This window comes from Photorhabdus luminescens subsp. luminescens (genome assembly GCF_001083805.1).
Taxonomy (GTDB): Bacteria; Pseudomonadota; Gammaproteobacteria; order Enterobacterales; family Enterobacteriaceae; genus Photorhabdus; species Photorhabdus luminescens.
Window position 1 is genome coordinate 288,358 of record NZ_JXSK01000008.1, and the last position, 57,671, is coordinate 346,028.

9 protein-coding genes and 1 pseudogene (2 of these 10 only partly in view) are annotated in these 57,671 nt (G+C 51.1%); 5 read left to right on the forward strand and 5 right to left on the reverse strand.

The genetic code is table 11. From position 1 onward, the window contains the following. Together TI10_RS23245 and TI10_RS18225 are read right to left on the reverse strand one after the other, a co-directional pair. Positions 1-28,034 carry the 5' portion of a non-ribosomal peptide synthase/polyketide synthase gene (locus tag TI10_RS23245; RefSeq protein WP_053093480.1) on the reverse strand. The gene continues 8,383 nt to the left of window position 1, outside the view, so only the first 28,034 of its 36,417 coding nucleotides appear in the window; the start codon lies at positions 28,032-28,034; its stop codon lies beyond the left edge, outside the window. A 1,069-nt stretch (positions 28,035-29,103) separates the two neighbouring features. Next, positions 29,104-45,474, reverse strand: coding sequence for a non-ribosomal peptide synthetase (locus TI10_RS18225; RefSeq protein ID WP_049584792.1), 16,371 nt, complete (start codon positions 45,472-45,474; stop codon positions 29,104-29,106). Between the two features lie 1,956 nt (positions 45,475-47,430). On the opposite strand from TI10_RS18225, the gene TI10_RS18235 reads away from it, so the two are divergent. The 4 genes from TI10_RS18235 (at position 47,431) to TI10_RS18250 (ending at position 55,742) form a co-directional block, all read left to right on the forward strand. Continuing rightward, on the forward strand, positions 47,431-49,545 hold the full coding sequence (locus TI10_RS18235) for a type I secretion system permease/ATPase (RefSeq protein WP_049584794.1): 2,115 nt from the start codon (positions 47,431-47,433) through the stop codon (positions 49,543-49,545). Then, positions 49,545-50,933, forward strand: a complete 1,389-nt coding sequence (locus TI10_RS18240; protein ID WP_049584795.1) for an HlyD family type I secretion periplasmic adaptor subunit — start codon at positions 49,545-49,547, stop codon at positions 50,931-50,933. The genes TI10_RS18235 and TI10_RS18240 overlap by 1 nt, the downstream gene beginning before the upstream one ends. Next, positions 50,933-53,089, forward strand: a complete 2,157-nt coding sequence (locus TI10_RS18245) for a type I secretion system permease/ATPase (protein WP_049584796.1) — start codon at positions 50,933-50,935, stop codon at positions 53,087-53,089. The genes TI10_RS18240 and TI10_RS18245 overlap by 1 nt, the downstream gene beginning before the upstream one ends. 88 nt (positions 53,090-53,177) lie before the next feature. Continuing rightward, on the forward strand, positions 53,178-55,742 hold the full coding sequence (locus tag TI10_RS18250) for a T3SS effector HopA1 family protein (protein ID WP_162202302.1): 2,565 nt from the start codon (positions 53,178-53,180) through the stop codon (positions 55,740-55,742). A gap of 208 nt (positions 55,743-55,950) precedes the next feature. On the opposite strand, the gene TI10_RS18255 is transcribed toward TI10_RS18250, so the two are convergent. From TI10_RS18255 to TI10_RS18260, 3 genes and pseudogenes are all read right to left on the reverse strand, one after another. Next, entirely contained in the window at positions 55,951-56,409 is a 459-nt protein-coding gene (locus TI10_RS18255) for a hypothetical protein (protein ID WP_049584797.1), read from the reverse strand. A gap of 31 nt (positions 56,410-56,440) precedes the next feature. After that, positions 56,441-56,908: pseudogene (locus TI10_RS26720) on the reverse strand (DUF3916 domain-containing protein). 182 nt (positions 56,909-57,090) lie between these two features. After that, complete coding sequence (locus tag TI10_RS18260) at positions 57,091-57,312, reverse strand: hypothetical protein (RefSeq protein ID WP_049584798.1); 222 nt, start codon at positions 57,310-57,312, stop codon at positions 57,091-57,093. Positions 57,313-57,493: 181 nt separating this feature from the next. Between TI10_RS18260 and TI10_RS18265 the strand changes: the two genes are divergently transcribed. Beyond that, positions 57,494-57,671: the start of an ASCH domain-containing protein gene (locus TI10_RS18265; RefSeq protein ID WP_049584799.1), read on the forward strand. Its footprint extends 191 nt past the window's final position; only the first 178 of its 369 coding nucleotides appear in the window; it begins with the start codon at positions 57,494-57,496; its stop codon lies beyond the right edge, outside the window.

Here is a 57,671-nt window from a genome sequence, read left to right on the forward strand (position 1 = left end):
AAAATGGACAGGTCGAAATTCATCGATGTCGAGAAAAGCACCTCGCGGATCTCTTCCATCTCAAAGGCCTGCTGAGCCCAATGCAGGAAGTTAACCGTATTGCGGTGCTCAATCATCACCCCTTTGGGTACTCCCGTGGAACCGGAAGTGTAAATTACATAGGCCAAATGCTGGGAAGTCAGCCCAGATACCTGTGGATTACTATCCGGCTGATCAGGCAAGGCATTCGGGTCCAGTACCGTCAGTCCAGCAAGTACTTCCTCGCCCAGTACAGCCCAGCCAGCCTTATCCGCCAGCACTATAATTGGGTCAGCATCATGCAGAATATGTGTCAGACGCTCGCTAGGATAAGCTGGGTCTAGCGGTACATAAGCCCCGCCCGCTTTCAGCACCGCTAACAACGCCGCCGCCATTGCCGGTGAACGTGACACACAAATCGCCACCCGTTGGTCGGGTACAACGCCCAAGGCAATAAGCTGATGGGCCAGGCGGTTGGCGCGGGTATTTAATTCGGCATAACTGAGCGTTATCCCTTGGTACACTAACGCTGTCGCGTCCGGGGTTTGCGCCACCTGTTGTTCAAACAATTGATGAACACATAACGCCTCAGGATAGGCGGTTGCCGTGGCATTCCAAGTTTCCAGTAACAGTGTGCGTTCAACTTCCGGCAAGATTTCCAATGCCCGAACAGGCATATCCGGCTCTTGCTCAAGGGCATCCACCAGACTTTCCAGTGCTCGTTGCATATAACCGCATAGACTTTCCGGATCAAACGGCTGTACTACCTGAGCCGTCAGCCCTAGGGATTCGCCAAAATCCTCCACTGATAGCATTAACGGGTAGTTGGTCCGTTCCTGTCCACCAATAAATTCAATACCGCTGATGACGTCATCCGGCGTTGCCAGCAAGGTATTATGCCGATAGTTCAGCAAGCTATTAAAGAGAGGGATCTCACCCTGCACACCGCTGCAACGCTGTGCCAGCGCCAGCGACGCGTGCTCATGTTCTAATAGTCCGGCGAGTCGGGTATGGGCAGCCTGCACGCTGCTCCGTACTGGGGTTTCATCAATATCCAGCCGCAACGGCAAGGTATTAATAAACAGCCCCATACTATTATCTGCCCCTTCTCCTGCCTGCATACGTCCAAATAGCACCGTACCAAACACGATATTCTTCTGACCGCTGGTACGCGCCAACACCTGTGCCCAAGCCAGATGACACAAGGCCGCCAGACTGACGCCCAGATGTCTCGCCTGATGACGCAAACGGTCATTTAACCCGGACGGCAACATCCGGTGAGATTCCGTCACTTGCGAACCATCACGATGCACTTCCGTCAAACCAAACGGCAGGGTCGGTTCATCTACCTCCGCCAGCATGTCAGTAAAGAAACGGGTATGTTCTTCCTGACTCACCCCCAACCGGACCTGAGCCACCAAATTGCGGAAAGGTGTCGGCGCAAGCAGACTCTCCTCCTGACCTGTCAGATACGCCTGGACTTCGCGGTGCATCACCTCCATCGTTTCATGGTCGCCGATCAAGTGATGGTGCAATTCCAGTAACAACCAATGACCATCGGTTTCCTGAGCGATGATAAAACGCAATAACGGGGCTTCGCTCAGGTCAAGACGATGATGACGCGGATCAAAGCGCCGGGTTAACTGGTCACTGACTGGACCATCAGCCGGACTCAGTGTCAATTCCGTCACCGACAATGGGGCCTGACGCCAGACCACCTGCGCCGGGACTGACAATCCCTGCCAAAGAAAAGCGGTACGCAGAATATCGTGTCGATCAATTATCTGTTGAACCGCTGCCAGATAACGATCCAACAACGCTCGGTCAGCAAAAGCCATCTGCCCCGTCAACAGATAGGGATCGCCTTCATTTGCCAACAGATGGTGGAACAAAATACCATCCTGCAACGGTGACAGCGCATAGATATCCTGAATATTGGCGATTCCCCCCGGCACTTGCCCAACAATGCGGTCAATATCAGCTTGGGTCAAATCAATCAGCGGCAACATCGCCGGCGTCAGCACCGTAGTATCCGGTGTAATACGATTGTCAGGCACTTGAATTTCATTATGCTGAACCAGAGACTGTGCCAAAATACAGAGTGTTGGATGCTGGAATAACGTTTTTACCGATACACTCAGACCAATACGCCGCAATCGTTCAATCATACGCACAGCAAGCAGCGAATGACCACCAAGCGCAAAAAAGCTGTCATGCCGACTAATCTGCTCAACACCCAGCAACTCACGCCAAACAGCCGCCAACATCGTTTCTATCTTCCCTTGCGGAGCTTCATAGATCTGACGGACAAACGCCTCTTTTCCTGGTGCTGGCAACGCCCGACGATCCAACTTGCCATTCGGCGTCTGCGGTAAGGTATCCAACCGCACAAAAGCTGCCGGTACCATATAGTCAGGTAAAACCGCACTCAAGTATTCACGCAAACGGGCGGCCAACCCTTCATTCGCTTCTGCCGCCACATAGGCGACCAGCCGTTTGCCCTGCTCATCCTCCCACACCAGCACTGCCGCCTCTTGCACCGACGGGTGTTTCTCCAGCCGGGTCTCAATTTCCCCTAGCTCAACCCGGAAACCGCGAATTTTCACCTGATGATCGTTACGCCCCAAGAATTCCAAGCTGCCATCCGGCAAATAACGGGCCAAATCCCCAGTAACATACATCCGTGCGCCGGGTACCGGACTAAAAGGATCGGGTATAAAACGTTCCGCGCTCAATTCCGGCTGGTTAAGATAACCCCGTGCCACACCCACGCCGCCAATATACATTTCACCAACGCCGCCCAACGGGACTAACTGACCGTATTTGTCCAATAGGTAGACACAGGTATTTTTAAGCGGTCGGCCAATAGAACAATCATCGACTGGGGATAAAACCTCCTTACAAGTCGCTGTGACGGTATTTTCCGTCGGGCCATAAGCGTTCAATAGTCGGGGGCGGTGGACCTCCCGCACAAACCAATCTTGAATGGCGCTCTTTTTGACCGCCTCACCGCCAATGATAATGAGTCGGAGACAATCCGGTAGCGGTAATGCATTGTTGTCTCTGACAATCAGTTCAGACCAAAATAACGCTGGCAAAGACATCACTGTGATGCGGTTCTGCCAGGCTAAGGCAATAAACTCCGACATTGACGCCAACCAGCGATCATCACGCATGACCAACGTAGCCCCATTGCATAATGTCGAGAAACATTCCTCCACTGAAACGTCAAACGCAAAAGAAGCAAATTGCAACATCCGATCTTGCGCCGTAACCGCATAGGTCTCATTAAAGCCCAAATGACGCTGATACACCGCCTGATGTTCCACCATCACCCCTTTCGGCTGCCCAGTTGAGCCGGAAGTATAGATGATGTAAATCAGATGCTGTGGCATCAACGCAGCTACTTGCGGGTTGCGATCCAATTGCTCCGGCAAGGTATTCGGGTCAAGTACCGTCAGACCGCTCAACGCCTCATCACCCAGAGCTGTCCGCCCAGTCGCATCAGCCAATACCACTGACGGAGTAGTATCATTCAGGATATACGCCAAACGCTCTAACGGATAGGTTGGGTCCAGCGGCACATAGGCTCCACCGGCTTTCAACACCGCCAACAGCGCTACCACCATTACCGGTGAACGTGACACACAAATTGCCACAGGCTGGTCAGGTACGACACCTAATGCGATAAGCTGATGGGCCAACCGGTTAGCACGAGCATTTAATTCGGCATAACTTAGGGTTTGCTCCTGATACACCAGCGCCGTGGCCTCCGGCGTTTTCTCCACCTGTTGTTCAAACAATTGATGAACACATAACGCCTCAGGATAGGCGGTTTCCGCCGCATTCCAGGTTTCCAGCAATAGCTTGCGCTCCGCCGGGGCCAAGATATCAATTTCCCCGATCTGCTGTTGGGGGTTAACCACCATCGCTTGCAGTACCGCATGCAGATATCCCACCTGCCGTTCCATTGTCGATGGATCAAACAGGGCGGCGGCATAACTCAACGCCCCAATAATCCTGCCCTCCACCTCGAACAAACCCAGTTCAAGATCAAACTTGACAATATCAAAGGCTTGATCGACCGGTGAAACTGCCAGCCCCGGTAATTCCCATTCCGAGTTCTCATTGCTCTGCCAGGCAAACATCACCTGGAACAGCGGAGTATGCGCCAGTCGGCGCGGCGGTTGCACAATTTCCACCACCTGTTCAAACGGTAAATCCTGATGCTCCTGAGCCGTCAATGCCGTTTGCCGGACTCGCGCCAGTAATTCCGTCACGGTCAGCTCACCCGATAAACCAATGCGCAACGCCAGCGTATTAACAAAGAAGCCAATTAACGACTCCACTTCCTGACGACCGCGGCCTGCGCTCGGCGTGCCAATCACCACATCATCCTGACCTGACAAACGTGACAAAACCACCGCCCAAGCTGACAACAGCGTCATGAATAAAGTGACGCCGTGCTGCTCACTCAGGCGCTTAAGGTCTGCCGTTAATTCAACATCTAAGTTAATCGGCACGGCTTGCCCGGCAAACGACTGCTCCGGCGGACGAGGCCGATCAGTGGGCAAATCCAACAGAACCGGTGCGTCAGCCAATATTGCACGCCAATAGTCGGATTGAACTTGAACACGTTCAGCCGATAACCACTGACGCTGCCAGGCGGCGTAATCCGGGTATTGAATCGCCAATGGTAGCAACGGAGCCGGTTGACCGGCCATAAACGCCGCATAGAGCGCGTTCAATTCCTGCATCAGTATATTGGCAGACCAGCCATCGGAAATAATGTGATGTTGGGTCAGCAAAAATTGATATTCGTCATCGTTGAGCCGGATGAGAGCAACACGGATAAGCGGGCCACTTTCAAGATCAAATGATGCATGAGCCTCCTCAGCGCTCAAGCGCTCAATAACCTCATCAGCATCTGGAACTCCGCGCAGGTCATATTGAGATAACAGTAAGCCGCTATCCGGTTCCAATAGCCGCACTTGCGGCTGACCATCAATAGAGACAAAGACAGAACGTAACGCTTCATGACGGGCAAACAAAGTATCCAACGCCTTTTGCCACGCCATAATATCCAACTGTCCACACAAACGCAGGGCCATCGGGATATGATACGTTTCACTGACGCCCTCAAGTTGTGCCAGAAACCACAAGCGCTGTTGAGCAAATGACAACGGTAATTCCCCTTCACGGGATATCGGCAGAATGGATGGCAGGATAGTGTCCGGTTGCCCTATTCGGGCCTGCATGACCTCAGCAAACGCCTTTAACGAAGGAGATTTAAACAGGGTGGTCAGCGACAATTCTCCGCCTAAAGCGGCTACCCTGTTCATCACTCGCATCGCCAGTAACGAGTGACCGCCCAAGGCAAAGAAATTGTCATACCGGCTGATCTGTTCAATCCCCAGGACTTCTCGCCAAATCGCTGCCAAGGCTATTTCCGTTTCCCCTTGCGGCGCTTCGTAAACTTGACGAGCAACGGAGCTACTGTCCGGTGCCGGTAACCCTCGACGATCCAGCTTACCATTCGGCAGTAACGGGAATGCATCCAGCCGCACAAAAGCCGTTGGCACCATATAATCAGGCAAAACAGCACTCAGGCGAGCACGCAAGCTGTTCACCAGCTCATCATCCTCTTCCGCCACCACATAGGCCACCAGCCGTCTCTCCTGCCCGTCACCCTGCGTCAATACCACAGATCCACTCACTGCCGGGTGTTCCGTCAACCGGGCCTCAATTTCCCCCGGCTCAATACGGAAGCCGCGGATCTTAACTTGCTGATCGTTACGGCCCAAGAATTCCAGATTGCCGTCCGGCAGATAGCGGGCCAAATCCCCGGTGCGGTACATGCGGGCATCCGGGGTATCACTGAATGGATCAATAAGGAAACGTTCGACGGTCAATTCAGGACGGTTTAGATAGCCACGCGCAACACCAGCGCCACCAATATATATTTCGCCAATACTGCCTAATGGAACAGGCCGGCCGTATCTGTCCAACAAGTAAATGCCGGTATGACTAACCGGCCGACCTATAGAACACGCATCTTCCGGGGATAAGATCGCCTGACAGGTCGCAATTACGGTATTTTCCGTCGGGCCATAAGTGTTTAACAATCTCGGACAAGGCATTGCCTGCGCAAACCACGCCTGAATGGCGCTCTTCTTCACCATCTCGCCGCCGATAATGATTAACCTGAGGCAACTTGGTAGCAATAACGCCCGGTCTCTGGCCGCCAGCTCAGACCAAAATTGGGTTGGCAGAGACATCACCGTAATTTGATTCTGTCGGGCTAAGGTAATAAATGCCGACACAGAAGCCAGCCAACTATCATCACGAATCACCAACGTAGCGCCATTGCATAATGACGAAAACAGCTCTTCGACGGATGCATCGAAAGCAAAAGAGGAAAATTGCAGCATTCGGTCTTGTTCAGTGACGGCATAGGTCTGATTAAAACCGAAATAACGTTGATAAATCGCCTGATGCTCCACCATTACACCTTTCGGCGTGCCAGTAGAGCCAGAAGTATAGATAACATACGCCAAATGTTGTGGCGTCAGTGCAATCCCCTGCGGATTGCTGTCTGGCTGGTCAGGCTGAATATTCGGATCTAATACCGTTAACCCGACCAATACCTCTTCGCCCAGAGCTGCCTGCCCAATCTTATCCGCCAACACCACTGACGAGGCAACATCATTCAGGATATGCGCCAAACGCTCCCCAGGATAAGTTGGGTCCAACGGCACATAGGCCCCACCGGCTTTCAGCACCGCTAACAACCCGACTATCATTGCTGGTGAACGTGTTACACAAATCGCTACCCGCTGGTCCGGTATAACTCCCAGTGTAATCAGTTTGTGGGCAAGACGGTTAGCTCTGCTATTGAGTTCAGCATAGCTAAAGATTTGCTCTTGATACTCTAACGCCGTGGCCTCCGGGGTTTTCTCCACCTGTTGTTCAAACAACTGATGAATACATAATGTCTCAGGATATATGGTTTCAGTGGTATTCCACATTTCCAGCAACAGCTTTCGCTCTACTTCAGGCAAAATATTCAATGCCCGCACCGGGGTCTCTGGCGCCTGTTCCAATGCTTCCAACAGGCTTTCCAGCGCTTGCTGCATATAACCGCATATGCGATCTGGGTCAAATGGCTGGACAATTTGAGCAGTCAGCCCCAGAGCATCGCCAAAATCCTCCACTGACAGGGTAAACGGATAGTTAGTCCGCTCCTGTCCACCTAAGAATTCAATGCCCTTCATTACTTCATCCGGCGCCACCAGAGATAGGTTATGCCGGTAGTTTAATAATGCGTTGAAGAGTGGCGTACCACTAGTAACACTACTGCAACGCTGCGCCAGCGCCAGTGACGCATGTTCATGGGCCAATAATCCGGCCAATCGGGTATGGGCGGCCTGAACACTGTCTCGTACCGAGGTCCCATCAATATCCAACCGCAACGGCAAGGTATTAATGAACAGCCCCATGCCGCTGTCGGCTCCATCTCCTGCCGCCATGCGCCCAAACAGCACCGTGCCGAACACCACTTGCTCCTGCCCGCTGGTACACGACAGCACCTGCGCCCAAGCCAGATGACACAACGCCGCCAGACTGACGCCCAAATGTCTCGCCTGATAACGTAAACGGTTATTTAGCTCGGTTGACAACATCCGGTGCGATTCTGTCACCTGCGAACCATCACGATGTACTTCCGTCAAACCAAACGGCAAGGTCGGCTCATCTACCTCGACTAACATGTCAGTAAAGAAACGGGTGTGTTCTTCCTGACTGACACCTAACCGGGCCTGTGCCACCAGATTACGGAAAGGTGTCGGCGCTGGCAGGCTCTCCTCCTGTCCATCCAGATAAGCTTGTACTTCACGGTTCATTACGTCCAGTGTGGTATGGTCGCCAATCAAATGATGCAACAATTGCTGTACAATCCAGCGACCATCAGCCTCTTGCGCCACCACAAACCGCAACAACGGCGCTTCACCCAGGTCAAGACGGTGATGACGGGGGTCAAAACGTTGCGTTAACTGATCACAAACCCGTCCATCAGCCGGATTCAAGGTCAGCTCTATCACTGACAAAGTAGCTTGACGCCAAACCACCTGAACCGGTACAGACAACTCTCGCCAGATAAAGGCAGTACGCAGGATATCATGACGATCAACCACCTGTTGTACCGCTACCAAATAACGGTCTAGCAAAGAGCGATCAGTAAAGGCCACCTGACTGACCACCAAATAGGGATCGCCTTCGTTTGCCAATAAGTGATGGAACAAAATACCATCCTGCAACGGTGATAGGGCATAGATATCCTGAATATTGTCCATCCCGCCCGGCACTTGCTTGACGATACAGTCAATGTCAGCCTGGGTAAGATCTACCAACGGCAACATCCCCGGAGTGAGCGCCGCCGTCGCTGGCGTAATGACATTCGGAGGAATCACCACAGCCCGATATTGCCCTAACGTTTGGGCCAAGTCAGACAACACCGGCGACTGGAACAGATCACGCACTGCCAGTGTCAGCCCCAAGTGACGCAGACGTTCAATCATCCGCACCGCAAGCAGGGAATGACCACCTAATGCAAAGAAGCTATCGTATCGGCTAATCTGTTCTATGTTCAGCAACTCGCACCAGATAGCCGCCAAGGCGATTTCCGTTTCCCCTTGTGGCGCTGCATAAACCTGACGGGCAACGGCGCCACTATCTGGTGCCGGTAGTGCCCGACGATCCAGCTTACCATTCGGCGTTAACGGGAAAGCATCCAGCCGCACAAAGGCTGACGGCACCATGTAGTCAGGCAACATTTTACTCAGGTGAGTACGCAAACTATTCACCAACCCGTCATCCACTGGCGCTACAACATAGGCAACCAGCCGTTTGTCCTGACCATCCCCCAGCGCCAACACAGTCGCCTCACGCACCGCCGGGTGCTCTATCAGACGTGTCTCAATTTCCCCCAGTTCAATACGGAAACCACGGATTTTAACCTGCTGGTCGTTGCGGCCCAGGAATTCCAGATTGCCATCCGGCAGGTAGCGAGCTAAATCCCCGGTACGGTACATACGAGCGCCCGGTTGATCACTAAACGGATCAATTAGGAAACGTTCTGCCGTCAGCTCTGGGCGATTCAGATAACCCCGTGCTACTCCAGCCCCCCCAACATACAATTCACCTGTTACCCCCAACGGCACCAGCTGACCGTATTTATCCAACAGATAAAGGGTTAAATCTGGAATACGCGTACCAATAGGGCTGGTCGTCTGTTCCACATCATGAAGGTTGAGTTCCCGATAAGTCACATGAACCGTCGTCTCCGTGATACCGTACATATTCACTAACTGCGGTGACGTCTCTCCACGCAGGCGATACCACGGTCGTAACATCCCCGGTTCAAGAGCTTCTCCGCCAAAGATGATATAACGTAAGCAGTCCGGTAATGGATTGGCGACATAACTGGCAATAAAGGCTTTGAACGCGCTCGGCGTCTGATTCAATACGGTGATACCGTGCTGACATACGAATTGATGCAGCTCTTGAGGGGATCGAGCGATCGCGTGCGGCACCAGCACCAGTTTAGCGCCATAGCGTAACGCCCCCCATAATTCCCATACCGAGAAGTCAAACGCGATGGAATGGAACAGGCACCAAACATCTTGTCGGTTAAAGCGATACCAGGATTCAGTCGCCTCAAACAAACGCTGGATATTACGATGCTCGACCATTACCCCCTTCGGCGTCCCTGTCGAACCCGAGGTGTAAATGATATAGGCCAGATGCTGTGCGGTTAATGTCGGTACCTGTGGGTTACCCTCCGGCTGATCAGGCAAAATATTAGGGTCGAGTACAGTCAGGGTAGCCAGCATTTTCTCGCCCAACGTACTACGTCCGGTATCATCCGCCAGCAAAATAACCGGAGCGGCATCAGTCAGAATATGTGCCAGACGCTCACCGGTATAGACCGGGTCCAGCGGCACATAGGCGCCACCGGCTTTCAGTATTGCCAATACCCCCACTATCATTGCCGGTGAACGTGACACGCAAATCGCCACTCGCTGATCGGGCACGACGCCCAGTGCGATAAGCTGATGGGCCAACCGGTTAGCGCGGGTATTTAATTCGGCATAACTGAGAGCTTGATCTTCATGCACTAATGCTATCGCATCAGGAGTTTGCTCTACCTGTTGTTCAAACAACTGATGAATACACAATGCCTCAGGATACGCGGTTTCCGTGGCGTTCCAGGTTTTTAACAGCAACGTACGCTCCGTTTCCGGCAGAATTTTCAATTGACGTACCGGAGTTTTCGAGGCCTGTTCCAATGCTTCTACCAGACTCTCCAGTGCTTGCTGCATATAGCCACATATCCGTTCTGGCTCCAACGGCTGGACAACCTGAGCAGTCAATCCCAGTGATTCACCAAAATCCTCCACCGACAGCACTAACGGGTAGTTAGTTCTCTCCTGTCCACCAAGAAACTCAACACCGTCTATCTGTCCATCTGACGTTGCCGATAAGGCATTATGTCGATAGTTCAGCAAGCTGCTAAAGAGCGGGATCTCGCCCTGTACACCACTGCAACGCTGGGACAGCGCCAGTGAAGCATGTTCATGTTCTAATAATCCGGCTAGTCGGGTATGGGCAGCCTGCACACTGTCCCGTACCGACGTATCATCGATGTCCAGCCGTAACGGCAAGGTATTGATAAATAACCCCATGCCATTGTCGGTACCTTCTCCTGCCGCCATACGCCCAAACAGCACCGTGCCGAACACCACTTGCTCCTGATCGCTGGTATGCGACAACACCTGTGCCCAGGCCAAATGACACAACGCCGCCAGACTGACGCCCAAACGACGAGCCTGACCGCGCAAACGGTCATTCAGTTCAGGCGCCAGCATCCGGTGGAATTCCACTACTTGCGAACCATCACGATGCACTTCCGCCAAACCAAACGGCAACGTTGGTTCATCTACCTCCGCCAACATTTCGCTAAAGAAGCGGATATGTTCCGTCTGACTGACACCCAACCGAGCCTGTGCGACCAAATTGCGGAAAGGTGTCGGCACAGGCAGGTTATCCTCCTGTCCGTCCAGATAAACCTGAACTTCACGGTTCATCACGTCCAATGTGGTATGGTCGCCAATCAGATGATGCAGCAATTGCAGTACCATCCAACGACCATCATCCTCTTCCTGCGCCGCCACAAACCGCAACAACGGCGCTTGATTCAGATCAAGACGATAATGACGCGGATTAAAACGTTGAGTCAGTTGTTCACAAATTGGCCCATCCGCCGGGTCCAGCGTCAATTCAGTAACCGATAAAGGCGCCTGACGCCAGACCACCTGAACCGGCACAGATAATCCTTGCCAGATAAAGGCGGTACGCAGGATATCGTGGCGTTCAACCACCTGTTGCACTGCCGCTAAATAACGATCTAGCAAAGCACGATCAGCAAAAGCCATCTGACCGACCACCAAATAGGGATCACCTTCGTTTGCCAACAAGTGATGGAACAAAATACCGTCCTGCAACGGTGACAAGGCATAAATATCCTGAATATTAGTCATCCCGCCCGGCACTTGCCCGATGATACAGTCAATGTCAGCCTGGACCAGATCTACCAGCGGCAACATTCCCGGAGTGAGTGTCGTCGTCGCTGGCGTAATGACATTCGGCGGCACCACCACAGCCCGGTGCTGTCCCAACGTTTGCGCCAGTTCAGACAACACCGGAGACTGGAACAGATCACGTACCGCCAGTGTCAGCCCCAGATGACGCAAACGTTCAATCATCCGTACCGCTAGCAGAGAATGACCACCCAGTGCGAAGAAGCTATCGTGACGACTGACCTGTTCAATATCTAACAACTCACACCAAATGGCCGCTAATGCAATTTCCGTTTCCCCTTGCGGCGCTGCATAAACCTGACGGGCAAAAGCTTCACCGTCCGGTGTCGGCAAGGCTCGACGATCCAATTTACCGTTCGGCGTTAGCGGAAACGCATCCAGACGCACAAAGGCCGTTGGCACCATATAATCCGGTAAAATAGAGCTTAGGTAAGTACGCAGGCTATTCGCCAGACCTTCATCCTCTGGCGCTACGACATAGGCAACCAGCCGTTTTCCCTGCCCTTCGCCCAACGCCAACACCACCGATTCACTCACCGCCGGGTGTTCTACCAATCGGGCCTCAATTTCCCCCGGCTCAATGCGGAAACCACGGATTTTAACCTGCTGGTCGTTACGGCCCAGGAATTCCATGCAGCCATCCGGCAGGTAGCGAGCTAAATCCCCGGTACGGTACATACGAGCGCCCGGTTGATCACTAAACGGATCAATCAAGAAACGTTCCGCCGTCAGTTCAGGGCGATTCAGATAACCCCGCGCTACTCCGGCTCCTCCAACATACAATTCACCTGTCACCCCTAACGGCACTGGCTGACCGTATTTATCCAACAGATAAAGGGTTAAATCTGGAATACGCGTACCAATAGGACTGGTTATCTGTTCCACGTCATGCGGATTCAGCTCCCGATAAGTCACATGAACCGTCGTCTCCGTGATACCGTACATATTCACCAACCTTGGTGATGTCTCTTCACGCAGGCGATACCACGGTCGTAACATCCCCGGATCGAGGGCTTCTCCCCCAAAGATGATATAACGCAACTGGTCCGGCAATGGGTTATCAACATAGCTGGCAATAAAGGCTTTGAACGCGCTCGGCGTCTGATTCAATACGGTGATACCGTGCCGGCACACGAATTGATGCAGCTCTTGAGAGGAGCGAGCGATCGCGTGCGGCACCAGCACCAATTTAGCGCCATAGCGTAACGCTCCCCATAATTCCCATACCGAGAAATCAAACGCGATGGAATGGAACAGGCACCAAACATCTTGTCGGTTAAAGCGATACCAGGATTCAGTCGCCTCAAATAAACGCTGGATATTACGATGCTCGACCATTACCCCCTTCGGCGTCCCTGTCGAACCCGAGGTGTAAATGATATAGGCCAGATGCTGTGCGGTTAATGTCGGTACCTGTGGGTTACCCTCCGGCTGATCAGGCAAAATATTAGGGTCGAGTACAGTCAGGGTAGCCAGTATTTTTTCATCCAGCGCACTACGTCCGGTATCATCCGCCAGCAAAATAACCAGAGCGGCATCAGTCAAAATATGTGCCAGACGCTCACCGGTATAGACCGGGTCCAGCGGCACATAGGCGCCACCGGCTTTCAGTATTGCCAATACCCCCACTACCATTGCCAGCGAACGTGACACGCAAATCGCCACTGGCTGATCGGGTACGACGCCCAGTGCGATAAGCTGATGGGCCAACCGGTTAGCGCGAATATTTAATTCGGCATAACTGAGAGTTTGATCTTCATATACTAATGCTATCGCGTCAGGGGTTTGTTCTACCTGTTGTTCAAACAATTGATGAATACATAATTGATCAGGATAGGCGGTTTCCGTCGCGTTCCAAGTTTCCAGTAACAGTTTACGCTCCGCCGGAGACAAGATATCAATTTCTCCGATTAGCTGTTGAGGGTTAGTCACCATCGCGTACAGCACCGCGTGCAGATATTCCACCTGCCGCGCCATCGTCGATGGATCAAACAGGGCGGTGGCATAATTCAACGCCCCAACAATCCTGCCCTCCTCTTCTGACAAGCCCAGTTCAAGATCAAACTTGACAATATCAACGGCTTGATCGACCGATGAAACTGCCAGCTTCGGCAGTTTCCAGTCCGTGCTCTCATTGTTCTGCCAGGCAAATATCACCTGGAACAATGGGGTATGCGCCAATCTGCGCGGCGGTTGCACGATTTCCACCACCTGTTCAAATGGTAAATCTTGATGCTCCTGTGCCGCCAATGCGGTTTGCCGGACTTTCGTCAGCAACTCAGTCACGGTCAGCTCACCCGATAAATCTATCCTCAATGCCAGCGTATTGACAAAGAAGCCAATCAACGGCTCTACTTCCTGACGACTGCGGCCTGCGCTCGGGGTGCCAATCACCACCTCTTCCTGACCTGACAAACGTGACAGAACCACCGACCAGGCTGACAACAGCGTCATAAATAAGGTGACGCCCTGCTGTTCACTCAGACGTTTCAGGGCTGCCGTTAATTCCACATCCAAATCAATCAGCACGGTTTGCCCGGCAAACGACTGTTCCGGCGGACGGGGCCGGTCAGTAGGCAAATCCAGCAAAACTGGCGCGTCAATCAACATCCCGCGCCAATAGTCAGACTGAACCTGAATACGCTCAGCCGACAGCCACTGACGCTGCCAGGCGGCGTAATCCGGGTATTGAATCGCCAACGGCGGCAACGGATCTGATCGCCCTTCCATAAATGCCGTATAGAGCGTGTTCAGTTCCTGTATCAGCACATTGGCAGACCAACCATCAGAAATAATGTGATGCAAAGTCAGCAAAAACTGATATTCGTCATCAGTGAGCCGGATGAGAGCAGCCCGGATAAGTGGGCCACTTTCAAGGTCAAATGACGCGTGGGCTTCCTCCACGCTCAGACACTCAAGAACAACATCAGCATCTGGTATCCCGCGCAGGTCATATTGAGACAACAGTAAGCCGCTATTTGGCGCCAACAACCGCACTTGCGGTTGACCATCAACAGAAACAAAGATAGAGCGTAACGCTTCATGACGGGCAAATAAGGTATCCAGCGCCTTCTGCCAGGCCATGATATCCAATTGACCACACAAGCGCAGGGCCATTGGGATATGATAAGTCTCACTGACGCCCTCAAGCTGCGCCAGGAACCACAAGCGCTGTTGAGCAAATGATAACGGTAATTCTCCTTCACGGGATATCGGTACGATGGCTGGCAGGATAGTATCCGGTTGCTCCTGCCGGGCCTGCATGACCTCAGCAAATGCTTTTAACGAAGGAGATTTAAACAGGGTGGTTAATGGCAGTTCAATACCCAAAGCGGCTACCCGGTTCATCACCCGCACCGCCAGCAACGAATGGCCCCCCAGAGCAAAGAAATTGTCATACCGGCTGATCTGCTCAATCCCCAGGACTTCACGCCAAATCGCCGCCAGCGCCATTTCCGTTTCTCCCTGAGGCGCTTCGTAAATCTGACGAGCAACGGCGTCATTGTCCGGCGCTGGTAACGCTTGCCGATCCAGCTTACCGTTCGGCGTCAATGGCAATACATCCAGACGCACAAAGACCGCCGGTACCATGTAATCAGGCAATTGAATGCTCAGATGTTCGCGTAGACTGTTAATCAACCCTTCGTGAGCTTCTGCCGCCACATAAGCCACCAGCCGTTTCTCCTGCCCGTCACCTTGCGCCAATACCACCGATTCACTCACCGCCGGGTGTTCCACCAATCGGGTCTCAATTTCCCCCGGTTCAATGCGGAAACCGCGAATTTTAACCTGCTGATCGTTACGGCCCAAGAATTCCAGATTGCCGTCCGGCAAATAACGGGCTAAATCTCCGGTGCGATACATCCGGGCATCCGGCACACCACTAAACGGATCAATCAGGAACCGTTCCGCCGTCAAGTCTGGGCGATTGAAGTAGCCACGCGCCACTCCCGCGCCGCCGATATAAATCTCCCCCACCACGCCCAATGGCACCGGTTGACCACACTCGTCCAGCAAGTAAAGACTGGTGTTGGCTATCGGACGGCCGATACTTTCAATAATCCGTTCACCCCGCTGTATCGGCAACCAAGCAGAATAGGTTGTTGTTTCAGAAGGTCCATAAAGATTACATAACTGCTGTATTTGCGTTTTTTCGAAAATCTGTTCAATTAAGGCGCCTTTAAGCGGTTCCCCTGCCAGATTGACAGTATGAACCGACGCCATCAGCGCCTGAGCCTGCAATAACGGTTTCATTGCCGACGGGACTGAGTTGATTAAGGTCACCGGCAGGGCATGCTGCATTAATGACAGAGCATCATCCACCAGATAAATCGCCGCCCCACGAGACAACGGCATAAAACATTCAAAAATGGACAGGTCAAAATTCATTGACGTTGAGAAAAGTACTTTACGAATCTCTTCCGTCTCAAAAGCCTGCTGAGTCCAATGCAAGAAGTTAACCGTATTCCGGTGCTCAATCATCACCCCTTTAGGCGTTCCCGTAGAACCGGAGGTGTAAATCACATAGGCCAGATGACGAGAAGTCAGCCCAGGTATCTGTGGATTACTATCCGGTTGATCAGGCAAGTCATTCGGGTCCAGTACCGTTAATCCAGCCAGCGCTTCCTCGCTTAGTGCAACCCTGCCAGCCTTATCCGCCAGCACAACCGCCGGAGCAGCATCGGTCAGAATATGTGTCAAACGCCCACCAGGATAAGTCGGGTCTAGCGGCACATAAGCCCCGCCCGCTTTCATCACCGCCAGCAATCCCACTACCATTGCCGGTGAACGTGACACACAAATCGCCACCCGTTGATCCGGTTTTATCCCTAATGTAATAAGCTGATGGGCCAACCGGTTAGCATGAGCATTTAATTCAGCATAACTGAGAGTCTGCCCTTCACACACTAAGGCCTCCGCCTCTGGAGTTTTCGCTGCCTGTTGTTCAAACAATTGATGAACACATAACGCCTCAGGATAGGCGGTTACCGTGGCATTCCAGGTTTCTAGTAACAACCTACGCTCTGCCGGAGACAAAATATCAATTTCTCCGACCGGCTGTTGCGGGTTAGCCGCCATCGCTTGCAACACCGTATGCAGATATCCCACCTGCCGTTCCATTGTCGATGGCTCGAACAGAGCCGTGGCATAACTCAACGCACCAACAATCCCGCCTTCCTCTTCTAACAGGTTAAGCTCAAGATCAAACTTGACAACATCAACGGCTTGATCGACCGGTGACACCGCCAGCCCTGGTAATCCCCATTCCGTACTTTCATTGTTCTGCCAGGCAAACATCACCTGGAATAACGGGGTATGCGCCAGTCGGCGCGGTGGTTGCACGATTTCCACCACTTGTTCAAACGGTAAATCTTGATGCTCTTGGGCCGCCAATGCAGTTTGCCGAACTCGCGCCAGTAATTCCGTCACGGTCAGTTCACCCGATAAATCTATGCGCAACGCCAGCGTATTGACAAAGAAGCCAATCAACGACTCAACTTCCCGACGACTACGACCTGCACTTGGGGTGCCAATCACCACATCGTCCTGACCTGACAGGCGCGACAGGACTATCGCCCAAGCTGACAACAGCGTCATAAATAAGGTGACGCCCTGCTGTTCACTCAGGCGTTTAAGGGCGGTCGTTAACGCCACATCCAGGTTAACTGGCACGGCCTGTCCGGCAAACAACTGTTCCGGCGGACGAGGCCTATCAGTGGGCAAATCCAACAGAACCGGTGCATCAGTCAACATTGAACGCCAATAGTCAGATTGAGCCTGAATACGTTCAGCCGACAGCCACTGACGCTGCCAAGCAGCGTAATCCGGGTATTGAATCGCCAACGGCGGCAACGGATCAGATTGCCCGTCCATAAACGCCGTATAGAGCGTGTTCAGTTCCTGTACCAGCACATTGGCAGACCAACCATCGGAAATAATGTGATGTTGGGTCAGCAAAAATTGATATTCGTCATCGGTAATCCGGATAAGACAGGCGCGGATAAGCGGACCACTGTCAAGATCAAATGACGCATGGGCTTCCTCCACGCTCAAGCATTCAAGCACCCCATCCGCATCGGGAACCCCACGCAGATCATATTGAGATAACAGTAAGCCGCTATCTGGCGCCAACAGCCGCACTTGTGGCTGACCCTCTACAGAGACAAAGACAGAACGTAACGCTTCATGACGAGCAAATAAGGTATCCAGCGCCTTTTGCCAGGCCATGATATCCAACTCGCCACACAAGCGCAGGGCCATCGGAATATGATAAGTTTCACTGACTCCCTCAAGCTGCGCCAGGAACCACAAGCGTTGTTGAGCAAATGACAACGGTAATTCCCCTTCACGGGATATCGGCACAATGGCTGGCAGGATAGTATCCGGTTGCCCCTGCCGGGCCTGCATGGCCTCAGCAAACGCCCTTAACGAAGGAGATTTAAACTGGGCGGTTAGCGGCAATTCAATACCCAAAGCAGCTACCCGGTTCATCACCCGCACCGCCAGCAACGAATGGCCCCCCAGAGCAAAGAAATTGTCATACCGGCTGATCTGTTCAACGCCCAGAACTTCACGCCAAATCGCCGCCAGAGCTATTTCCATTTCTCCCTGAGGCGCTTCATAAACCTGACGGGTAATCGCTTCATTGTCCGGCGCCGGTAGCGCTTGACGATTCAATTTACCGTTCGGCGTTAACGGAAACGCATCCAGACGCACAAAAGCTGACGGCACCATATAATCCGGCAACATGGCGCTCAGGTAGGTATGCAGACTATTTACCAGCCCCTCATGGGCTTCCGCCGCCACATAGGCCACCAGCCGTTTTTCCTGCCCTTCCCCCTGTGCCAATACCACAGACTCACTCACTGCCGGGTGTTCCGACAACCGGGATTCAATTTCACCCGGTTCAATGCGGAAGCCACGGATTTTAATCTGTTGGTCGTTACGGCCCAAGAATTCCAGATTGCCGTCCGGCAAATAACGGGCTAAATCCCCGGTGCGGTACATGCGGGCATCAGGCTTATCACTAAACGGATCAATCAGGAATCGTTCCGCCGTTAAGTCAGAGCGATTAAAGTAGCCACGCGCCACTCCCGCGCCGCCGATATAAATTTCCCCTACGACACCCAACGGTGCTGGTTGACCATATTCATTCAGTAAGTAAAGGCGGGTGTTAGCTATCGGACGACCGATACTTTCAATGATCCTGTCACCTCGCTGTATCGGCAACCAGGCAGAATAGGTTGTCGTTTCAGAAGGTCCATAGAGATTACACAACCGCTGTATTTGCGTGTCTGCGAAAATCTGTTCAATTAAGGCGCCTTTAAGCGGTTCTCCCGCCAGATTGACCGTATGAACCGACGCCATCAGCGCCCGAGCCTGCAATAACGGTTTCATCGCAGATGGAACTGAGTTGATCAAAGTCACCGGCAGGGCGTGCTGCATCAATGACAGGGCATCTTCAACCAGATAAATCGCCGCCCCACGAGACAACGGCATAAAACATTCAAAAACAGACAGATCGAAATTCATCGATGTTGAGAAAAGCACCTCGCGGATCTCTTCCGTCTCAAAGGCCTGCTGAGCCCAATGCAGGAAGTTAACCGTATTCCGGTGCTCAATCATTACCCCTTTGGGTACTCCCGTGGAGCCGGAAGTGTAAATCACATACGCCAAATGCAGAGAAGTCAGCTCAGGTACCTGCGGATTACTATCCGGCTGATCAGGCAAAATATTCGGGTCCAGTACCGTGAGTCCAGCCAGCGCTTCCTCACCCAGTGCAGACCAACCGGCCTTATCCGCCAGCACCACGGCCGGAGCCGCATCAGTCAGAATATGCGCCAAACGCGCGCCAGGATAAGCTGGGTCTAACGGCACATAAGCCCCACCCGCTTTCATCACTGACAGCAATCCCACCACCATTGCCGGTGAACGTGTCACACAAATCGCCACCCGTTGGTCAGGTACGACGCCCAGTGCGATAAGTTGATGGGCCAGACGGTTGGCACGGGCATTTAATTCGGCATAACTGAGGGTTTGCTCTTGATACACTAACGCTGTCGCGTCCGGGGTTTGCTCCACCTGTTGTTCAAATAACTGATGAATGCACAACTGGTCAGGATAGGCAACTTCCGTGGCGTTCCAAGTTGTTAACAACAAGGTACGCTCCGCTTCCGGTAGAATTTCCAACTGTCGTACCGGCATTTCTGGGGCCTGTTCCAGCGCTGTCACCAAGCTCTCCAGCGCCTGCTGCATATAACCGCATAGGTTTTCCGGATCAAACGGCTGCACTACCTGAACCGTCAGCCCCAGAGCATCACCAAAATCCTCCACCGATAACATTAATGGATAGTTAGTCCGCTCCTGCGCGCCAAGAAACTCAATACCGTTTATCAAATCATCTGACATTACCGGCAAGGTATTGTGCCGATAGTTCAATAAGCTATTAAACAGGGGGATCTCACCCTGCACACTGCTGCAACGCTGGGCCAGCGCCAGTGACGCGTGTTCATGCGCTAATAATCCGGCCAATCGGGTATGGGCGGTCTGTACACTCTCCCGTACCGGGGTACCATCCATATCCAACCGCAACGGCAAGGTATTGATAAACAGTCCCATACCATTGTCAGCCCCGTCTCCCGCCGCCATACGCCCAAACAGCACCGTACCGAACACCACTTGATCTTGTCCGCTGGTACGTGCCAACACCTGTGCCCAGGCCAAATGACACAAAGCCGCCAGACTCACACTCAAACGTCGGGCCTGACTGCGCAAACGGTTATTTAGCTCAGACGCCAACATCCGGTGAGATTCAGCCACCTGCGTGCCATCACGATGCACTTCTGTTAACCCAAACGGTAACGTGGGTTCATCTACCCCCGCTAACATGTCAGTAAAGAAGCGAGTATGTTCTTCCTGACTCATCCCCAGCCGAGCTTGCGCCACCAGATTACGGAAAGGCGCCGGCGCAGGCAGGTTCTCCTCCTGACCTGTCAGATACGCCTGCACTTCACGGTGCATCACTTCCATCGTTTCATGGTCGCCAATCAGGTGATGCAGCAGTTGCAGCAGGACCCAACGACCATCAGTTTCTTGTGCTACCACAAAACGTAATAACGGGGCTTCCTTCAAGTCAAGGCGATGCCGACGCGGATCAAAACGCTGGGTTAACTGGTCGCGGATCAGACCATCAGCCGAGTTTAGTGTTAGTTCCGTCACCGACAAGGTAGCCTGACGCCAGACTACCTGTGCCGGAATTGACAATCCTTGCCAGATAAAAGCGGTACGCAGAATATCGTGGCGATCAACCACCCACTGAACCGCTGCCAGATAACGATCCAACAGCGCCCGGTCAGCAAAGGCCATCTGACTGATTAATAGATAGGGATCACCTTCATTCTCCAACAAATGGTGGAACAAAATGCCATCCTGCAACGGCGACAGGGCATAGATATCCTGAATATTGGTTACCCCTCCCGGCACCTGCCCGACGATGCAATCAATATCAGCTTGAGTCAAATCAATCAGCGGCAACATTGCCGGCGTCAACTCTGTGGTTGCTGGCGTAATGACGTTAGGCGGCACTATCACTGCCTGATGCTGTCCTAACGTTTGCGCCAGGTCTGACAGCACCGGCGACTGGAACAGATCACGCGCCGTCAGTGTCAATCCCAGGTGACGCAAACGCCCAATCATACGTACAGCAAGCAGCGAATGACCACCCAAGGCAAAAAAGCTGTCATACCGACTTATCTGCTCAACCTCCAGTAATTCACGCCAAATCGCCGCCAGCGCTATTTCTGTTTCCCCCTGAGGCTCGGCATAAACCTGACGGGCAACAATTTCATTGTCCGGCGCCGGTAATGCCCGATGATCCAACTTACCGTTCGGGGTCAACGGAAAAGCATCCAGCCGCACAAAGGCCGTTGGTACCATATAGTCAGGTAAAATAGCGCTCAAGTGAGTATGCAGACTGTCCACCAGACCGTCATCCGCTGATTCCACCACATAGGCCACCAGCCGTTTATTCTGCCCTTCTCCCTGCACCAACACCGCAACTTCACGCACCGTTGGGTGCTCGGCTAACCGGGCCTCAATTTCTTTTGGTTCAATGCGGAAACCACGGATTTTAACCTGTTGATCATTGCGGCCCAGGAATTCCAGATTGCCGTCCGGCAGATAGCGCGCCAAATCCCCGGTGCGGTACATACGGGCGCCCGGGTTATCACTGAACGGATCGACAAGGAAACATTCAGCGGTCAATTCAGGCCGATTAAGATAACCATAAGCCACCCCATCTCCACCCACATAAATCTCGCCGACCACCCCCAACGGCGCCGGCTGACCATAGATATCCAACAAATAAACCCGCGTGTTGGCTATCGGTCGGCCAATTGGGATGTTAGTCGCTCCCGGTGCTATTGCATTGATACGGTATGTGGTCGTAAAGGTGGTGCCTTCACTCGGCCCATAACCATTTAATAGCTGTTGTGGCGGACTGGTGTTCAGTACCTGACCGATGACATGCGGATCAAGGGCATCTCCGCCAACAATCAGGAGCCTGATTTGCGGCAAAACCGGAGACAATTCTGCTGCTAGCTGGTTAAACAATCCGACACTCAACCACAGAACAGTAATTCGCTGAACCTGTAAAACTTGTACAAACTCTAGCGGCGTCAGCAAAGTGGCATGATCAACAACCACTAACGCGCCGCCATTAAGCAACGGCGCCCAAACTTCAAACGTGCTGGCATCGAAAGCCGGGTTAGCGGCAAAAGCCACCCGATCATCTGGTTCGATTTCAGCATAGCCGTTGTTAATAACCAGCCGGACCACTGCACGATGCGGTACCAAGACGCCTTTAGGTATCCCGGTAGAACCGGAAGTGTACATGATATACGCTAACTCAGTGCTGGAACGCGGTAAGTCAAGGTTAAGCCGATCTTCTTCTCGGCCCATATCTGCTTCATCCGAGAGACGAAACAGCGGCACAGCCAGATCCGCCGGAATATCTCCCTGTGTATCAATGAGCAACAATCTGGCGGAGCAATCACCTATTAGCCAGTTTTTCCGCTCATCCGGCACACTAGGATCTATTGGCACGTAAACAGCACCGGCTTTGAGAATCGCCAATTGGGCTATCACCAGTTCCATCGAGCGCCCCAGCAAGAGCGCGACATGATCGCCGGGACATACCCCTTGTTCGATGAGCTGACGAGCTAACCGGTTAGCGCGGGCATTTAATTCAGCATAGCTGAACGTCTGCCCTTCATACACTAATGCTATCGCGTCAGGGGTTTTCTCCGCCTGCTGTTCAAATAACTGATGGATACATAACTGATCAGGATAGACGGTTTCCGTGGCGTTCCAAGTTGTTAGCAACAAGGTACGCTCCGCTTCCGGTAGAATTTCCAATGCCCGAACAGGCATATCCGGGGCTTGCTCAAGGGCCTCCGCCAGACTCTCCAGCGTCTGTTGCATATAGCCGCATACCCGTTCCGACTCAAACGGTTGCACTACCTGAGCTGTCAGTCCCAGTGCATTGCCAAAATCCTCCACCGACAGCACTAACGGGTAGTTGGTTCGCTCTTGTACGCCAAGAAATTCAATACCGGCTATCAACTCATCTGACGTTGCCGATAAGGCATTATGCCGATAATTCAGCAAAGCACTAAAGAGTGGCGTACCGCTGGCAACCCCACTGCAACGCTGAGCCAGCGCCAGTGACGCATGCTCATGCGCTAATAATCCGGCGAGTTGGGTATGAGCAGTCTGTACACTCTCCCGTACCGGGGTTTCATTGATACCCAACCGCAACGGCAAGGTATTAATAAACAGCCCCATACCATTGTCGGCGCCATCCGCTGCCTGCATACGCCCAAACAGCACGGTGCCAAACACCACTTGTTCCTGACCACTGGTACGCGACAACACCTGTGCCCAGGCCAAATGACACAACGCCGCCAGACTGACACCTAAACGCCGAGCCTGACTGCGCAGACGCGCATTCAACTCAGGCGCCAACATCCGGTGGGATTCCGTCACCTGTAAGCCGTCGCGGTGCACCTCTGTCAGGCCGAATGGCAGCGTCGGTTCATCCACCTCTGCCAGCATTTCGCTAAAGAAGCGGGTATGTTCCTCCTGACTCACCCCCAACTGAGCTTGCGCCACCAAATTGCGGAAAGGTACCGGGTCAGGCAAGCTCTCTTCCTGACCCGTTAGGTATGTCTGTACTTCGCGGTGCATCACCTCCATTGTTTCATGATCGCCAATCAGGTGATGCAGCAATTGCAGCAAGATCCAACGGCCATCGGTTTCCTGCGCCACGACAAAACGCAATAACGGCGCTTCGCTCAGGTCGAGACGATGCTGACGTGGATCAAAGTGCCGGATTAGCTGGTCACTGACTGGGCCATCAACCGGATTTAATGTCAATTCAGTCACCGACAAGGTGGCCTGACGCCAGACCACCTGCGCCGGGACTGACAATCCTTGCCAAATAAAAGCGGTACGCAGAATATCGTGTCGATCAACCACCCGTTGAACCGCCGCCAGATAACGATCCAACAGAACCCGATCAGCAAAAGCCATCTGCCCCGTCAACAGATACGGGTCACCTTCGTTTGCCAGTAAATGGTGGAACAAAATACCATCCTGCAACGGTGACAGGGCATAAATATCCTGAATATTAGCGATCCCACCCGGCACCTGCCCGACGATGCGGTCAATGTCAGCCTGAGTTAAATCAATCAGCGGCAACATCGCCGACGTCAGAGCCGTAGTTGTCGGCGTAATGACGTTAGGCGGGACTATCACAGCCTGATGCTGTCCCAATGTTTGGGCCAAGTCTGACAACACCGGCGATTGGAACATATCACGCGCCGTCAATGTCAATCCCAGGTGACGCAGGCGTTCAACCACCCGTATCGCGAGTAGCGAATGACCACCCAGAGCAAAAAAGCTGTCATACCGGCTGATCTGCTCAACCCCCAGTAATTCACGCCAAATCGCCGCCAGCGCTATTTCTGTTTCTCCCTGAGGCGCGGCGTAAACTTGACGGGCAAAGGCTTCACCATCCGGTGCCGGTAGCGCACGACGATCCAATTTACCATTCGGCGTCAATGGAAAAGCATCCAGCCGCACAAAGGCTGACGGTACCATGTAGTCAGGCAAAATAGCTTGCAGATGATCACGCAGGCTGTTCACCAGCCCGTCACAAGCTTCCGCCGCCACATAGGCCGCCAGCCGTTTCTCCTGACCATCTCCCCATGCTAACACCGCCGCTTCACGCACCGTTGGATGCTCTGCCAATCGGGCCTCAATTTCTCCTAACTCAACGCGGAAGCCGCGGATTTTAACCTGCTGATCGTTTCGGCCCAGGAATTCCAGATTACCGTCCGGCAAATAACGCGCCAAATCCCCGGTGCGGTATAGACGAGCATCCGGGTTATCACTGAACGGATCAACAAGGAAACGTTCGGCGGTCAATTCAGGCCGATTAAGGTAACCACAGGCCACCCCATCTCCACCCACATAAATCTCTCCGACTCCCCCTAACGGTACCGGCTGACCATAGGCATCCAACAGATAAACCCGTGTGTTGGCTACCGGTCGGCCAATCGGGATGTTGGTCGCTCCCGGCGCTACCGCATTGATTCGGTATGTTGCCGTAAAGGTGGTGCCTTCACTTGGCCCATAACCATTTAATAGCTGTTGTGGCGGACTGGTGTTCAGTACCTGGTCGATAACATGGGGATCAAGAGCATCTCCGCCGACAATCAGCAACTTTATCTGCGGCAAAACCGGAGACAATTCTGCTGCCAGCCGGTTAAACAATCCGACACTCAACCACAGAACGGTTATTTGCTGAACCTGTAAAGTCTGTACAAACGCCTGCGGCGTCAGCAAAGTAGCGTGATCAATAACCACTAACGCGCCGCCATTAAGCAACGGCGCCCAAACTTCAAACGTGCTGGCATCAAAAGCCGGATTAGCGGCAAAAGCCACCCGATCATCCGGCCCGATTTCAGCATAGCCATTATTGATAACCAACCGGACCACCGCACGATGCGGCACCAATACCCCTTTGGGTGTCCCGGTAGAACCGGAGGTGTACATAATATACGCTAATTCGGTGCTAGAACGCGGTAAGTCAAGGTTAAGGCGCTCTTCCTCGCGACCTATGTCTGTCTCATCCGAGAGACGAAGCAGCGGCACAGCCAGGTTAGCCGGAATATCCGCCTGTGTATCGGTAAGCAACAATCTGGCGGAACAATCACTTATTAGCCAGTTTTTCCGCTCATCCGGCACACTGGGATCAATCGGCACGTAAACGGCACCGGCTTTGAGAATCGCCAATTGGGCGACAACCAGTTCCATCGAGCGCACTAGCAGAAACGCAACATGATCACCGGGACACACCCCTTGTTCGATGAGCTGACGAGCTAACCGATTGGCGCGGGTATTCAGTTCCATATAACTGAAGATTTTATCTCCCGCTATCAGTGCCGTTGCCTCTGGTTTTTTCTCTACTTGCTGTTCAAACAACTGATGGATACATAACGCCTCAGGATAGACGGTTTCCGTGGCGTTCCAAGTTTCCAATAACAACTTGCGTTCAGACTCAGGTAACAAATTAAGCTGTCCAATGGGGATTTCATCACTCATCCTTTTTGATGATGCCAGCACCTGCAAATGCTCACTCATCCGCAGAATAACTTCCGGACTCAAGCGATTTTCATCATAGATCCAGCGAAAACCGCCCTGCGCGTTCATTTGGAACGTCAGCAATTCGCCAGAGGCCGTCTGATCACACGATTTGTCATCCTGTATCACAGAAACGGCGATCTGCCACGGCTGGCTTGTTCTTAATTCCGGGATAGCCCGCAGTGAAGGAGAGCGGGAGAGAAGATCTCGACTAAATGTGCGGTGCCGTGCCAATCGAGCAAGTTCATCATCAATCCAATCAGCTACTACAAACCACGGCTTATCAAACGCCACCTCAATAACCATCGGCACCACCGATGACAACCCAGTCAATATATCTGGTTTATCGTTTGCTTCATCCACACACCAACCGATTTGCAGTTCAGTCTGCTGAGTCAAACGTGCAAGATAGATAACGAATACCTGCAACAACGCCTGTAATGGATCTTCTCCAGCGTTTTTTAGCAATGGAGGCTGCCAGGGACTCATTCCCCATCGGGGTTCTGCCTGTTTCCCAATCATTTCAAAAGGCAACTGGAGGGGTTGTAACGAGGCAAGACGCTTATACCAAAATGGTTCACTGGACGCGAGTGTTTGCAGGGTATCTTTTACATTCTGCGCTTGTTGTGAGGAGAGTAAAGGAAGCTGTTTGCCCGGCCTAAGTTCCGATATATCGGCAAGCTCTTTGGCAGACAGCAAATCACCTTCAAGGGTGGCGAATCCCCCGATCCGCACATCCTCACTGCCGGTCGTCACCTGCCAGGCATCCTCTTCCACACTAATCAACGTACCGGGTATCCCCGCAGAGCATGTGTTCAACCGCTGAAGCCAGGAAATTTGTACCGGGCCCTGCCTCAGTAACAGTTTCGGGCAACCCAATGGATTTAAATAATTTTCCCCAAAATCTAATGCCCGCACTAAAGCTGACAGGACCTCTCCCGACTGCTCCCAACACAAATATCCTCCCCAATCGGGGCGGCGTGACTGAGCATAAAAACTCCGTTGCGAGAGATCTTGAGGATAAGTCACCAAGGCGTCGCGCCCCAGATTTTTCAGTAGTTCAACAAATCCTTTCTGAGCCGCTTGGTAACATTTCAGATTCAACGAGAAAGCGTTATCTTGTTCTTCAATCAATACCGGCCATTGCACAGCAATATCGCCGGCATCTACATCGCCTTCAATGCAGTGCCAAGAAATAGCGTAATGAGTTTCTCGGGCTAGCAACGCCCAAGAAGTCGCATGACTGCCCGCATAACGTGGTAGTGGGCTATCGTGATAATTAAAAGCCCCGCCACGAATTTGTTTAATGAGCGCCCCTGGCAGGATGATTGGGTTGACGATTGAAAAAAGCCAATCGACAGGCTGTGACGTGATTTGTTCTTGTAATGCCTCAACCGAGTTCACACAAACAATCCCTTGCTGGGCAGCCCACGTTTGTAGAACATTATCAGTAGGTAGCACTGCTTGTATGGTATGCCCAGCCGCCAGAATTTGCTCGGCGCAAAACACCGCAAGGGTTGTTCCCCCTACCACAACACATTCTCGTGGTGGAATCGATGTATCATACGTATTATGAGTTATATTTTCACATGACATCTGAGAGAGAGCTTCGTCTTTAAGAACATTTCCCGCTGTAGCAATGTTACCTTTCATTTATTACCTCAACGAATCTGTTAGAAATTTGAAAACTGTCATACCAGACAGCCATCACCAATATTTCTTTCTTACTTCTTGCCCCCAAGAAATAAAAACGGACATATCCGAAATCAATTCAAAATATTAATACACCTTGCCATCGCTCGATTAATAACGGCCAATTAGTCATTTTTTATGCTAATTACAAAAATAACCGAACAAATAGAAACCCTATTCTTAATCCTACAATGACATTATTATATTCAATACCATAAAGAAACATTACAAATTACAACTAATATCACCAAATATTATTTCACAATAATAAAGTAATGTGACATGTATAATAGTTAACGCAATAAAATATTGATTGTAACGAGATGTATTCCAATTAGAGCGTTTTGTGATGTTATTTTTCTGACGTCCCGCGATATTTACCAACACATGGTGCAAATTAGGATAAAGCTTAATATTATTCAATTACATACTCCTCCCAACATATACATTTACTGCCTATCCAAGAGGTCTATTTTTTTGCTATTCTTTGCCATAAACGAAGCGAATCACCCTTCACATACTGCGTGTATACGCCGGATTTTCCGCACTGTCCTTATTTACTGTTCATTTACAATAACAGTCAGCAACAATTACCCCTAATAGGTAGAATTTTAATTATCACGAGCATTTAAAATAAACCGAATATATTCTAAAGCAAGATCATGAAATTAAGGAAAATTAAACCAACCTATATCACCATCAAAAAACACATTACCATGTTCACACCTTCAATTATCTTCTCATAATTATCTATTGCAATAAATATCCCCAACAATAACGCCATAATTAAAGATATAATTTTGATACCAAGGCAATCAACAAAACAAAATAAAATCAACAATAAAATCCGTTTGAGATCACACAATATAAAATAGCAACAATAATAACTAAAGAAACCTAAAAAATAACTTATATGGGAATGATAACTTCCCTTATTCTATTTTAATGCATAAAAAATCCGGTATAATAAATACATACCGGATTACCAAACCAGAACTAAATAATTGAGTACTTCCTTAATATATCAGTATTATGAAGTCTCCTCGTCATAGTTGATTGCCAGCTTCCTATTCAAAATCTGAGCTAAAGCGGTTTTATTTTCATCATCCTCCAATAAACTAAAATGGTTACCCGGTATCGCAATCAGCTTAAGCGAAGTGTCAGTTATTATCTGCGCCCAGCCTAACGATGGGTCTATATTTAAGGCATCCGGCGTTTCATCCTCCACAAAAGAAATAGCAGGAGAAGGTTCTACCGCATAGAACTGATGCAGCGTTATTGCTAATGCTGACGGCTCATAATCCGCAACGATTTGTGAGTAACGCGCGATCTGTTCCCAACGCTTTGCAATCACATCAGCATGCAAACTTGCCGGATATAACGCCAATTTCTGTGCCGCTTCAATAAACTGAACCAAATTCAACTCATCAATTCTCCGGTACAACGCCGCAACCTCTTCTAGACACTCTTCTCCTGACTGACGAGCCAGCTCAGTAAAGAAATGATGTTTAGGTTGCATAGCGTCTTTGCCAAAATAATGAGGCGCAGACGTATCAATCAATCCCAAGAAATTAACCGATTCTCCAGTACTCAAAAGTCGTTGAGCAATGGCATAAGCCAATATCCCACCAGAAGAATAGCCGTTTATCCGGTACGGGCCTGATGGTTGTACCGCTTTCATCAGGGTGATCATTCTGGCCGCCTGCTCCTCCATCGTTGACATCGGTTTTTCACTGATGGATGGCCAAGGCAGCGCATAAATCGGATAACCTGACTGCATATGATTAGCCAGCCCGAAGACATAAGAATAATCACCCATGCCACTGGGAACAAAGAACAATGGCAGCCCAGTTCCGTCAGGTCGCACCGATATAGCGCTATTTTGCGGCTGAGACAATAAATCTGAGGTGATTTTCGATGCCAATTCGGACAACACCGGGAATTGGAACACAGCATTCAATGTAAAAATCAAACCCCGACCAGCGGCAAGATTCATCATTCGCATAGCAAGCAACGAGTGACCGCCCAACGCGAAGAAATTGTCATACCGGCTAACCTGCTCAATCCCTAGCAATTCACCCCAAATCGCCGCTAATACGGTTTCCGTTTCTCCTTGCGGCGCTTCGTAAGCCTGACGAACAAACGCTTCACTGTCCGGCTCCGGTAACGCATGACGATCCAACTTACCGTTTGGCGTCAATGGAAAGGCGTCCAGACGTACAAAGGCTGACGGCACCATATAGTCAGGTAAAATGGCGCTCAAATGAGTACGCAAGTTATTCGCTAACTTCTCATCCGCTTGCGCCACCACATAAGCCACCAAGCGTTTGTCCTGCCCTTCACCCAATGCCAGCACCACAGATTTACTGACCGCAGGATGCTCTACCAATCGAGCCTCAATTTCACCCGGTTCAACACGGAAGCCCCGAACTTTCACCTGATGATCATTACGTCCCAGGAATTCCAGATTGCCATCCGGCAAGTAGCGAACCAAATCCCCAGTTCGATACATCCGTGCATTTGGATTATCGCTAAACGGATCAGTCAGGAAGTATTCAGCGGTCAGTTCAGCACGATTGAGATAACCCCGCGCTACACCAACTCCCCCAATATACAATTCCCCCACCGCGCCTAACGGTACTGGCTGCCCCTGGATATCAAGCAGGTAAACACGTGTATTCGGCAGCGGACGACCAATAATATTAGCCTGACCTATCCCCTCGTTTAGGCAGGATGTCGTCGTGGTAATCGTGGCTTCTGTAGGACCGTAGCAATTAGCGAGAACTGGGTATTCACCGTGAGCCGATAACCAACGTTGTAACTCATGATCAGGTATCGCTTCCCCACCAATGCAAATAATTCTTAAGCCCTGATAGATATCGCCTTTATTAATATTCGATATTATCCGCCAGAATTGGGCAGGTATTGCAATGTAAGTAATTTGATAAGACTCACACAGACGCCAGAACTCCTGCGCACTCAGGAGCCACTGATTTGTTCTCAGAACTAATTGCGCCCCCAGTGTTATTGCGCAAAATATTTCTGATGCGCAAACGTCAAAAGAAGGGTTGCAAAATTGTAATATACGGTCAGAGGCGCTAAGCGACCACTTCATGTTCAGCGAAGTAATTTGACTGACCAGTTGCCTATGTTCAACCATTACGCCCTTTGGCGTGCCGGTCGAACCGGAGGTGTAAATCACATACGCCAGATGTCGTGAAGTCAATTCAGGTATCTGTGGATTGCTGTCTGGCTGATCAGGCAAGGTATTCGGATCAAGCACTGCCAGCCCGGTAAACACATTCTCGCCCAACGCGGTGCGCCCAACAGTATCAGCAAGTAAAATAACCGGTGAAACATCGGCCAAAATATGCGTCAGTCGTTCGCCCGGATAATCCGGGTCCAACGGCACATAAGCCGCGCCCGCCTTCAGCACCGCCAATAATCCCACTATCATCGCCGGAGAGCGCGCCACGCAAATCGCCACCCGTTGCTCAGGCAAGGCACCCAACGCAATCAACTGATGGGCCAACCGGTTGGCACGGGCATTTAATTCGGCATAACTGAGAATTTGCTCCTCATACACTAACGCTATCGCGTCCGGGGTTTGCTCTACCTGTTGTTCAAACAATTGATGAATACATAACGGGTTCAGATACGAGGTTTCCGTTGCATTCCAAGTGTTTAACAGCAACGTACACTCCGTTTCAGGCAGAATGTTCAATGTCCGTACCGGCGTTTCCGGGGTCTGTTCCAGTGCCTCTACCAAGCTTTCCAGTGCTTGTTGCATATAGCCACATACCCGTTCAGACTCAAACGGCTGGATCACTTGAGCAGTCAGCCCCAGCGCGCTGCCAAAATCTTCCACCGACAAGGCAAACGGATAGTTGGTAAACTCCTGCGCACCAAGGAATTCAATACCGTCCATCGTTTCATCCAAAGGATCTGGCTGATCATTATGTCGGTAGTTCAACAGGGCGCTAAACAGTGGAATACCATCCTGCACCCCGCTACAACGTTGGGCCAACGCCAGTGAGGCATGTTCATGTTCCAACAATCCCGCTAATCGGCTATGTACTGCCCGTACACTATCACGCACCGGCGTATCATCCATATCCAGCCGCAACGGCAAGGTATTGATAAACAGCCCCATGCCGCTGTCAACCCCTTTCCCCACTGCCATACGCCCAAATATTACGGTACCGAACACCACCTGTTCCTGTCCGCTGGTACGGGACAACACCTGCGCCCAAGCCAGATGACATAAAGCAGCCAAACTCACCCCCAAACGCCGTGCTTGACCACGCAGACGGTTATTCAGCTCAGGCGCCAACATCCGCTGCGATTCCGTCACCTGCGAACCATCACGATGCACTTCCGTCAATCCGAATGGCAGCGTGGGTTCATCTACTCCGGCCAACATGTCGGTAAAGAAACGGATATGCGCTTCCTGACTCACCCCTAGCCGGGCCTGCGCCACCAAATTGCGGAAAGGTGTCGGCGCTGGCAGGTTCTCCTCCTGTCCATCCAGATAAGCTTGTACTTCACGGTTCATCACGTCGAGCGTGGTATGGTCGCCAATCAAATGATGCAGTAATTGCAATACCATCCAACGGCCATCCGTTTCCTGTGCCGCCACAAAGCGCAATAACGGGGCTTCGCTCAGGTCTAAACGATGGAGGCGGGGATCAAAACGTTCAGTCAATTGCCCGCTAACCGGTCCATCGGCTGGGTTTAGCGTCAGCTCAGTCACCGACAAGGATGCCTGACGCCAAACCACTTGGGCAGGCACTGACAATCCTTGCCAGATAAAAGCGGTACGCAGGATATCGTGTCTATTAATCACCTGTTGCACCGCCGCCAGATAACGGTCTAGCAGAGTCCGCTCAGTAAAGACCATCTGGCCGGTTAATAAATAGGGGTCCCCTTTGTTTGCCAGTAGGTGGTGGAACAAAATACCGTCCTGCAACGGCGACAAGGCATAGATATCCTGAATATTGACAACCCCGCCCGGTACTTGCCCGACAATGCGGTCAATGTCAGTCTGAGTCAAATCAATCAGCGGCAACATTTCTGTCGTCAGCGCCGTGGTTTTCGGGGTGATGACATTAGCTGGCACAATGACGGCTTGATGCTGTCCCAACGTTTGGGCCAGATCTGACAGCACCGGAGACTGGAACAGATCACGCGCCGCCAGTGTCAACCCCAAGTGGCGCAAGCGTTCAATCATGCGTACAGCGAGCAGTGAATGGCCTCCCAATGCAAAGAAGCTGTCATACCGGCTAACCTGTTCAACCCCCAGTAATTCACGCCAAATCGCCGCTAGCGTTATTTCCGTTTCGCCTTGCGGCGCTACGAAAACCTGACGGGCAACGGCTTCACTATCCGGTGCCGGCAGCGCCCGACGATCCAACTTACCGTTCGAGGTCAAGGGAAACGCATCCAAACGCACAAAAGCTGACGGCACCATATAATCAGGTAAGATTTTACTCAGGTGAGCACGCAAGTTATTCACCAGATCATCATTTTCGGCTGCCACCACATAGGCCACCAGCCGTTTCTCCGCTCCATCACCTAACGCCAATACCGCCGCCTCACGCACCGTCGGGTGTTCTACCAGACGCGCCTCAATTTCTCCCGGTTCAATCCGAAAACCCCGGATTTTAACCTGCTGGTCATTACGGCCCAGAAATTCCAGATTACCGTCTGGCAAATAGCGAGCCAAATCCCCGGTCCGGTACATGTGCGCCTCTGGGTCATCACTAAACGGATCGACAAGGAAACGTTCAGCCGTTAACTCAGGGCGATTGAGATAACCTTGGGCTACCCCATCGCCACCGACATAAATTTCACCGATCACCCCTGGCGGTACCGGCTGACCATAAGCATCCAGCAGATAAACCCGTGTATTCGCTATCGGCCGGCCAATGGGGATTCGGGTCACTCCCTGTGGTAACGCCTCGATAGGATACATGGTGGTAAAGGTGGTTCCCTCACTCGGACCATAAGCCTGCAATAATTGTTGTGGCGGACGATTATCCAGAACCTGAGCAATCACCTGTAAATCGGGTATATCTCCGCCGAAAATCAGGATTTTAATTTGCGGAAGAATGGGAGATAACTCTGCCGCCAACCGGTTAAATAATCCGATAGTTAGCCACAGAACCGTGATGCGGTGATCCTGTAAAGTCAGTACTAACTCCTGTGGCGTCAATAATGTGGCGCGATCGATAACCACTAAAGCACCACCGTTAAGCAACGGCGCCCAAACTTCAAACGTGCTGGCATCGAAAGCGGGATTAGCGGTAAAGGCAACCCGATCCTCCGGTCCGATGTCGGCATAGCCATTATTGATGACCAGCCGGACCATAGCACGATGCTGCACCAAAACTCCTTTGGGTGTGCCGGTAGAACCGGAGGTATACATGATATACGCCAACTCGGTGCTGGAACGCGGCAAATCAGGGTTAGCACGATCTTGCTCTCTGTTCGCATTTTTCTCATCCGAGAGACGTAGTAGCGGAATAGTCAAGTTAGCTGGAATATCAGTCCGTGCATCGGTGAGCAGCAACCGGGCAGAACAATCACTTATCAGCCAATGTTTCCGCTCATCCGGCATACTGGGATCAACCGGCACGTAAACAGCGCCGGCTTTGAGAATCGCCAATTGGGCCACCACTAGCTCCATCGAGCGCTCTAACAGGATCGCAACATGATCATCCGGACAAATTCCCTGTTCGATTAGCTGATGAGCCAACCGGTTAGCACATGTATTCAGCTCCGTATAGCTTAAGGTTTTATCTCCCGCTATCAGCGCCGTTGCCTCTGGGGTTTTCTCTACCTGCTGCTCAAACAATTGATGAATACATAACGCATCAGGATAGGCGGTTTCCGTGGCGTTCCAGGTTTCCAGCAACAACATGCGTTCTGTTTCCGGCAGGATGTTCAACGCCCGTATCGGTGTTTCCGGGGTTTGCTCCAAAGCTTCCACCAGACTCTCCAACGCCTGTTGCATATAACCGCATAGGCTTTCCGGATCAAACGGTTGCACTACCTGAGCCGTCAGCCCCAGTGCATCGCCAAAATCCTCCACCGACAGCACAAATGGGTAGTTAGTTCGCTCCTGTGCGTCAAGAAATTCAATACCACTGATAAGTTCATCTGACATTGCCGACAAAGCATTGTGCCGATAGTTCAACAGCGCACTAAAGAGTGGCGTACCGCTGGCAACCCCGCTGCAACGTTGAGCCAATGCCAGTGAAGCATGCTCATGCGCCAATAATCCGGCAAGCCGGGTATGTGCGGTCTGCACACTGTCCCGTACTGGGGTATCATCGATATCCAGCCGCAACGGCAAGGTATTGATAAACAACCCCATGCCATTGTCAACACCGTCCCCCGCCTGCATACGCCCAAACAACACCGTACCAAACACGATACTCTGCTGACCACTGGTACAGGATAACACCTGTGCCCAAGCCAGATGACACAGCGCCGCCAGACTGACACCCAAACGCCGGGCCTGACTACGCAAACGGTCATTTAGCTCAGGAACCAACATCCGATGGGATTCCGTCACCTGTGAACCATCACGATGTACCTCCGTCAGCCCGAATGGTAATGTCGATTCATCCACCTCCGCCAACATCTCGGTAAAGAAGCGGGTGTGCTCTTCCTGACTAACGCCCAATTGGGCCTGTGCCACCAAATTGCGGAAAGGAACCGGCGCCGGCAAGCTCTCCTCTTGCCCCATCAGATACGCCTGCACTTCACGGTGCATGACTTCCATCGTTTCATGGTCGCCGATCAAATGATGATGCAATTCCAGTAAAAACCAACGACCATCGGTTTCCTGAGCGATGACAAAACGCAGTAGCGGCGCCTGACTCAGGTCAAGACGATGATGACGCGAATCAAAACGCTGAGTTAACTGGTCACTGACCGGGCCGTCAGCCGGGTTCAGCGTCAGCTCCGTCACGGACAGTGGGGCCTGACGCCAGACCACTTGTGCCGGCATTGACAATCCTTGCCAGATAAAGGCGGTACGCAGAATATCGTGCCGCTCAATGATTCGCTGAATCGCCGCCAAATAACGATCCAACAGCGCCCGATCAGCAAAAACCATCTGGCTGATTAACAGATACGGATCACCTTCCTTCTCCAGCAAATGGTGGAACAAAATACCATCCTGCAACGGCGACAATGCATAGATATCCTGAATATTCGCCACTCCGCCCGGTACCTGTTCGACGATATGGTCAATATCAGCCTGAGTTAAATCAATCAGCGGCAACATCGCCGGTGTCAGCGCCGTCGTATCCGGTGTAATACGGTTGTCGGGCACCTGAATTTCATCATGCTGAACTAGAGACTGGGCCAGAACACGAAGTGTTGGATATTGGAATAGCGTTTGTACCGATACCCCCAAACCAATACGCCGCAATCGTTCAATCATGCGCACGGCAAGCAGTGAATGACCGCCCAGAGCAAAGAAGCTGTCATGCCGACTAATCTGCTCAACATTCAGCAATTCACACCAAACAGCCGCCAGCATCGTTTCTATCTTCCCTTGCGGGGCTTCATAAACCTGACGAGCAAACGCCGCTTCCCCCGGCACCGGCAGAGCCCGACGATCCAACTTGCCATTCGGCGTCTGCGGGAAGCTATCCAGCCGCACAAAGGCCGCCGGGACCATATAGTCAGGTAAAACTGCACTCAGATGTTCACGTAAATCAGCAGTCAATCCTTCATGTGCTTCCGCCGCCACATAGGCAACCAGCCGTTTGCCCAGTTCATCATCCAGCGCCAGCACCGCCGCTTCTTGCACCGCCGGGTGTTCCGCCAGCCGAGCCTCAATTTCCCCTAACTCAACCCGGAAGCCGCGAATTTTAACCTGTTGGTCGTTACGCCCCAGGAATTCCAACTCACCGTTCGGCAGATAACGTGCTAAATCTCCGGTGCGATACATCCGTGCGTCAGACACCGGACTAAAGTGATCCGGTATAAAACGTTCCTCGCTCAATGTCAGCCGGTTCAGATAACCTCGCGCCACACCCACGCCGCCAATATACATTTCGCCAATGCAGCCTAACGGCACAGGTTGGCCGTGTCTGTCCAGCAGGTAGACGCGAGTATTCCTAATCGGCCAACCGACAGAACGATCATCTTTTGGCGATAATATTTCTTTACAGGTCGCCGTCACGGTATTTTCCGTCGGGCCATAAGCGTTCAATAGCTGAGGTCGGTGGCCTTCCTGCCTAAACCAGTTCTGAATGGCGTTCTTTTTGACCGCCTCACTGCCAATGATGATAAGTCTGAGACACTCCGGCAGCGGTAATCCATTGTCTCTGGCCGCCAGTTCAGACCAGAATAAGGTCGGCAGAAACATCACCGTGATACGGTTTTGCCGGGCTAAAGCAATAAATTCCGGCATTGAAGCCAGCCAGCTATCATCGCGAATAACCAGTGCGGCGCCGTTGCATAACGTCGAGAAACACTCTTCTACTGAAACATCAAATGCAAAAGCAGCAAATTGCAATACCCGGTCTTGTGCCGTAACGGCATAGTGTTCATTCACCCCTAAATGACGCTGATAGACCGCCTGATGTTCCACCATCACCCCTTTCGGCTGCCCGGTTGAACCAGAGGTGTAAATTACATAGGCCAGATGCTGCGGCGTCAACGCCAAAATCTGCGGGTTGCTGTCCGGTTGGTCAGGTTGGCTATTCGGATCAAATACCGTCAGCCCGGCCAGCGCCTCGTCACCCAGCGCAGCCTGTCCAGTCGCATCAGCTAATACCACTGATGGGGCAGTGTCATTCAGGATATACGTCAGACGCTCCGCCGGGTAGGTTGAGTCCAGCGGCACATAAGCTCCTCCGGCTTTCAACACCGCCAGCAACGCCGCCACCATCGCTGGTGAGCGTGCCACGCAAATCGCCACCCGTTGCTCCGGTGTTACGCCAAATGCAATCAGTTGATGGGCCAACCGGTTGGCGCGGGCATTTAATTCAGCATAACTAAGCGTCTGCTCTTGATACACCAGCGCCATCGCATCAGGAGTTTTCTCCACCTGTTGTTCAAACAACTGATGAATGCATAACGCCTCAGGATACGGAGTCTCCGTGGCGTTCCAGGTTTCCAATAACAACCTGCGTTCGGTTTCCGGCAGGATATTCAGTGCTCGTACCGGCATCTCTGGGGCCTGGTCAAGGGCCTCTACCAAACTCTCCAGCGCCTGCTGCATATAATTGCATAGACTTTCCGGATCAAACGGTTGCGCCACATGAGCGATCAACCCCAATGTAGAGCCATCATCCTCCACCGACATCCCGAAGGGATAGTTAGTGCTCTCCTGTTCGCCTAGGAACTCAATCCCCTCCATCGTTTCATCCAAAGGATCTGACTGATCATTATGCCGGTAGTTCATCAGGGCGCTAAAGAGCGGCGTACCACTGGCAACACCACTGCATCGTTGAGCCAGCGCCAGTGAAGCATGCTCATGCTCCAACAATCCCGCCAGCCGGGCATGTACGGCCTGTACACTATCACGTAATGGCGTATCATTGATGTCCAGCCGTAACGGCAGGGTATTAATAAACAGCCCCATCCCACTATCAGCCCCTTCTCCCGCCGCCATGCGCCCAAACAGCACGGTGCCAAACACCACTTTTTCCTGACCGCTGGTACAGGACAACACCTGCGCCCAGGCCAAATGACACAACGCCGCCAAACTGACACCCAAACGCCGAGCCTGACTACGCAAATGGTCATTTAAACTGGCCGTCAGCAACCGATGGCATTCTATCTCCTGAGATCCATCACGATGCACATCCGTCAGTCCGAACGGCAGCGTTGGCTCATCCACCTCCGCCAACATCTCGGTAAAGAAACGGGTATGCTCTTCCTGATCCCCCCCTAATCGGGCCTGAGCCACCAGATTGCGGAACGGTACTGGGTCAGGCAGGCTATTCCCTTGTCCGGCAAGGAACGCCTGCACTTCACGGTTCATCACTTTCATTGCGGTATGGTCGCCAATCAGGTGATGCTGCAATTCCAGTAACAACCAGCGGCCATCGTTCTCCTGCGCCGCCACAAAACGCAACAACGGCGCCTGATCTAAATCGAGACGATAATGACGCGGATTAAAACGTTGAACGAGTTGATCACGAACCGGACCATCAGCCGGGTTCAGTGTCAGCTCAGTCACCGACAAAGATGCCTGACGCCAAACTACCTGAACCGGCGCTGACAACGTTTGCCAGATAAAGGCGGTACGCAGAATATCGTGGCGATCAATCACCTGTTGCACTGCCGCTAAATAACGGTCTAGCAGAGACCGATCAGCAAAGGCCATCTGACTGATCACCAGATAGGGATCACCTTCGTTTGCCAATAAGTGGTGGAACAAGATACCGTCCTGCAACGGCGACAGGGCATAGATATCCTGAATATTGGCTATCCCACCCGGCGCCTGCCCGACGATATGGTCAATCTCAGCCTGAGTCAGATCAATCAGCGGCAACATTTCCGGAGTGATTTTCGTCGTCGCTGACGTAATCACATTCGGCGGCGCCACCATAACCGGTTGCTGCCCCAAGGTTTGCGCCAATTCAAACAACACTGGCGACTGGAACAGGTCACGCACCGCCAGCGTTAAACCCAAGTGACGCAAGCGTTCAACCATCCGTACAGCGAGCAGCGAGTGACCACCCAACGCAAAAAAGCTGTCATATCGGCTAACTTGTTCAATCCCCAGTAATTCACGCCAGATTACTGCCAACGCCATTTCCGTTTCTCCTTGCGGCGCAGCATAAACCTGACGGGCCAAAGCTTCATTGTCCGGCGCCGGCAATGCCCGGCGATCCAACTTACCATTCGGGGTCAATGGAAACCCATCCAGACGCACAAAGGCTGTCGGCACCATGTAATCCGGTAAAATGGCGCTCAGGTGATCACGCAGACTAGTCGCCAGCCCCTCATGGGCTTCCGCCGCCACATAGGCCACCAGCCGTTTATCCGGCCCATCGCCTAGCGTCAACACAGCCGCCTCACGCACCGCCGGATGCTCCACCAGACGCGTCTCAATTTCCCCCGGTTCAATGCGGAAACCGCGGATTTTAACCTGTTGGTCATTACGGCCCAGGAATTCCAGATTGCCATCCGGCAGATAACGGGCCAAATCCCCAGTCCGGTACATGCACGCATCCGGTTGATCACTAAAGGGATCTATCAGGAAACGTTCAGCCGTCTGGTCAGGGCGATTAAGATAGCCGCAAGCAACCCCATCTCCCCCCACATAAATCTCACCAATCGCACCTAACGGTACCGGCAGACCGTAAGCATCCAGCAGATAAATACGCGCATTGGCTATCGGTCGGCCAATGGGGATTCGGGTCACTCCCTGCGCTAATGCCACGATAGGATACATAGTAGTAAACGTGGTTCCCTCACTCGGCCCATAAGCCTGCAAGAGTTGTTGTGGCGGACGATTATCCAGAACCTGAGCAATCACATGTAAATCAGGTATGTCTCCCCCGAAAATCAGGATTTTAATCTGCGGAAGAACCGGGGATAACTCTGCCGCCAGCCGATTAAACAAGCCGATAGTCAGCCACAGCACTGTGATGTGGTTAGCCTGTAAAACCTGAACTAACTCCTGTGGCGTTAATAACGTGGCACGGTCAATAACCACTAATGTCCCGCCATTGAGCAGTGGCGCCCAGACTTCAAATGTACTGGCATCGAAAGCCGGGTTAGCCGTAAAAGCAACCCGGTCATCCGGTCCAATTTCAGCATAGCCATTATTGATAACCAACCGGACCACCGCACGATGCGGTACCAACACCCCTTTGGGAGTACCGGTAGAACCAGAGGTGTACATGATATACGCTAAATCGGCGCTGGAATGCGGTAAATCAGGGTTGAGGCAATCTTCCTCTCTGCTCGTGTCTGTCTCATCCGAGAAACGAAACAGCGGAACAGCCAGGTTAACCGGAATATCCGTCTGTATATCGGTGAGCAGCAACCGAGCGGAACAATCATTTATTAACCAGTTTTTCCGTTCATCCGGCACACTGGGATCAACCGGCACGTAAACGGCGCCGACTTTAAGAATAGCCAATTGAGCTACCACCAGTTCTATCGATCGCTCTAGCAGAAGCGCAATATGATCACCGGGACACACCCCTTGTTCGATCAACTGACGAGCCAGCCGGTTAGCACGGGCATTCAGCTCTGTATAACACAGGGTTTTATCTCCGGCTATCAGCGCCGTCGCTGTTGGGGTTTTCGCCACCTGTTGTTCAAACAACTGATGGATACATAACTGTTCAGGATAGACGGTTTCCGTGGCGTTCCAAGTTTCTAACAACAAGGTACGCTCTGCTTCCGGTAAGATGTCCAATACCCGAACAGGCATTTCCGGGGTTTGCTCCAGCGCTTCCACCAGACTCTCCAGCGCCTGTTGCATATAACCGCATAGGCTTTCCGGATCAAACGGTTGCACTACCTGAGCCGTCAGCCCCAGCGTAGAGCCGCCGTCCTCTACTGACAGCACAAACGGATAGTTAGTTCGCTCCTGTTCGCCCAAGAATTCAATCCCGGCCATTGTTTCATCCAAAGGATCTGGTTGCTCATTATGGCGATAATTCAACAGGGCGCTAAAGAGCGGCACACCGCTGTCAACCCCACTGCATCGTTGAGCCAACGCCAACGGAGCATGCTCATGCTCCAACAATTCAGCCAGTCGCAGATGCGCCTCCCGCACACTATCCCGTACCGGGGTCTCATCCATATCCAGCCGCAGCGGCAGGGTATTGATAAACAATCCCATTCCTTCCCCCACGGCCATGCGCCCAAACAGGACGGTCCCAAACACCACTTTCTCCTGTCCGCTGGTACGCGATAACACCTGCGCCCAGGCCAGATGACACAACGCCGCCAAACTGACGCCCAAACGCCGAGCTTGACTGCGCAGACGATCATTTAGTTCAGGAACCAACATCCGATGGGATTCCGTCTTCTGAGATCCATCACGATGCACGCCCGTCAGCCCGAACGGCAACGTTGGCTCATCCACTGCCGCCAACATATCAGTGAAGAAACGAGTATGCGCTGCCTGACTCACTCCCAACCGGGCTTCAGCCACCAGATTGCGGAACGGCACTGGCACCGGCAAAGACTCCCCTTGTCCGGCAAAATAGGCCTGTACTTCACGATGCATGACTTCCATCGTTTCGTGATCGCCAATCAAGTGATGCTGCAATTCCAGTAAAAACCAGCGGCCATCGGTTTCCTGGGCGATAACAAAATGCAGTAGCGGCGCCTGACTCAAGTCAAGACGATACTGAGCGGGATCAAAACGCCGGGTTAACTGGTCAATCACTGGGCCGTCAGCCGGGTCTAATGTCAATTCCGTCACAGGCAACCGTGCCCGACGCAAGACCACCTGCGCCGGGACTGACAACCCTTGCCAAATAAACGCCGTCCGCAAGATATCATGGCGATCAATCGTCTGTTGTACTGCCGCCAGATAACGATCCAGCAAAGAGCGGTTAGCAAAAGCCACCGGATAGAGCACCAGATAGGGGTCGCCTTCCTGTTCCAACAAGTGGTGGAACAGGATACCGTCCTGTAACGGCGACAACGCATAGATATCCTGAATGTTCGTTATCCCACCCGGCACCTGCTCGACGATGCGGTCAATGTCAGCCTGAGTCAAATCAATCAGCGGCAACATCTCCGGCGTCAACGCCGTGATTGTCGGCACGATGACGTTAGGCGGGACTATTACAGCCTGATGCTGTCCCAACGTTTGAGCCAATGCTGACAGCACCGGCGACTGGAACAGATCACGCGCTGTCAGTGTCAAACCCAGGTGGCGCAAACGCTCAATCATCTGCACGCCGAGTAGGGAATGACCGCCCAACGCAAAGAAACTATCATGCCGACTTATTTGTTCAATACCCAATAACTCACGCCAGACGGCTGCCAGGGTGATTTCCGCTTTCCCTTGCGGGGCTTCATAAATCTGACGGGCAAAATCGTCTTCCCCCGGTGCAGGCAACGCCCGGCGATCTAACTTGCCGCTCGGGGTCTGCGGGAAGGTATCCAGACGTACAAAGACCGCCGGTACCATATAATCAGGTAAAATAGCACTCAAGTATTCACGCAAATCAGCCGCCAATCTCTCATTCGCTTGCGCCGCCACATAAGCCACCAGCCGTTTACCCTGATCGCCATCCAATGCCAACACTGCCGCCTCTTGTACCGCCGGGTGTTCCGTCAGCCGGGTTTCAATTTCCCCCAGTTCAATCCGGAAACCGCGAATTTTAACCTGCTCATCGTTACGGCCCAGAAATTCTAAGTCACCATCCGGTAGGTAGCGGGCCAAATCCCCAGAGCGATACATCCGCGCACCAGATACCGGACTAAAAGTATCCAGCATAAAACGTTCCACGCTCAACGCCGGCCGGTTCAGATACCCTCGCGCCACACCCACGCCGCCAATATACATCTCACCTACGCAGCCTGTGGGTACCAGTTCGCCATATTTGTCCAGCAGGTAGATACGGGCATTTTTAGCCGGTCGGCCGATAGAACGGGCATCCTCTGGAGATAACACGTCCTTATAGGTCACCGTCACCGTGTTTTCCGTTGGGCCATAACCATTCAATAGCCGGGGCCGGTGACCTGCCTGTCTAAACCAGTCCTGAATAGCGCTTTTTTTCACCGCCTCCCCCCCAATAATGATGAGCCGGAGGCAATCCGACAGCGGTAATCCCGGATCTCTGGCGGCCAATTCAGACCAGAATAAAGTCGGCAGCGACATCGCCGTAATACGATATTGTCGGGTTAAGGCAACAAATTCCGGTATCGAAGCCAGCCAGCTATCATCCCGGATAACCAGTGTGGCCCCGTTGCATAATGACGAGAAGAAATCTTCCACTGAAACATCAAACGCAAACGCGGCAAATTGCAATAGCCGATCTTGTGCAGTGACGGCATAGGTGTCATTAAAGCCCAGATAACGTTGATAAATCGCCTGATGTTCCACCATCACCCCTTTCGGCTGCCCGGTAGAACCGGAGGTGTAAATCACATAGGCCAGATGTTGCGGCGTCAACGCCGGAATCTTCGGATTGCTGTCGGGTTGATCAAGTTGGATATTCGGATCAAGTATCGTCATTCCTGCAAGCGCCTGTTCGCCCAGCGCTGCCCGGCCAGCTTCATCAACCAGTACCACTGACGGAGCACTGTCACTCAGAATATACGCCAGACGTTCCCTCGGATAAGTTGAATCCAACGGCACATAAGCCCCGCCGGCTTTCAGCACTGCCAGCAATGACACCACCATCATCGGAGAGCGTTCCACACAAATCGCTACCCGCCGGTCCGGTGTGACGCCTAGCGCAATCAATTGATGAGCCAGCCGGTTAGCACGGATATTCAGTTCCGCATAACTGAGGGTCTGTTCTTGATATTCCAATGCTGTGGCGTGCGGGGCTTGTTCTGCCTGTTGCTCGAATAATTGATGAATACATAATGGGTCAGGATAAGGGGTTTCCGTGGCGTTCCAGGTTTCCAGTAGCAAGGTACGTTCAGCCTCAGATAACAAATCAAGCTGCCAGATAGGAATTTCCTCTCCCTGCCTTTTTGACGCTGCCAGCATCTGTAAATGTTCACCCATGCGCAGGACCACTTCCGCGCTCAGACGATTTTTATCGTAGATCCAACGAAAACTGCCCTGCGCATTGATTTGGAGCGTCAGCAATTCGCCCTGCGCCGTCTGATCACACGGTCTATCATCCTCTATCACAGCAACGGCGATCCGCCACGGCCGGTGGATTGTCAACGCTGGAATAGCCCACAATGAAGGAACGCGCGAGAGGAGATCACGACTAAATGTGTGGTGCCGGGTCAACCGGGCCAGCTCGCCATCCAGCCAGTTCGCTACCACATGCCAGGGCTTATCAAACTCCATCTCAACGACCATTGGCGCCACCGGCGCCAAATCTGCCGACTTATCGTTTACCCCATCCACGCACCAACCAATTTGGAATACTGTCTGTTGGGTCAAGCGCGCAAGATAGATAACGAATGCCTGCAACAACGTTTGTAATGGCTCCTCTTCACCGCTTTTTGGCAATGGGGAGTGCCAGTCACTGATTACCCAGCTAGGTTCCGCTTGTGCTCCGGCGGTTTCAAAAGGCAATTGGAGGGGTTGCAAAGCAGCAAGACGTTCACACCAAAATAATTCACTGGATGTAAACGTCTGGGGAATATTCTTTACATTCTGAGTCGGTGGTAAAGCGTCATTTACGTTGGTTATATTTTCTGACGTTTGAGAGAGGAGTTCAGCTTTAAAAGCACTTCCTGCTTGAGCAATGCTATCTTTCATTTACTACCTCAACGAATCTGTTAGAAATTTGAAAACTGTCATTTCTGACAACCATCACCCATATTTCTTTCTCACTTCTTGCCCCCAAGAAATAAAAACGGACACATCTGATATCAATTCAAGATATTCAGATACGGGATGTTATAGTCCGGTTAACAACAACCAATTAACAATTTCTTGACATTAATTTTCCTGACAACGAAATAAATAATTTATTTTATGATCCGGAATAAGATATTCCATTTTTGTTCCTGTTTTTTTAGATAAGTTCGATTAATTGACTACAATTTTAATTGGCTAATATTGAATTCCATCATTTAAAATGGAACCGTTAACTGCATTTATTTATGCATAAATACCAAATTACCACTGTGTTTTATCTATTTCCTATTAATATCTAATTGAAATGATTTCAAAAACAAACAGGAAATTTATAAAGATAAAATGAATAAATTAACCCTCAATTATAAAAAAAGTTTACTTTGATAATTACTTATAAAACAAATTCTTTGTCTTAATAATTAACCAATATCTCAATTACAAATGTAACTTATTCAACATTTACAAACCACCTTATATATTCAATTTTTTGAAAATATAAGACTGGGTTAAAAATAATTCATAACACACTATTTTTCAACAAATAAATAATATCCTTAATGTAAATGCCGTAAACGAACCAATACAAATTCAAATTAAATTCATTATATTGTTTTATAATAAAAATATTATAAAACCGATATAAATGTGATTATATTTAATACCAATGAGAAACAATTTAAAATTAGAAATGACTTTATTACACACTATATAATAATAAACATTATTTTTATAAAACAATAAGATATGTAATGAATCATTAATTGCAAGACAATATTCCCCAAGTAAATCGCTCTATACCCTATGGATTTCAAGATGCATCGCGACGGCAAGGGAGTGAATCCCCGGGAGCATAACAAACTATGTGACTGGGGTGAGCGAGTGTAGCCAACAAAGAGGCAACTTGAAAGATAACGGGTATATACCACCTCCCCTTCATAACTGATTACCAATGCCATATCCAAAGCCTGAACTAAAACAATTTTATTTTCATCATTTTCCAATAAACTAAAGTGATCACCCGGAATAGCAATTAGCTTAAGCGAAGTATCAGATATTATCTGTGCCCAGACTAGCGACGGAGAGATATTTAAAGGCTCTGACTTTTCATCCGTCACAAAAGAAATAGACGGGTAAGGTTCCATCTCATAAAACTGATGCAACATTACCGCTAATGTCGGTGGCTCATAATCTCTGACGATTTGCTCATAATTCTCTATCTGTTCCCAATTTTTGCGATCACATCAACACGCAAATTTGCCGGGGATATAACACCAATTTCTGTGCCTTGAGAGGGTTGCAAAGCATTCACACCAGAATAAATCACTGGAGGTAAACGTCCAGAGAATATTCTTTACGTTCTGAGTTGATGGCAAAGGGTCATTTACGACCTCAGCTAATTTGTTAGAAATTTGAAAACGATTATTCCTGACAGCCATCAACAACATTTATCTTTTAACTTATTTACCCTACTGAAAAAATAAAAACGTATATATCTGATATCAATTCAATATATTCATATACTAAATAGCATAGCCAGATTAATAACGACCAATTAGCAACGACAAATTAACATTTTTTTGACATTAATTTTCCCACAATGAAATAAATAATTCATCTTATGATCCAAAATGAGATATTTTATTTTCATTCCCGTGTTTATGATAATATTGATTAATTAACTTAAAGTTTTATTAATTTTAACTTGCACCCACCCATAGAAATAACATATAGTCCAATTAAAGCCTGCGCTCTTAATACAGATTATTATTAATTGACTCTGCAAGACATAATTTTGCGGAGAGATTTTTTTTATGCCAACAACGTGAGAACGGTATCACGTGAGGGAAAATTACAATGAATAGGGAAAATATATCTGCCGATGCATTGCCATCCGCTCTCGGCTGTTGCCGATTATTGTTGCAATTAGCTAAAGGTGAAGCTCAGGAACCACAACCTTTGCTTTCCCACAGCAAACTGAAACCTGCAATAAAAGAATATGGCGAGGCACATGATGTTAATCTGACATTATGCCATTTAAAATTCCTCAAGCTGACTCCCAAGCTACTGCCTCTGGCCTTTCGCGACAAGCAGGGAGGATTTGTCGTATTAGCACGCCTTTCCGACGATCAGGCCCTGATCCAATCTCCTTATGCCGTTTCACCCGAAATGCTTCCCATCAATGAGTTAGAAGCCAGATGGAGCGGGGAGGTGATCCAGTTACGAGAAGCTTCCCTCAGGTTCGATGTCTCTTGGTTTATACCCGCGTTTATCCACCATCGCCGCCTCCTCGGCGAGGTGCTGCTTTTTTCCCTGATGCTCCAGCTACTTGCTCTGGTCACCCCGCTGTTTTTCCAAGTAGTGATGGACAAGGTATTGGTGCACAAAGCGTTGTCCACTCTGGACGTACTGGTGATAGTGCTAGTGGTGGTTGGGCTGTTCGAGGTGGTGCTCCGAGGGCTGCGCGAATATCTTTTTGCCCACACAGCCAACCGTATCGATATCACCCTAGGAATCAAGCTATTCCGGCACCTACTCGGCCTGCCCCTGCTCTACTTCAAACACCGTCAGGTGGGCGCTATCATCACCCGGGTGCAGGAACTCGACAACATTCGCGACTTCCTGACCGGCTCCATGCTAACCCTGTGCGTGGACCTAGTCTCCGCCTTTGTCTTCTTCGGGGTAATGGCCTGGCTGTCGCCGACCCTAACCTGTGTGGTACTGGCGGTATTGCCACTCTATTTCCTGCTAGCCTGGCTGAGCTCCAAACCGCTGCAACAACGTATCGAACAACAGTTCCAGACGGCTGCCCTCAATACCTCATTCCTGAACGAGTCCGTCAGCGGCGCTGAAACCATCAAGAGCCTGGCGGTAGAACCTAGGATGCAACGACGCTGGGAATCCCAGACCGCAAACATGGTCGAAGCCGGTTTCCGCACTCAAACCCTCAATAGCTTCATCAGCCACGGGGTTATGTTGCTACAGAAGACGACCGGTGTCGGGATCATCTGGCTAGGCGCCAACATGGTGATCTCTCTGGAACTCACCATCGGCCAACTGATCGCTTTCAATATGATGGCGTCCCACGTCAACCAACCCATCGCCAAGCTAATCGACCTGTGGCAACAGTTTATCCAAACCCGGGTCGCCGTCGATAAGCTAGGCGACATACTCAACCTGCCTGTCGAGCAGGAACAGGGGAGTATCCGTCCTCAGCAACCACTCTCCGGCGATCTGCAAATACGCAACCTGGTGTTCCGCTACCAGCCCCATCAAGCCCCAGTGTTGCAGGGAGTCACCCTGCATATCAGGCCCAACGAGAACTTAGGCATAGTCGGTCCCTCCGGTTCAGGTAAGAGTACACTGACCCGCTTGTTACAGAAGCTCTACGCTCCAGACGAAGGAGAGATCTTGATCGACGGCATTCCCCTGCATCGGCTGGACCCCAGTTACCTGCGCAGCCAGATCGGGGTGGTACTACAGGAAAACTACCTGTTCAACCGTAGCGTGCGCCACAACATAGCGCTCAAAGCTCCCTCTGCCTCGCTGGAGAAGGTGATGGCCGTCGCTAAGCTGGCGGGCGCTCATGACTTTATCCTGCAACTACCCTTGGGTTATGACACAGTGCTGGCCGAAGCCGGCAGCTCTCTATCGGGAGGACAACGCCAGCGCATTGCCATTGCCCGCGCACTGATGGCCGACCCCAGGATCTTGATCTTCGACGAGGCGACCAGTGCCCTTGATGACGAATCCCAGGCGCTGATCCAAGCCAACATGGCCGAGATCGCTCAGGGGCGCACCGTCATCACCATTGCCCACCGCCTATCCACGGTACGTCACTGCGACCGCATCATTACTCTGGAGCAAGGCCTTATCACCGAATCGGGCAACCATCGCCAATTGCTGGCTAAAGGCGGCTGCTACGCCAGGCTATGGCAGATACAGCAAGAATTACGCAAGGAGGCGGAGTAATGTCACTTAAGAAGCACCTAAAAACCATTCACCTGGCCTGGCGTCGGGAGCGTAGCGCTCCTAAAGCGACGAAACGTACCCGCGACGAGTACGAGTTTCAGCCCGGCTACCTAGAGATCGTTGAACGCCCGCCCGCTCCTTGGGCAAGGTGTACAGCAATGGCACTAACCCTGTTTCTGCTAGTGGTTCTGCTCTGGTCCATTGTCAGTCACCTAGACATCCATGCCAACGCCGCAGGCAGGCTATTAGTGTCCAGTCACTCTAAGGTGATCCAATCCCTTGAAGCTGGCGAGATCGTGGCGATCCACGTGCGTGACGGACAAAGGGTAAAGGCAGGGGATGTGCTGATCAAACTCAACCCCATAGGAGTCGAGGCCGAGTTAAAAGAGCAGCAGGAGCAGCTAAACTTCAAGCGGTTAGAACTGGCTAGACTACAGGCCCTGCTAACCGACACCCCCACTGAACATTTCGCCGTACAGGAAGATATACCGCAAGCACAGGTCGAGCTGGCTAGAGAGCACCTGATCAGCGTCTGGAAAGAGGTAGTCGCCAATCTAGAAAGCCTGGATAGCGAGATGAGCGTCAACCAAGCGAGCCAGAGTGCGCGTAACGCCGATATCACCGCACTGGAGAAGCTGGCGATCAATATCACGGTGCGCCTTGATGCCCGTCGTACCCTGGCCGCCAGCAAGTTACTGCCAAAAGTCGAACTACTGGAGCAGGAGAAGGAGAAGCTAGAGATCGAACGCACCCTTTCTCAACAGCATGCCGAGCTGACCGTCCTCAAGGCGCAATATCAGGTACTAGAGGAGAGCCGGGACCGTTACCTGGCTAAGATCCACCGGGAATACTACGACCAGTTGAACGAAGCTCAGGCCGCCATTGCGGTGATGACGCAGCAGTTGATAAAGGCTGGCGAAAAACAGCGGCTACAGAGCCTGCGGGCACCGGTCGACGGTGTAGTGCAGCAGCTAGCGATCCACACCTTGGGAGGCGTAGTGCAATCGGCTCAACAACTCATGGTGATCGTGCCCGATGATACCCTCCTGGAAGCCGAAGTGATGGTCTTGAACAAAGATGTGGGGTTCGTGCACGCCGGTCAGCCAGTGGAGATTAAGGTCGACTCCTTTCCCTATACCCGCTATGGCACTATACGGGGTAAGGTCGCCCACGTCTCCAAGGATGCGGTCAAGGATGAGCAGCTAGGTCTGGTATTCCCTGCTCAAATCCAGATGGAGCGCTCCTCCATCGCAGTGGACGAACATGAGGTACCGTTACAGGCAGGTATGAGTGTCACCGCCGAAATCCGCACCGGTGATCGGCGGGTGATCGACTACCTACTCAGCCCACTGCAACAGTACCAGTCCGAAGCATTGAGGGAACGATAATGTCAATCATCGAATCTACCCTGTCAGAATCGATCATCATCGACGAGTCCAAGGCCGTGGCGGATGGCGGCCTCCTGGCCCTAACCCACGCTGCCCGCCATTTCAACTTAGCGGTGGAACCGGAACAACTGATCCACCGTCTCGGACGCACTCAAGGAGTCTCAGATAGTCAGGATCTATGCCGCTGTGCCCTGTGGATCGGTCTAAGAGCACGCCACATCACCACAGATATGAGCCGTCTCGATACCCTGCCCCTTCCTATCTTGCTGGACACGGAGCAAGGCTGGCAGGTGCTAGAGAAAGTCGAAGGTGAATTCGTTACCTTGTATCAGCCGAACATGGGTAAGACATGCCGCTATCCCCGAACCGTCTTAGTTAGCCACTGGCAAGGCAGCGCCGTACTGCTGGCAGAGGCAACCGAGCAGCCGAAACAGCAGCGGTTTGGCTTCGGCTGGTTTGTGCCTTCCATCCGCAAACATGTCATTCAGTTCAGGAACGTGATCCTAGTGTCTCTGATGCTACAAGTGATCGCCCTGGTGACCCCCATCCTGTTCGAAAACGTGATCGATCGGGTGCTGGTCAGCCGCAGTCTATCTAGCCTGCAAGTGCTAGGAATCGCCATGTTGACTCTGGCTTTGTTCGAGCCGGTCTATGGCTTCCTGCGTTCCTGGCTATTCACCAATCTCGCCAGCAAGGTCAACTCCGAGCTTTCCAGTCGCCTCTATCAGCACCTGGTAACTCTGCCTATGGGCTATTTCCAGCAGCGTCAGACCGGTGAGATCATCGCCAGGGTACGCGAAATGAACCAAATCCGTCAGTTTCTCACCGGTTCGGCGCTGACGATGATACTGGATCTGGCCTTTGTCGGCCTGTTTGTAGCCGTGATGTTCTCCTACGCCACCGAGCTAACCTGGCTGGTGCTCGGTTCCCTGGTGCTCTATTTCCTGTTCTGGCTAGGTGTCGGGCCCGTGCTACGCGCCCGGGTATTACGAGAGTACGAGCTAGGAGCCGATAACACCGCCTACCTTACCGAGTCGGTCACCGGCATTGAAACCATCAAAACCAGCGCTGCCGAAGCCGGCTTCCTGCATCGCTGGGAGCGGCAACTGTCTGCTTTCGTCCGCGCCTCATTCCGCGCCAAAGTAGTGGGGATCTTGGCTGGTCAGGGGATCAACCTAATCCAGAAGCTGACCTCCGCCCTACTGCTATGGTGGGGCGTTACTCTGGTCATGGAGGGCAAACTTAGCCCAGGCGAGTTGGTGGCTTTCAACATGCTCTCGGAACACGTGACCCAGCCGATTCTGCGTCTGGCCCAAGTCTGTCAGGATTTCCAGCATACCCTAATCTCGCTACGCAGGATCGGCGACATTCTTGATGAGAAAGGGGAAAGCGGCAATGGCGGCCTAGCCTCCATACCCAAGCTACAAGGAGGAGTGAGCTTCAAGGGCGTGCGCTTTCGCTACGACGAGGATGGTCAGGAGGTGTTACGCAACCTCAACGTCGAGATTCATCCCGGTGAATTCGTCGGCATCACAGGACCGTCCGGCTCGGGCAAATCCACTCTGGCTCGGCTGTTGCAGCGCCTCTATGTGCCTCAGCACGGCCAGGTATTGGTGGATGGAATCGATTTGGCGATCGCAGATCCGGCAGCACTGCGCCGTAACATGAGCGTAGTGCTGCAAGAAAGCGTGCTGTTTGCCGGCACCATCGCCGAGAACATCCGCTTGTGCCGCCCTCAGGCCAGCGATGCAGAGGTGTATGAAGCCGCGACTCTGGCCGGTGCCGATGGTTTTATCAAGGCGTTGGACCGGGGCTATGAGACTCAAGTCGGCGAGCGTGGCGGTCAACTCTCCGGTGGGCAACGCCAACGCATTGCCTTGGCCCGAGCGTTATTGACCAACCCGGGGATATTACTACTGGATGAAGCCACTAGCGCCCTGGACTACGAGTCGGAAGCAGCGGTGATGACCAACCTGCAACGCATTACTCAGGGTCGCACAGTGATCAGCGTCGCCCATCGCCTCAATACCCTGCGTCACGCCCATCGGATTCTGGTGATCGACCAAGGTCAAGTGGTCGAACAAGGCAGCCACGAGCAACTGCTCGCCTTGGACGGGCTCTATGCCCGGCTGTGGGCCTTGCAGATGAAGGATTGAGTCCCAGATCGCAGACGGCCAGCCATAGCCATTCTTGAAGAGTTTAACCCATAAATACCAAATTAGAATTTTTCTAAGGAGAACCATTATGCCCAATAACAGCTACCAATCGCTGCTCGCATCTGCGCAAGCGACCCTTAAAGAGATGAAGCACAAACCGAATACCGAGGCGTTGATCCAAACTATCAAGCAAGGGTTTAGTAAAAATAATCATAAGTGGACCCCTGAGCTAATAAACAAGCAGAAAATGCTGGAGCACGCACTGGAGAAAAACGCTTATATACGCTACAGCAATGACCTGCCAGTTGGCGCCAGCGGCCTCAATGAAGGTGAGCAACGGTCATTTGTCAATTATATCAAGGCACTGGCTGGGCGTACCACCAAGGTTGATATCTTGGTACAAGGCAACGAAAAGGCAGCTCTGTCTTCTCAAACCGATGCCATCTTGGGCAGTGCCGATGCCTTCCGAGTGCTTCCCAAGGATTTCAAGCAACGCCATAGTGCCCGAACCAATATTGGTGCGAGACTAACCATCAACGTTGACAAAGCACATTTCAACTCGCTTGCCAATGCGTTGACCCAATTGTTCAATGATGACAATCGTGGCTGGCTGGAGCAGGCCAAAATCATGGGCCCGAAAAATCTGGGAAACCGCACCGACCAAGCAGTGATTTATCTTTCCAGCGCCGGTGTCGAACATGCTCATGCTATCGGCAATAAGCTCAATAAACTGCTACCGGCGACGGCCTTTATTGAACACACTCCGACTGGCATGTATCGCGTAGGCAAAGGCATTGCCTATTCTGAAACAGTTGAAGGTGAATCGAGCAGTCATGGTCAATCTCGAGCACGCCTGATCGCGGCTGCGAGCACAGAATCCTTGCTCACCAATACACCGATCGAAAAGACCCTATCGAGAACCTTGCAGAAGCGCGGGTACGATATACACAATCCAGCCTTGCTGGCGCAAGCGGTACGGGATCGCGATCTTAAGGGGAGGTTAATGTCCATGATTGGTGGAGCCGAGCACCGCCAAGGCAGCACCGATATCCAGCAGTTCGCCATCGATCCTGTATTGTTCGCCAGATCCAACACCATCAGTGCCGAGACATTGGTTAGAGCGGGGAGACTCCCGGCAGAGGGACATGCCCAGTTAGTGAAAGTCAAAGCAGGATTATACGAGCTCGAATACGCTGCTCAAAGCACAAATGATATCGCTAAGGGTAACGTCGACAGCGTGCCGGCGTATTTCCTCGGCTACAACGGTTCAAACCAAGCCAACACGATACCAGCCTATGTGGATATTCCTAAACATGCGGTTCCGGGGAGTTTTCTGTTTACTGGAACGTTGTCGGGATGTTCGCTGGTGGTGACCAACCTTGATGCTGATACTTACCGGGTCTACCACGATAGTCGAGTCAACAGTTCGCTGCTGTATGACAACGTAGTCATGGCAGTGGACTATAAGGATTATCAGATAGCAGGCACCACTAAAGGCTTCGCTGCGGCGTACATGCAATACGTTAATGGTGAATGGCAACTGGCGTTTCAGCGCCAAGAGTATCAGCAAGATGGTCAAACGCTCTGGCCGAAGTCGCGCAACAGCGAGGAACCAATATCGATCCAGACCGCTAACAGTCAAGTGGCTGAACGTAACCAAGCCCAGTTCGCGACTTACCGTGAGAGGATTCATCAACAACTGAAAAAGATCGCTACTCAGTTCGGAGTGCCCGTCGAAGGGGTCTCTGATGGCGTATACAAAGAGGGCGAATTTTCTCCTCATCATCCGGCGATTACCGCGTGGATTGAGCTGCATGATAAGGTTCAAGCCAAGATCATAGCAGACACTCAACAGTTGGTAGACAAACGAAACGGACTCTATAAGGCCCGCAGTGACACCAGCGAAAATTTTCAGCCTGCACTGATTGATCAACAGATAAAGCAGATCAATATTACGCTGGAGTACTACAAAGCGCGATACGATTCAGTCTTGGATGAAGCGCTCTCCGTCGAACAAAGCTGGTTATGGCAGCAAATCAAGTCCAAGAGCGGTGTAGATGCAGTAGTGCGGATTGACGATACGTCCATCCTGAGCAGCAGCAAGGAGCACACCAGCAACATGGGTGAGCGTTACGCTATTGTCGAAGCTTACCAGCGAAACAGACTGGATGCCGAGTTTACTGATGGCTTGCGCAACTTCCAAGATATCAGTATCCCAGGTTTTGACAATAGGATGTCGGCCTTGGAGATGAAACGTCTGTTTCTTGACGGCCAACTTACTCCTAAACAGCGGGGCGCCTTGAGCAGCCGCATCACTGAAACCAGCCGGGCCGAATACATTGACAAAATACTGAAACAGACATCGGTGTTCAGCGAGGATTTTCATCGTGCCGGTAGCAACTTCGATCGTCTGGCGCCACAAGATTTTTATCTGTCGTTGGTCGGAGATGTATCTGGCGGCCGTTGCTATCCCTTGGTCAGGGCGATGGCAGTAGCGCTAGCCAACAGTGGCGAGGCGGGTATCAACAGTCTGGTAGAAAAACTCTACCTGAGCGGGGCTATGGCTTCGTTCGCTGACATCGGCGGCGCCAGCGAACATCTGCCGCAAATCCGTCAGGTTTCTGAGGCGGCGCTAGTGCCATCACTGTCCTAAGGTAGCACGAGAAATAACAGAAGGGGCGGCATGCCCCTTCAGATCGCTGACAAACCTCATTGAAAATGAACTGCCCTCCAAAAAATTCGCTTAAAATTAAATGGTATGAGTACGGTAGAACTCCGAAATCAGACATTATTAATGGCTTAGTATAATCTGCCCAACTTTTTAGGGTTACTTCACACATTGACCGAGATCATTCTCAATATTATGGCAACATTAAACTACCACCACATAATAAACCATCTTGATTAAATTGGAGATACAACGCATATTTTTGATATTCATATTTTATCCAGTTGTTAATGTAACCAAGGAGTATATCCATTTTGCCTCCACCTTTCATTAACGGCTCTCCTAATACTTGGATTACGCTCTCTGCATCCCATCCTTCGCTGATATTAGATAATAGAAACCCTGTAAAACAGGCATAACCTTCATTACCACTAAAATAAAAGTGAATATGGTTTAATACACCCTGTCGGAAACCTATTTCTATTCTAGAATGAACAAAACTATAATAAGTTGTTTGTCCAACTGTATCGTTATACTCCGAAGGATCTTGTGATATTTTTGGCTGTTCTCCTATCGCTAGACAGAGTTCATTAAACTCCTTAGATAATTCTGTTGTGCCAAGGGCACTAGTAAATTTTTTCCAATCAATCATCACTTAATCACTCCCATCTTACGATTACACTTCACCAATAATACCAGTATTCAGAATAATAAGGCTTTCCGCCGTCATCTTCACTTATTCTAAGAGCACCTAGCTCTGAAAAACCATCAGGTAATCGTAAGTTCCACTCTTTGCATAGGCTTCGTTCACTCAATAAAATTATTTTACCAAACCGACTATATCCATTACGCGTATGTTCATTGAAATACTCCTCAGATATGAATATACATATTTCACTTTAAAATATATCAGGCAATACAATGGAACAAGTAATTCTTATATTATTTTCGTTGTCTGGCTTCGCTTTATAAATGTTATAAGCTGCACCTATCAAATCTTGATCACAAATAGATTGAATGTTTCTATTTGTCTGTTTTCCTTGTACCAATGCTGAATGCACCGGGATTTTGACATTCCGGTAACTGTAAGAATAATCATTTTCAGTGATAACAGGAAAATAGGTTTTATATGATTCGGACCATATTTTCAATGAGCGTAGTCTACGTGTAATACCACGCAGTTTTTTATTTCACAACACTATTCTACGCATAGATATTTATAACTTCCTTCCTTTAGCAGCATCAGTTTTGGTTCACCGTACCATCTAAGTTTAAAACAGCCTTAAATTTCCCTTTGTTATTAAAAATCTCAAGATGGTTTTTATGTTGACCATCAAGATATAGCTAATCGCTTTTTCAATATTATTATTAGCTTTGTAAACACTCTACCCCTGATATATTTTGCTGGTTTTTTGTGTACTATTTTTATTTGAGTACCAAAACCGGATTGAGTAAGAAATTCTTTCATATTTCCAACATCTCCACCGTCTTTTGCACCCGCTTTACTAATTCCGCCTGCAACTCCCGACGCTGCCGCAATTCCTGCCTGCCCCATAATCTTCACGATTTCTTACGTGGTTTCTTATGAGCCCCTAGTCAAACCAATATTAAAATGTCACCCTGTTCTCCAAAATAGAAATGTCACTTTTTCAAGATAGGTTAGCGTATAATCTGTACAATGCAGACTTGATGTAAAGAAGTGACTTGTTTAAACCGAATATGGATAAATTAAATTTATGAAAGCGATTTCAATAGTTGCACCAGCAGGACAGAGCATTGCCGTTGGCAAGAAAACATTAGAAATCAGAAAATGGTATCCAGATCTCTCAGATAATGAAGATTTGTTGATCATCGAAAATCAGCATTACCTGTTAAAAGACGGAGACGAAGAAATAGGGAAAGCCGTTGCGATCG

What these genes read in the sequence shown, in the direction of transcription:
- TI10_RS18255 (WP_049584797.1), bottom strand. Translation starts at nt 56,409, where the DNA reads ATGATTGATTGGAAAAAATTTACTAGTGCCCTTGGCACAACAGAATTA.
- TI10_RS18240 (WP_049584795.1), top strand. Translation starts at nt 49,545, where the DNA reads ATGTCACTTAAGAAGCACCTAAAAACCATTCACCTGGCCTGGCGTCGG.
- TI10_RS18260 (WP_049584798.1), bottom strand. Translation starts at nt 57,312, where the DNA reads ATGGGGCAGGCAGGAATTGCGGCAGCGTCGGGAGTTGCAGGCGGAATT.
- TI10_RS18245 (WP_049584796.1), top strand. Translation starts at nt 50,933, where the DNA reads ATGTCAATCATCGAATCTACCCTGTCAGAATCGATCATCATCGACGAG.
- TI10_RS18250 (WP_162202302.1), top strand. Translation starts at nt 53,178, where the DNA reads ATGCCCAATAACAGCTACCAATCGCTGCTCGCATCTGCGCAAGCGACC.
- TI10_RS18235 (WP_049584794.1), top strand. Translation starts at nt 47,431, where the DNA reads ATGAATAGGGAAAATATATCTGCCGATGCATTGCCATCCGCTCTCGGC.
- TI10_RS18225 (WP_049584792.1), bottom strand. Translation starts at nt 45,474, where the DNA reads ATGAAAGATAGCATTGCTCAAGCAGGAAGTGCTTTTAAAGCTGAACTC.